Origin of the sequence: Duganella sp. Root198D2 (assembly GCF_001428585.1) — a bacterium.
In the GTDB taxonomy this organism is placed as follows: domain Bacteria; phylum Pseudomonadota; class Gammaproteobacteria; order Burkholderiales; family Burkholderiaceae_D; genus Rugamonas.
Genome location: NZ_LMIC01000051.1, coordinates 1 through 55,391 on the forward strand (window position 1 = coordinate 1; position 55,391 = coordinate 55,391).

The following is a 55,391-nucleotide window of genomic DNA, read 5'->3' on the forward strand; positions in this document are numbered from 1 at the left end:
GCGTTACGACGGCAAGCAATGGTGCGGCGATGAACTCTCAACTTGTCCTGGCTCAGTTAGAAGAATTCAATCGCACCGAAGATTTCGGCGTTACCTTGATGAATCCCGACGCAAAAAATTCAAGGAATTACTGCGTCTGAGTCTCGACAATTCAATGCCCGCAATGGGGCGGAAGCTGCCTTCCAGTTGACACGCAATGTCGGTTCAAGTCCGAGCTAGTACATCTGATATTCGCACTGCCGAAGCGACCATTCGCCCCTGGAAATCGCCCATTCGTCGGCTCGGCCAAGCGCGCAAGGCAGGTTGAAGTTAGCATCCAGATTTTTGAGGAGGCCTGGCAGTGAGGAAACTACCCGCAATTCTCTTCGCATCACTCTCCGTTCTGCAATCAACCTATGCGTTGGCCGAAACACCGCTCGAACAGCGCCTTGATGCTGCGCTGGCGCCGATGTTCAAGCCGAATTGGCCTGGCGCCACGGTAATCGTCACGCGCGACGGCAAGCCGGTTTTCCGCAAGGCCTACGGCTTGGCCAATGTGGCGGAGAACACGCCAATGCAGCCCGAAATGCAATTGCGCATTGGCTCCATCACCAAGCAGTTCACCGCCATCAGCATCCTGATGCTGGCGGAGCAGGGCAAGCTGTCGGTGACGGACGATGTGCGCAAGTTCCTGCCGGATTTTCCGGACAAGGGGAGCCGCATCACGATCGAACACTTGTTGCAGCACACCTCAGGCATCCCGAACTACACTGCGCTGAAAGCGTTTCGCGAGTTGCCGGATGAAGGCGTGACCCTCACCCAGGTGTTCGACGTCTTTGCCAGGGAGCCGCTGGACTTCGCGCCTGGCGAGCGTCACAGCTACAGCAATTCTGGCTATTTCCTGTTGGGACTCATCGTTGAGAAGTTGTCCGGCATGAAGTACCACGACTTCGTCGCGAAGAATATCTTCGATCCACTCGGCATGCAGGACACGGCGCACGAAGGTTTCGAGCGCAGCGCCAAGCGCCATATCAAGGGCCACCGCCTGAACGGGAAAGAAATCGTGGCGGTAAAGGACATCGACGTGACGCTGGCCTATTCGGCGGGCGCGCTGGTGACCACGGTGGACGACATGGCGCGCTGGGATGCTGCCGTCAGCTGCGGAAAATTGCTCAAGCCGGCCACCTGGGGGCAGGCCTTCACTGCCTGCCGCCTGCCAAAGGATGCACCCTGCAACTACGGCTACGGCTGGAATATCGGCACGCTGGCTGGCCACAAGATGATCCATCACGGCGGCTCGATCCCTGGGTTCACCGCGCAGGCCTTGCGCCTGCCGGACGACAAGGTGTTCGTCGCGGTACTCACCAACGGCAACGGCGGTGCCGTGAACACACCGGTCATTGCCTACAAGGCGGCGGGCATTGCGATCGGCCAGCCGTTCGCCGATTTCAAGCCGATTGCATTGGCGCCGGAAGCACTGGAAGCCTTCGTCGGCACTTATGTCAGCCCAGATAAGATGAAGCGTGTGGTGCGCCGCGACGGTGACAAGCTGGTCATGCAACGGGAGGGCCGCGAGGCAGCGCCGATCATGGCGCATGCGCCGGACAGCTTCTTCATGGAGGGATCGCTGGCGAGCCTGGAATTCCAGCGCGGCGCGGACGGCAAGGTCCGCAGCCTGCTGGTGCGCCAGCCTGGTGCAGACGAGACCGCACTGCGCCAGTAAAAAGAGGCCGCCAGCTTCACTACGAGCTGGCGGCCCGGACGTGCTCGCGGCTAGCGCGTCATGAGGGAGGCATAGGCCAGCGGTTTATCTGGCAGGTCCTCATCTTGATAAACAATACTGCCACTGACATAGCCCTGGTGCGATATGACGATGTTGAGGGTCATCGACCTGTCGACCGATTCAAACATGTTCTCACCGGTGGCTACAATTTCCCGTTCCGACTGCTTGCCAACCTGTGCATACAGGTGGTTGGCGATGCGGTTGATGTACATCTTCTTGCCGTTGGAAAGATAGTATTCACCCTTGTAGGCATGCAGGTCATCCGGCCAGATAAAGTATGGCTGGGGTTTGGCGGCCGGAACAATCACGCGGCCGACATCGGATTGTTGCTGCGCCAGGGCTTGCATGCAGCTTAGGGCAAGCCCCAGTATCGCAATGACTCTTTTCATGACGCCTCCTCGTTTCAGCGCGAGGCGAATTCCACCAGCACAGGTAGTGAGCCTGTGCGCAGACTGCTATCGACATACGCTACATTGCCGGTGATCTGGCCGTCCCAGGTGTATTTGATGTGGACGGAAAGCTTGCCGTCAGCCGCGCTGAATTTGCGCAAACCTGTGGCGATCAGTTCGTGCTTCGGTAGAGAGCCAATCTGGCCGTACATCCTGGCGCCTTGCCTGGTGAGATACAAGGTCTTGCCGTTGGCGAGCTGGTAGTCGCCGATATATTCAAGGATTTCGTCGGGCCACAAAGTAAGTGGCTTCACGTCCTTCTGGGCAGGCACCACAACTGTTTCGACCGAGGTCTGGCTTTGGGCTGGGACGCTAAAGGCGAAGAGACCCAGGCCGCACGCGAGCAATAGGCGTTTCACGATAGCCTCCCATTGGCTCAGCGCGATGCAAACCGGATGCTGATCACCTTCGGTTCGAGGCCAGCCATTGGCTGCGATTCGTCGATATAGTTCAAGCTGCCGCTGACGGAATCGTCATTTGCCCACACGAGTTCCATCCACATCTTGCCGTCGAGTGCCTGGAATTTGCCGCTGCCGGCGCGGGTGATCTCGTGTTCGTTCTGTTCGTCGACACGCGCATACAGCCGCGTGGCTTTGCGAATCAGGTAAAGCGTTTTGCCGTTGGAGAGATCATATGCGCCTTTGTATTTGCCAAATTCATCAGGCGACATATAGACGCGTTGAACCTCTTTCGAGGCGGGAATCAAAACTTTTTGATCGGAGCTCTGTGCGTACGCCGAAATGGCGAGCGCGAACAGGCAGCCGGTAGCCACAAACCGCTTCATGATTGCCTCCATTTTTTTGGTGTGGCCAGGTCTCTAAAATTGCCTGGCTCTTTCAATATAGCGCCCGATCGGGCTGGTTGCTACCCCGGCGTCATCTCGGCTCGTGGCCGCGGTGCGCAGGCTATGCCTCGCGCTGTGGGGCGAGGCTATTGAGAGGTTGGGTGCCAGTTCTAATTGTTGTCTGGCACTATCCAATATAGCCCTGGCGGAGGACGACGGAACATCAATATTTTGATGAAACCATCTGTGGCGATACCCTGTGCATATGCCCCATCAGCGCTGGTAGGTAACGCGATACACCTTGTGCGCGTGGTCGTCGGAAACCAGTATCGAACCATCCGGCATCACCGCGATATCGACTGGACGGCCGCTCACCTGTTCGTTCTGCAGGAAGCCGTCGATGAAGGCGGTATCGCTGACCAGTTTATTGCCATGCAGGGTGACCAGCCGTACCTGGTAGCCAATCTTGTCAGGGCGATTCCAGGAGCCGTGTTCCGCGATGAGCAGCTGGTTGCGGTACGGTTCAGGGAACTGCGTGCCGGTATAGAAGGCCAGGCCCAGCGGCGCCACGTGCGGGCCAAGCGCCGCGACGGGCGCGACGTAGGCGTCGCAGCTCTTGCCCTGGCCGAATTGCGGATCAGGCAGTACGCCGCCATGGCAGTACGGGAAGCCGAAGTGCATGCCTGCTTTCGGGGCCACATTCAGTTCGCAGGAAGGCATGTTGTCGCCCATTTCGTCGCGGCCGTTATCGGTGAACCACAGTTCCTTCGTGACCGGATGCCAGGTGAAGCCGACCGTGTTACGTACACCGCGCGCGTACAGTTCCCAGTTGCTGCCGTCCGGGTTCATGCGCCAGATCTTGGAGTGGGCCTCGTCTTCCTTGTCGCACACATTGCAGGGGGCACCGATCGGGATGTACAGCTTGCCGTCCGGGCCGGCCTTGATGTATTTGGCGCCGTGCCAGGTTTCCGACGGCAGGTCGTTTTTGATGACTTTGTAGGCCGGCTTGCTGGCGTAGTTTTTTTCGATGTCGTCGAACCTGATGATGCGCGAGATTTCGCCGACGTACAGCGCGCCATTCAGCAGGGCGACGCCGTTGGGATTGTTCAGGCCTTCGGCCACGGTGACCACCTTTTCAGCCACGCCGTCCTTGTTGGCATCGACCAGGGCGTAGACCTTGCCGGCTTTTTGCGAGCCGACGAAGACCAGGCCGCTGCTGGTCACTGCCAGTTCGCGTGCGCCTTCTACCTTGTCGGCGTAAACAGCGATCTGGAAACCTTTTGGCAGTTTTAGCGCAGGCAGGCGATTGGCCGGCGCGGCAGGCGTAGCGCCGGCGTCGGCGGCGGCGTTGCGGGCGGCTGCATTGGCCGGCAGCAGGTACTCGGCCAGCGCACTAACCTGCTTGCTGCTCAGTTGCTTGTCCCAGGCCGGCATGCCTTTGTCGAGCACGCCTTTGCCGATCACACGCACCAGGTTGGCTTTGGTCGGCTGGCCGTGCAGCCATGCGGCGTCGGCCAGGCTGGGGCCGGCGGCGCCTTCCAGGTCCTTGCCATGGCACTGGGCGCAGTTGGCCTGGTAGAGCCTATGGGCGGCAGTGAGGTCGGGCGCTGCGGATGCAGGAGGGGAGAGCAGGGCGGCGGCCAGGGCAGGGGTGGCCAGCGTCAGGACTTTGTTATTCATTGTTTTTCCCTCTGGAATGACGAAAAGGCAGGCGGATTATCCGCCTGTTCCCTGTATTTTGCATTTCGTCGCATATGGCGGGACGCTGCCGGGGACGGCCGATATGATGAAACCATCGAAAAAACAGTCATTCGGGGAGCGCAAAATGAAAATCGCTAGAAACATGGAAACTATCTTCCTGGCCACCCTCCTGATCCTTGGTGGTATTAATATGGCAACCATACTTGCCACCAGCGCGCTCCCTGAGATGCCCTTTGTCCTCGCGGCAGCCAATCTGTGACAATGCGCTGATGACTTACCAAGGAAACATGATGAAGAAACCATTCCAGATTGGCTTGCTGTTCACCGCGCTGTGTCTGTTCCTGGGCCTGGCCCGGGCCGACGATACGACGACGGAGACGCGGGCGATCGATGCGCGCGTGGTGCGCGTCAAGCTCGACGGCGTGATCGACCTCAAGCTGCGCCGCGGCGATACGCCGGCGCTCAACATCACCACCGACAAGCGCTACGTCAGCAAAGTGACGGCCGTGCAGACCGGCGACACGCTCTACCTCGATACGGAGAGCCGCGGCGTCAAGCTGAAATCCGCGGCAGTGAAGGTGGAGCTGGTGCTGCCGCAGTTGCGTGAACTGGTGTCGGATGGCGTGGGCAGTACGGAGGTCAGCGGTTTCAGCGGCGAGAACATCGACCTCACCCTGGATGGTGCGGGCAGCATGAAGGTGGTGTGCGATTACAAGAAACTGAAGGCCAACCTGGGCGGCGTGGGCAGCATGCATGTGTGGGTGACGGAAAACGAAAATGTCGATCTCGACCTGCAGGGCGCGGGCTATATCACCATTGGCGGGCGGAGCAAGAACCTGAAGGCGACGCTGGGTGGCCTGGGCGGCTTGAACGCGCAGCAGTTCAAGGCGGAGGACGTCAGCCTGGACTTGAGCGGCTTGGGCAACGCGACCATCAACGCATCCAATAACGCCAACCTGAATTTGAGCGGACTGGGGTCTGTGACCGTGTACGGCAAGCCGACCACCCGCAATGTCAGCGTCGACGGCCTGGGCAAGGTGAGCTGGAAGTAAGAGACATTCTGCAGTGCATAAAAAGAGATAAATCTAAAGCACCATGAAAAAACTACGAGGCGTGTTAATCGCGCTCAGCATCGCACTTGGGCTACAGGCCAGTGCGCATGCCGGGTTCGCGGAAGGGGCTACGGCGTATAACAACAAGAATTATGCGCTGGCCTACAAGGAGATCCTGCCGCTGGCCAAGGCGGGTAATACGGATGCCGAGCATTTGCTTGGCTTGATGTATTACATGGGCCGTGGCGTGCCGCAGGACTACAAGCAGGCGCTGACCTGGCATCGCAAAGCTGCCCTCAAGGGCAAGTCGGATGCGCAGTATGTGGTCGGGGCCATGTACTACACGGGCAATGCGGTGATCCAGGACCATAAGGAGGCGGTGACCTGGTTCCGCAAGGCGGCGGAGCAGGGGCATCCGGATGCGCAGCAGGTCCTGGGGCTGATGTACCGTTATCACATTGGCGGCATGCCGCAGGATAATGTGATTGCGTATATGTTGTGGAACCTGGCAGCGGCAGGCGGGTCGGCCAATGCGGTGGAGCAGCGCTCGGCGGTGGCGCGCGGGATGACGCAGGAGCAGATCGAGGAAGGGCAGGCGTTGTCGTCGGGGTGGCGGCGCAACACGCCGTTGCCGCGGTCGTCGCGCACTGGCGGCGGCTGAGCCCCGGTCTGCTCGCCTGCCGCGGGCTGGGTTCTGGGCTTTTGATTTTCGGCGAAGATCAACATCGCACAACCAACACCGCAAACCTTTGAGCAGGCAGTGTCTGACCCTTGGGTCAGACACTGGTTTAACGGTTTTGTTATAATCCGCCCCGTCATTGGGGAGTAGCCTCTCCTCCACCTCCGGAGGAGGCATATGTCAACACACTTGGCCCACAGGCCATGGCATATGCGGTCCCATACTTGGCAAGACCTTTGACCACAGCGCCGCCGATTTTAGGCCGGGGGCGTGCTGTGGTCATTCGTCCGTGCCCGGCCTGGATTAAAACAATGGATTCCCTCCTCGTCTCAACCGGTGTAGTTGCGCTGGCCGAAATCGGCGACAAGACCCAGCTGCTGGCCTTCCTGCTTGCCGCCCGCTTCAAAAAGCCGCTGCCGATCATCGCCGGCATCTTCATTGCCACCATTTTCAACCACGGCCTGGCCGGCGCGCTTGGCGCCTGGATCACCTCCCTGCTCACGCCCGAAGTGCTGCGCTGGGTGCTGGGCCTGTCCTTCCTCGGCATGGCCGCCTGGACCCTGGTGCCGGACAAGATCGAGGACGATGAAACCAATATCGCCGGCCGTTTCGGCGTCTTCGGCGCTACCCTGGTCACCTTCTTCCTGGCCGAGATGGGCGACAAGACGCAGGTCGCCACCGTGGCCATGGCCGCCCACTACCCGGACCCGCTGATGGTGGTGGCCGGCACCACGCTCGGCATGCTGATCGCCGACGTGCCGGCGGTTTTCGCGGGCGATAAACTGGCCGCGAAAATTCCCCTCAAGCTGGTGCACGGCATCGCCGCCGCCATGTTCGCGGCCCTTGGCCTGGCGACCCTGCTCGGCATGGGCGCCCGCTTCGGGCTGTAAGCGCTACAATCGCCTCTTTCCCCCGGAGGTGATGCCATGATGCGTGCGATCGAAATCCAGAAACCCGGCGCGGCCGATGTGCTGCGTTTGTGCGAGCGCCCGCTGCCGGTGGCGAAGGAGGGCGAGCTGCGCATCCGCGTGCACGCGGCCGGCATCAACCGGCCGGACGTGTTCCAGCGCATGGGCAGCTACGCGCCGCCGCCTGGCGCCACCGATATCCCAGGCCTGGAAGTGGCGGGGGAGATCGTCGATGGCGACCTGGCTGCCAGCGGATTCAAGATCGGCGACATGGTGTGCGCCCTGGTGCAGGGCGGCGGCTACGCGGAATACGTGACGGCTCCCGTGGAGCAGGTGCTGCCGGTGCCGCGCGGCCTGTCGCCGCTGGAGGCAGCCTCGCTGCCGGAGACTTTCTTCACCGTCTGGAGCAACGTCTTCGACCGCGCCGGGCTGGGCCGGGGCGAGACCCTGCTGGTGCAGGGCGGGACCTCGGGCATTGGCGTGACGGCGATCCAGCTCGCGCGGGCGCTTGGCCACCGCGTGTTCGCCACGGCGGGCAGCGATGAGAAGGCGCGGGCGTGCGAAGCGCTGGGGGCGGCGCGCGGCATCAATTACCGCACCGAGGATTTCGCGGCGGTAGTGCGCGAACTGACCGGCGATACCGGCGTCGACGTGATCCTCGACATGGTGGGCGGCGACTACCTGCCGCGCGAGATCAGTTGCCTGGCCGATGATGGCCGCATTGCCATCATCGCGCTGCTGGGCGGTGCCAAGGGCACGCTGGACATGGGGCAGGTGCTGAAGCGCCGCCTGACCATTACCGGCTCCACGCTGCGTCCGCGCTCGGTCGCCTTCAAGGGCGCCATCGCGCGCCAGCTGCGCGAAAAAGCCTGGCCGCTGATCGAGGCAGGCGATATCAAGCCTGTCATTTATGAGAGCTTCCCGCTGGAGCAGGCCGCCAAGGCGCATGCGCTGATGGAGAGCAGCAACCATGTGGGCAAGATCATGCTGCAGGTAATTTAAGGCCCGTCAATCGAAGGCGGAGGCAACTGCCGCCGCCAGCCAGCCAAGGAATATCGTGGCGGCGGCGAGGATGCTCATCAAGAGCCAATAAATGCCGCCGGCATAGCCGGCCTGCGGCAGCTTGATCATGCCGAACATGGCCCCGGTTGCCGCAAGCGGCAGCAGGAGCAGGGCGCCTACCAGGTAATGGCGAAATTCGCGCTTGCCTGGCCCGTGGCGCCGGTCCATGCAAAGCTGTGCCAGTAATGCCCATGCAAGGATCAGGGTGCAGACGGTCGCCAGCAGGGCGAGGCTGCCGGACCCGTTGTCAGCAGCCAACGCTATTGCGCCGGCAATAATGGAGAGCGGCAGTGCCAGGGTAAAGCCGAAAGAGATGTCAAAAATATTATTTTTCATAGGGCGCGGAGTCTAGCGTTTGACCCGACTTTAAGGCGCACGCTACAATTACGGGTTATTAAAAATTAAGCTACTATGCGCCGCAAACTCGTCATCGGTAACTGGAAAATGAACGGCAGCCTTGCCGCCAACACTACCCTGTTGGCAGGTATCAAGGCTGGCCTGGGTGATGCAAAGGCCGATACCGCGGTCTGCGTCCCAGCCCCGTATCTGGCACAATGTCAGGCTGAACTCACCGGCAGCGCGCTTGCCTGGGGTTCGCAGGATGTGTCCGCCCATGCGTCGGGCGCCTTCACGGGCGAGATCTCGGCAGCGATGCTGCTCGATTTCGGCAGCAAATTCGCCCTCGTCGGTCACTCCGAGCGCCGCTCCTATCACAAGGAAAGCAGCGCCCTGGTCGCCCAGAAGGCGCTGGCTGCCGTGAACGCCGGCCTGGTGCCGGTGGTTTGCGTCGGCGAGACGCTGGACCAGCGCGATGCCGGCAAGACCGCCGATGTGGTGGGCGAGCAGCTGGATGCCGTGCTGGAGGTGCTGGGCGCCGGGCAGCTGGCAAAGATTGTGCTGGCGTACGAGCCCGTCTGGGCGATCGGCACCGGCAAGACCGCCACCCCGGAAATGGCGCAGGAAGTGCATGCACTGCTGCGCGCCCGGGTGGCGCAGAAGGATGCGGCGTCTGCCGCCGGCATGCAGATCCTGTATGGCGGCAGCATGAAGCCGGACAACGCCAAGGAATTGTTGGCCCAGCCGGATATCGATGGCGGCCTGATTGGCGGTGCGGCACTGAAGGCGGCGGATTTCCTCGCCATCATCGCTGCTGCATAAGCAGGACAATTTTATTATTTAAGGAATAGCATGAACTCTTTGTTCAATCTGGTTATCGTAGTGCAGGTCATTTCCGCCGTGGCGATCATCGGCCTGGTATTGCTGCAGCATGGCAAGGGTGCCGATATGGGCGCGGCCTTCGGCTCGGGCGCTTCCGGCAGCCTGTTTGGCGCCTCCGGCTCCTCCAACTTCCTGTCGAAGTCGACCGCACTGGCGGCGGCGATTTTCTTCGGCGCCACCCTGGGCCTGTCGGTCCTGGCCAGCAAGGGCAATGTTTCGGCCGGCGCCGGCGTGATGGATAACGTCAAGGCTCCAGCAGCGGCACCTGCGCCAGTCGCCGGCGCGGCAGCGATCCCTTCCGCCGCTCCAGCGCCTGCTCCTGCTGCTCCAGCGGCTGCAACCCCGGCCCCGGTTGAGGCTCCAGCTGCATCCGCACCGGCTGCTTCGGCGCCTGCGGCAGCCGCTCCGGCTGCTTCGCCAGCGAAGTAAAACTGGCAACTTTGAACTTTTTGCCGTTTTTCTTCTTGATTGTGCGCAATGTGCATTAACAAAGCGACGATCACAGTGTAGAATAGCGGCCTATTGCCGACGTGGTGAAATTGGTAGACACGCTATCTTGAGGGGGTAGTGGCGCAAGCTGTACGAGTTCGAGTCTCGTCGTCGGCACCAAAAAAGATCAAAAGCCAGCAGGTCGTTTGAATCATAGATTCAGTGGCTTAGCTGGTTTTTTTACGAGGATGTGTCGTTTGATCCTGGTCTCAGCATTAAGTGATTGGGGTCGAGCGTATTTCAATAAAGCTGCTTACCCATCGTGAACCTCGAAAATTACTTCCCCGTCCTGTTGTTCCTTCTCGTCGGCATTGGTGTCGGCGTAGTCCCGCAAGTGCTGGGCCATATCCTTGGCCCGAACAAGCCTGATGCGGCCAAGCTTTCCCCATTCGAGTGCGGCTTCGAAGCTTTCGAAGACGCGCGCATGAAATTCGACGTGCGTTACTACCTCGTCGCAATTCTGTTCATTCTGTTCGACCTTGAAACTGCATTCTTCTTCCCATGGGGCGTCTCCATGCGTGAACTGGGCTGGCAGGGTTACGTGACGATGATGGTGTTCATCGCCGAATTCGTGGTCGGTTTTTGGTATATCTGGAAGAAAGGTGCCCTTGATTGGGAATAAGCCATGTCTATTGAAGGCGTATTTAACGAAGGCTTCATCACCACTACCTTTGATACGGTAATCAACTGGGCGCGTACGGGTTCGATGTACCCGATGACGTTCGGTCTGGCTTGCTGTGCAGTGGAGATGATGCATGCTGGTGCTGCCCGTTACGACCTGGAGCGTTTCGGTTTCATGTTCCGTCCGTCGCCACGTCAGTCCGACGTGATGATCGTGGCAGGCACCCTGTGCAACAAGATGGCCCCTGCGCTGCGCAAGGTCTACGACCAGATGCCGGATCCGCGCTGGGTGATCTCCATGGGTTCCTGCGCCAACGGCGGCGGCTACTACCACTACTCGTACTCCGTGGTGCGCGGTTGCGACCGTATCGTGCCGGTCGACGTGTACGTGCCGGGCTGCCCGCCGACTGCGGAAGCACTGCTGTACGGCATCCTGCAGCTGCATAACAAGATCAAGAAGACCAACACGATCGCGCGGTAAGACCTTATGAACACACATCTGCAAACACTGGTCTCCGCCCTCGAGCAAAAGCTGGGCGAGCGGGCCTCCATCGTCATCGCGCTGGGCGAAGTGACGATTACAGTCAAATCTGGGGACTACTACCAGGTAATGCAAGAGCTGCGCGACGACGCAGCTTTGCGTTTTGATACGCTGATCGACTTGTGCGGCGTTGACTACTCGACCTACGGTGAAGGCACCTGGGACGGCCTGCGCTTCGCAGCCGTGACCCACCTGCTGTCCGTGGAAAAAAACTGGCGCCTGCGCGTGCGCGTGTTCGCGTCGGACGAAGACTTGCCTATCGTGGCCTCCGTGACCACGATCTGGCGCGCCGCCAACTGGTTCGAGCGCGAAGCGTTCGACCTGTTCGGCATTATTTTCGAAGGCCACAACGACCTGCGCCGCATCCTGACCGACTATGGTTTCATCGGCCACCCATTCCGCAAGGACTTCCCAGTGTCGGGCTACGTTGAAATGCGCTATGACCAGGAACAGAAGCGCGTTGTCTATCAGCCTGTGACCATCGAGCCGCGCGAAAACGTGCCGCGCGTGATCCGCGAAGAAAACTACGGGAAGTAAGAAATGGCTGAAATTAAGAATTACACCCTGAACTTTGGTCCGCAGCACCCTGCAGCGCACGGCGTGCTGCGCCTGGTGCTGGAGCTGGACGGTGAAGTGATCCAGCGCGCCGATCCGCATATCGGCCTGCTGCACCGCGCTACCGAAAAGCTGGCCGAACAGAAGACCTACCTGCAATCCGTGCCTTACATGGATCGCCTGGACTACGTGTCCATGATGTCCAACGAGCACGCCTACGTGATGGCGATCGAGAAGCTGCTGGGCCTGGAAGTGCCGGTGCGCGCGCAGTACATCCGCGTGATGTTCGACGAAATCACCCGCCTGCTGAACCACCTGCTGTGGCTGGGCGCGCACGCGCTGGACGTGGGCGCAATGGGCCCGTTCCTGTACGCTTTCCGCGACCGCGAAGACCTGATGGACTGCTACGAAGCCGTTTCCGGCGCGCGTATGCACGCGGCCTACTACCGCCCGGGCGGCGTGTATCGCGACCTGCCGGACTCGATGCCGCAGTACAAGGCATCGCTGATCCGCAACGCGAAAGCGCTGGCCGAGCGTAACGAAAACCGCCAGGGTTCCCTGCTGGACTTCGTGGAAGACTTCACCAAGCGCTTCCCGACCTATGTCGACGAATACGAGACCCTGCTGACCGACAACCGTATCTGGAAACAGCGTACCGTCGGCGTGGGCGTGGTGTCGCCGGAAGATGCGAAGGCCATGGGCTTCACCGGCGCCATGCTGCGCGGCTCGGGCATCGCCTGGGACGTGCGCAAGAAGCAGCCGTACGAAGTCTATGACAAGATGGACTTCGACATCCCGATCGGCACCAACGGCGACTGCTACGACCGCTACCTGGTGCGTATCGAAGAGATGCGCCAGTCGAACAAGATCATCAAACAGTGCGTCGCATGGCTGAAAGCCAATCCAGGTCCTGTCATGACCAGCAACCGCAAGGTCGCTCCGCCTAACCGCGTGGACATGAAGACCAATATGGAATCGCTGATCCACCACTTCAAGCTGTTCACCGAAGGCTTCCACGTGCCGCCGGGCGAAGCGTACAGCGCGGTGGAACACCCGAAAGGCGAATTCGGCATCTACCTGATCTCCGATGGCGCCAACAAGCCATACCGTATGAAGATCCGTGCACCGGGCTTTGCCCACCTGCAGGGGCTGGACGAAATGTCGCGCGGCCACATGATCGCCGACGCCGTGACCATCATCGGTACCCAGGACATCGTTTTCGGTGAAATCGACCGCTAAGGGCAAGAAATGCTGTTATCCCAAGAATGCTATAAAAAAATCGACCGCGAGTTGGCCAAGTATCCGGCCGACCAGCGCCAGTCGGCCGTGATGGCCTCGCTGGCCCACGCCCAGGTTGAACTGGGCTGGCTGTCGCCAGAAACCATGAAGGAAATCGCGGACTACATCCGCATGCCGGCCATCGCCGTGCAGGAAGTTGCGACTTTCTACAATATGTACAACCTGAAGCCGGTCGGCAAGCACAAGATCACCGTGTGCACCAACCTGCCTTGCGCACTGTCGGGCGGCGTGAAAGCTGCCGAGCACCTGAAGGCCAAACTGGGCATCGACTTCCGCGGCACCACCGAAGACGGTGCGTTCACGCTGATGGAAGGGGAGTGCATGGGCGCCTGCGGCGACGCACCGGTACTGCTGGTCAATAACCACCGCATGTGTTCCCACATGAGCAACGACAAACTGGACTCATTGATAAATGAGCTGAACCACGGAGTGGCGGAATGACCTCCCTGCACGATCGACACATCAATCCGCTGATCCTGAAGGATCTGAACGGCGACAACTGGCGCCTGGCCGACTACGTCAAACGCGGTGGTTACTCCGCGCTGCGCCGCATCATCGAAGAGAAGATCGCGCCGGAAGCGATCATCGCCGATTTGAAGACCTCCGGCCTGCGCGGCCGCGGCGGTGCGGGTTTCCCGACCGGCCTGAAATGGTCCTTCATGCCGCGCCAGTTCCCTGGCCAGAAATACCTCGTCTGCAACACCGACGAAGGCGAACCGGGTACGTTCAAGGACCGCGACATCATTCGCTACAATCCGCATTCGCTGATCGAAGGCATGGCCATCGGCGCCTACGCGATGGGCATCACCGTGGGCTACAACTACATCCACGGCGAGATCTTCCAGGACTACCTGCGCTTTGAAGAAGCGCTGGAAGAGGCGCGTGCCGCCGGCTTCCTGGGCGACAAGATCATGGGTTCGGACTTCAGCTTCCAGCTGCACGCCCACCATGGCTACGGTGCCTACATCTGCGGCGAAGAAACCGCGCTGCTGGAATCGCTGGAAGGCAAGAAAGGCCAGCCGCGCTTCAAGCCGCCTTTCCCGGCGTCGTTCGGCCTGTACGGCAAGCCGACCACCATCAACAACACCGAGACTTTCGCGGCCGTTCCGTTCATCCTGAACATCGGCGCCGAAAACTACCTCGGCCTGGGCAAGCCTAACAACGGCGGCACCAAGATCTTCTCGATCTCGGGCGACGTTGAGCGTCCAGGCAACTACGAAGTCCCGCTCGGCACGCCGTTTGCCAAGCTGATGGAACTGGCCGGCGGTATGCGCGGCGGCAAGAAGATCAAGGCCGTGATCCCTGGCGGTTCGTCCGCTCCGGTGATCCGCGGCGAGATCATGATGCAGACCGACCTCGATTACGATTCGATCGCCAAAGCCGGCTCCATGCTGGGTTCGGGCGCCGTGATCGTGATGGACGAGACGCGCTGCATGGTGAAAGCCCTGGAACGCCTGTCCTACTTCTACTTTGAAGAGTCGTGCGGCCAGTGCACCCCGTGCCGTGAAGGCACCGGCTGGATGTACCGCATGATCCACCGTATCGAGAACGGCCAGGGCCGTCCTTCGGACCTGGACATGCTGAATTCCATCGCCGACAACATCCAGGGCCGCACTATCTGCGCGCTGGGCGATGCTGCCGCTATGCCGGTCCGCGCCTTCGTCAAGCAGTTCCGCGAAGAATTTGAATATCACGTCGAACACAAGCACTGTCTGGTGCCTGTATCGGCTTACTAAGCTGCGATTATCATGGTTGAAATCGAAATTGACGGCAAAAAGGTAGAAGTCCCTGCGGGTAGCATGGTGATGGACGCCGCCAACAAGCTGGGTACCTACATCCCGCACTTCTGCTATCACAAGAAATTGTCGATCGCTGCAAACTGCCGTATGTGCCTGGTCGAAGTTGAGAAGGCGCCCAAGCCTTTGCCAGCATGCGCCACGCCGGTATCGGCTGGCATGATTGTGAAGTCCGCCTCCGACAAGGCTGTGCAAGCACAGAAGTCGGTGATGGAATTCCTGCTGATTAACCACCCGCTGGATTGCCCGATCTGCGACCAGGGCGGTGAGTGCCAGCTGCAGGACTTGGCCGTAGGTTACGGCAAGATGGAGTCCCGCTACGAAGAAGAGAAGCGCGTGGTGCCGCCGAAGGCCGGCAGCGCGCTGGTGGCGATGGAAGAAATGTCGCGCTGCATCCACTGCACCCGCTGCGTGCGCTTTGGCCAGGAAGTGGCCGGCGTGATGGAGCTGGGCATGCTGGGCCGCGGCGAGCATTCCGAGATCACCACCTTCGTGGGCGAAGCGGTGAGCTCCGAAATGTCGGGCAATATGATCGACCTGTGCCCGGTCGGCGCGCTGACCTCGCGTCCGTTCCGCTACAGCGCCCGTACCTGGGAATTGTCGCGCCGCAAATCGGTCTCCCCGCACGACTCCACCGGCGCCAACCTGATCGTGCAAGTGAAGCAGGGCTCCGTGAAGCGCGTGCTGCCATTCGAAAACGACGACGTCAACGAATGCTGGATTTCCGACAAGGACCGCTACTCCTACGAAGCGCTGGAAAGCGCCGAGCGCCTGGCCAAGCCAATGCTGAAGCAGGGCGGCGAATGGAAAGAAGTTGAATGGCAGGTCGCGCTGGAGTACGTGGCGCACGGCCTGAAGAACATCAAGCATGAACACGGCGCCGACTCGCTGGCCGCATACGCGACCGCGCATTCGACCGTGGAAGAGCTGACCCTGCTGAAGAAGCTGATGCACGGCGTAGGTTCGGAGAACGTCGACTTCCGCCTGCGCCAGTCCGACTTCGCGCTGGACGGCGAAGTGAAGCCGTGGCTGGGCATGCCGATCGCTGAACTGAGCACCCTGCAACGCGTGTTCGTGATCGGTTCCTTCCTGCGCAAGGACCATCCGCTGTTCGCAACCCGCATCCGTGCGGCCGTGAAAGCCGGCGGCAAGCTCTCCGTGCTGCATGGCTCGAACGACGAAAACCTGATCACCACCGCCAACAAGATCATCGCTGCGCCGACCGACTGGCTGGCCGCGCTGTCCGGCGTGGTTGCCGCCGTGGCGAAAGCCAAGGGCGTGGCCGCTCCGGCCGGCTTCGAAGGTATTGTCGCTTCCGCGACAGCCGATGCCGTCGCCGAATCGCTGATCGGCGGCGAGCGCAAGGCGGTCTTCCTGGGTAACGTCGCAGTGGCGCATCCGCAAGCGTCGAAGCTGCACGCCGCCGCGCAGTGGATCGCGGAGCAGACCGGCGCCAAGCTGGGCTACCTGACCGAAGCTGCCAACACCGTTGGCGGCTACCTGGTTGGCGCCACCGCGAAGAACGCTGCTCCAGCCTTCGCCGTGCAGAAGAAAGCCTACGTGCTGCTGAACGCCGAGCCGGAACTGGACGCTGCCAACCCGCAGGCTGCCAAGACCGCGCTGAACGCCGCCGACATGGTGGTCGTGATGTCGGCCTTCAAGCATGGCATGGACTATGCCGACGTGCTGCTGCCGGTCGCTCCGTTTGCCGAGACTTCCGGTTCCTTCGTCAACGCCGAAGGCCGCCTGCAGTCCTTCAACGGCACCGTCAAGCCGATGGGCGATGCCCGTCCGGCCTGGAAAGTGCTGCGCGTCCTGGGCAACATCCTGGGCCTGGGCGGTTTCGACTACGAAACTTCGGAATCGATCCGCGACGAACTGTTCGAAAAGGGCGCCTCCGACCTGTCCGCCAAGCTGTCGAACGTGTCGCGCAAGGCTGCAGTTGCCGGCGTGCCGTTCACGGCAACCGGCTTGCAGCGCCTGGCCGACGTGCCGATCTACTTCGCTGACGCCATGGCGCGCCGCTCCGGCCCGCTGCAGGCGACTAGCGACGCTGCCGCGCCTAAAGCCTACCTGTCTACTGCCACCGCGCAGCAGATCGGCGTGAAGGCCGGCGACAAGGTTGAAGTCAAGCAGGGTTCCGGCTTTGCGATCCTGGAAGCCACCATCGACGCCGGCCTGCCAGCGAACGTGGTGCGCGTGTCCGCCGCCCATGCATCGACTTCGATGCTGGGCGCGATGTTCGGTGACATCACCGTTGCTAAAGCAGGGGAGGGCAAATAATGGCTCTGCCAGAAATGATTGATTCGATTAAGGTAATGGGCGAGGCCAACCTCGGCACCTTCTGGCCGTTCGTCTGGACCATGGCCAAGATCCTGTGCGTGACCCTGCCCCTGATGGGCCTGGTCGCCTACCTGACCCTGTGGGAGCGTAAGCTCCTCGGCTGGATCCAGATCCGTATCGGCCCGAACCGCGTGGGCCCGAACGGCCTGCTGCAGCCGATCGCCGACGCACTGAAACTGCTGTTCAAAGAGATCATCGTCCCGACCAAGTCGAACAAGTCCCTGTTCTTCATCGGTCCTGTGATGACCATCATGCCGGCTCTGGCTTGCTGGGCGGTGGTGCCGTTCGCCCCGGGCGCTGCCCTGGCCGACGTCAACGCCGGCCTGCTGCTGATCATGGCAATCGCCTCGATGGAGGTGTACGGCATCATCATCGCCGGCTGGTCCGCCAACTCGAAGTACTCCTTCATGGGCGCGATGCGCGCATCGGCGCAGATGGTGTCCTACGAAATCGCCATGGGCTTCGCCCTGGTGATCGTGCTGATGGTTTCCGGGTCGCTGAACCTGTCGGAAATCGTGGCCGGCCAGCAGAAGGGCACCATGGCATCCATGGGCCTGAACCTGCTGTCGTGGAACTGGCTGCCGCTGCTGCCGATCTTCGTCGTGTACCTGGTGTCCGGCCTGGCCGAATGCAACCGTCACCCGTTCGACGTGGTGGAAGGCGAATCCGAGATTGTCGGCGGCCACATGGTCGAATACGGCGGCATGGCTTACGCCATGTTCTTCCTGGCGGAATACGCCAACATGATCCTGATCTCGCTGCTGGCGTCGATCATGTTCCTGGGTGGCTGGTCCGCCCCGATCGCAGCGCTGGAATTCGGCGGCGTGTTCGGCGGCTTCTTCTGGCTGTTCATCAAGACCTTCTTCATCGTATCGCTGTTCATCTGGACGCGCGGCACCTTCCCGCGTTACCGCTATGACCAGATCATGCGTTTGGGCTGGAAAGTGTTCATCCCGCTGACCCTGGCATACCTGGTGTTCGTGGCGACGTGGATGCAGACCTCCTGGAATATTTGGAAGTAAGAGAGCGAATACAGAATGGACCGATTGAAAGATTTCTTCGGCAGCTTCTTGCTGACCGAACTGTTCAAGGGGATGGCGCTGACTGGCAAATACATGTTTGCCAAGAAGATCACCGTCCAGTTCCCTGAAGAGAAAACCCCGATCTCGCCGCGTTTCCGCGGCCTGCACGCCCTGCGCCGCTACCCGAACGGCGAAGAGCGCTGCATCGCCTGCAAACTGTGCGAAGCAGTTTGCCCGGCGATGGCGATCACCATCGAGTCGGAGCAGCGTGACGACGGCAGCCGCCGTACCACGCGCTACGACATCGACCTGACCAAGTGCATCTTCTGCGGCTTCTGCGAAGAATCCTGCCCGGTGGACTCGATTGTCGAGACGCACGTACTGGAATACCACGGCGAAAAACGCGGTGACCTGTACTACACCAAAGAGATGCTGCTGGCCGTAGGCGACCGCTACGAAGCGGAAATCGCGGCTAACCGCGCGGCTGATGCCAAGTACCGCTGATCGCCGAGGCTAATAAAATGAACTTCACTTCTATTTTGTTCTACGTGTTCGCTGCCATCCTGGTGCTGGCATCGCTGCGCGTGATTACCGCCCGCAACCCGGTGCAAGCAGCGCTGTTCCTGGTGCTGGCCTTCTTCCAGGCGGCCGGCATCTGGATGCTGCTGAAAGCGGAATTCCTGTCCATCGTGCTGGTGCTGGTGTACGTCGGCGCCGTCATGGTCCTGTTCCTGTTCGTCGTCATGATGATCGACATCGACATGGACAAGCTGCGCGCGGGCTTCTGGAATTACCTGCCGATCGCTTCCATCGTCGGCGGCGTGATCGTGCTGGAAATGGCTGCCGTGATCTGGCGCTCGTTCCCGTCCACCGGCACCGCTGTGCCTGAGGCGGCCAACAGCATCGGCCAGACCAAGGCGCTGGGCCTGAAGATCTACACCGAGTACGTCTACGCGTTTGAAATCGCGGCGGTGGTGCTGCTGGTGGCAATCGTTGCCGCCGTCGCCCTGACCCTGCGCAAGCGCAAAGACACCAAGGCTATCGACCCGGGCGTCGCCGTCCGCGTCAAGCGCAATGACCGCCTGAAGATCGTGAAGATGGACGCTGTCGTCCACGCTCCGGTCGCAGCTGCGGAAACGAAGGAGGCACCATGACTTTATCCCTGGCTCATTACCTGGTCCTGGGCGCGATCCTGTTCGCGATCTCGATCGTCGGTATTTTCCTGAACCGCAAGAACGTCATCGTCCTGCTGATGGCCATCGAACTGATGCTGCTGGCAGTGAACATGAACTTCATCGCGTTCTCGCACTACCTGGGCGACGCGGCCGGGCAGATCTTCGTCTTCTTCATCCTGACCGTGGCGGCTGCCGAATCGGCAATCGGCCTTGCGATCCTGGTGGTGATGTTCCGTAACCTGGACACCATCAACGTGGAAGACCTGGACAGCCTCAAAGGCTAAGTTAAAACCTCGAAAAATAGATAAGGTAAATCATGACGGGGCAACTTAACCCAACCCTCCTTCTGGCCGTTCCGCTGGCGCCATTGGCAGGTTCCGCAATCGCGGGCCTGCTGGGCACCAAGTTCTTCGGCAATGTCGTCGGCCGCAAGGTGTCGCATAGCGCGACCATCCTGGGCGTGCTGATCGCTTTCCTGATCTCGTTCCAGACCCTGCTGCAGGTGATGGATGGCGCCACCTTCAACGGCGACATCTACCGCTGGATGACCGTGGGCAGCGTCAAGCTGGCCGTCGGTTTCCAGATCGACGCGCTGACGGCAATGATGATGAACGTGGTGACCTTCGTGTCGCTGATGGTTCACATCTACACCATCGGCTACATGGCTGAAGACGAAGGCTACAACCGCTTCTTCTCCTACATCTCGCTGTTCACCTTCTCGATGCTGATGCTGGTGATGTCGAACAACTTCCTGCAGCTGTTCTTCGGCTGGGAAGCTGTGGGCCTGGTGTCCTACCTGCTGATCGGTTTCTGGTACACCCGCCCGACCGCGATCTTTGCCAACATGAAGGCCTTCCTGGTCAACCGTGTGGGCGACTTCGGCTTCATCCTGGGCATTGGCCTGATCCTGGCTTACACCGGTTCCATGGACTACCAGGAAGTGTTCGCCAGGAAGGACGTGCTGGTCAACGGCACCCTGCCAGGCTTCGGCTGGGCGCTGATCTCGGTGGCCTGTATCTGCCTGTTCATCGGCGCCATGGGCAAGTCGGCGCAGTTCCCGCTGCACGTCTGGCTGCCTGACTCGATGGAAGGCCCGACCCCGATCTCGGCACTGATTCACGCGGCAACCATGGTTACCGCCGGTATCTTCATGGTGACCCGCATGTCGCCGCTGTTCGAAATGTCGGACGCCGCACTGTCGTTCATCCTGGTAATCGGCTCGATTACCGCGCTGTTCATGGGCTTCATGGGCATCATCCAGAACGACATCAAGCGCGTGGTTGCTTACTCGACCCTGTCGCAGCTGGGCTACATGACCGTGGCGCTGGGCGCCTCCGCCTACTCGGTAGCGGTGTTCCACCTGATGACCCACGCGTTCTTCAAGGCACTGCTGTTCCTGGGCGCCGGCGCTGTCATCATGGCGATGCACCACGACCAGGACATCCGCAATATGGGCGGCCTGAAGAAGTACCTGAAGATCATCTGGATTACCTCGCTGCTGGGCTCCCTGGCGCTGATCGGTACCCCGTTCTTCTCCGGCTTCTACTCGAAGGACATGATCATCGAAGCGGTGCATGCCACCCACCTGCCGGGCGCTGGCTTTGCCAACTTCGCCGTGCTGGCCGGCGTGTTCGTGACCGCGTTCTATTCCTTCCGTATGTACTTCGTCGTGTTCCACGGCCCGGAGAACTTCGGCAAGGAACACCACCACGACCACGATTCGCACCACGCTGACGAAGCCGAAGAGGACGACCACGGCCACCATGGCCTGGCTCCAGGCGAGAAGCCGCATTCGCCAGGCCTGGTAGTGACCCTGCCGCTGATCCTGCTGGCCATCCCGTCCGTCGTTATCGGCGCGATCGCGATCAAGCCGATGCTGTTCGGTGATTTCTTCAAGGACGTGATCTTCGTCGGCGAGAACCACGGCGCGATGGAAGCGCTGCACCACCACTTCACCGGCTGGGCCGAGATGGCGCTGCATTCGGTCATGACCCTGCCACTGTGGCTGGCGATTGCAGGCGTGGCTTCGGCTTACTACTGCTACATGGTCAATCCAAAGGTCCCTGCCTGGTTCTACGCGAAGTTCAAGTTCCTGCACACCCTGCTGGATAACAAGTACTACATGGACAAGTTCAACGAGGCTGTCTTCGCCAAGGGCGCACGCCTGCTGGGCGAGGGCCTGTGGGCAGCGGGCGACCGCGCCATCATCGATGGCCTGCTGGTGAACGGTTCGGCGAAGATGGTGGGCTGGTTCTCCAGCATCACCAAGGTGTTCCAGACCGGCTACATCTATCACTACGCCTTCGTGATGATCATCGGTATCCTGGGCTTCCTGGTGTACTTCCTGCCGTTTTGGCACGCTTAACAGCTGACGCAAAAGAGATAACAAATGCAGTCAACGATTAATACTCTACCTCCTTACCTCAGCCTGTCGATCTGGGTACCGATCGTCTTCGGCCTGATCGTACTGGCCATCGGCCGCGATTCGCGTGCCGGCATGGTGCGCGTGCTGTCGCTGGTAGGCGCCCTGGTATCCCTGGTGCCGACCATCCCGCTGATGACGCAGTTCGACAAAGCGGCGCATGGCATGCAGTTCGTCGAGAAGGCGGCCTGGATCGACCGCTTCAACATCTTCTACTCGCTGGGCATTGACGGCCTGTCGATGTGGTTCATCCCGCTGACCGCCTTCATCACCATCATCGTGGTGATCTCGGCATGGGAAGTGATCACCGAACGCGTGGCGCAGTACATGGGCGCTTTCCTGATCCTGTCGGGCCTGATGATCGGCGTGTTCGCCGCCATGGACGGCCTGCTGTTCTACTTCTTCTTCGAAGCGACCCTGATCCCGATGTACATCATCATCGGCGTCTGGGGTGGTGCCAACCGCATCTACGCAGCGTTCAAGTTCTTCCTGTACACCTTCTTCGGCTCGCTGCTGACGCTGGTTGCCATCATCTACCTGTACAACAAGTCCGGTAGCTTCAGCATCCTGGACTGGCACAAACTGCCGCTGACCATGGGCGAGCAGGTCGCGATCTTCTTCGCCTTCTTCATGGCCTTCGCCGTGAAGGTGCCGATGTTCCCGGTCCACACCTGGCTGCCGGACGTCCACGTGGAAGCGCCGACCGGCGGTTCCGCCGTGCTGGCCGCGATCATGCTGAAGCTGGGTGCCTACGGTTTCCTGCGATTCTCGCTGCCCATCGTGCCTGACGCGTCGCACAAGCTGGCTCCGTTCGTCATCGTGCTGTCGCTGATCGCCGTGATCTACATCGGCCTGGTGGCCCTGGTGCAGAAAGACATGAAGAAACTGGTGGCGTATTCGTCCATCGCGCACATGGGCTTCGTGACCCTGGGCTTCTTCATGTTCAACGAGATGGCAGTGCAGGGCGGTATCGTGCAGATGGTGTCGCACGGCTTCATCTCCGGCGCAATGTTCCTGTGCATCGGTGTACTGTACGACCGCATGCACTCGCGCCAGATCGCCGACTACGGTGGCGTCGTGAACAAGATGCCCAAGTTTGCCGCGCTGTTCATCCTGTTCTCCATGGCTAACTGCGGCCTGCCTGCCACCTCCGGCTTTGTGGGCGAGTTCATGGTGATCCTGGGCGCCGTACAGTTCAACTTCGTGACCGGTATCCTGGCGGCGACCGCCCTGATCTTCGGCGCGGCGTACTCGCTGTGGATGGCCAAGCGCGTGATCTTCGGCGCTATCACCAACCCGCACGTGGAAGAACTGACCGACGTTAACAACCGCGAGTTCCTGATGCTGGGCATCCTGGCGATCGCTGTGCTGGTGATGGGCCTGTACCCGGCGCCGTTCACGGACGTGATGCAGGTTTCCGTGGCTGACCTGCTGGCGCATGCTGCTCAAAGCAAGCTGCCAGTCGTGGCCCCTTGATTGCAGATAGGACCAAGTTTTCATGAATACCACTAACCTGATCCCGCTCTACGCAGAAGTCTTTCTGCTGATCGCCGCTTCGGCGATCCTGCTGATCGACATGTTCCTGGCAGAGGGCAAACGTGCGATCACTTACATGCTGACGCTGGCCACCCTGGTCGGCGCGGCCTTCTTCAGCTTTGCCGACTACACGGCCGGCAGCACGGTGTACGCGTTCTCGAACATGTTCATCAGCGACCCGATGGGCAACCTGCTGAAGCTGTTCTCCTACCTGGCCACGGCGATGACGCTGGTGTATGCACGCCAGTACTCCACCGACCGCGGCATGATGGGCGGTAACCTGGGCGGCGAGTTCTACGTCCTGGCGCTGTTCTCCCTGCTGGGCCAGATGGTGATGATCTCGGCCAACAATTTCCTGACCATCTACCTGGGCCTGGAACTGATGTCGCTGTCGCTGTATGCGCTGGTGGCCCTGCGCCGCGACGACGCCCGCGCGACCGAAGCTGCGATGAAGTACTTCATCCTGGGCGCGCTGGCTTCCGGCTTCCTGCTGTATGGCATGTCGATGCTGTACGGCGCGACCGGCTCGCTGGACATCTCGCGCGTGGCTGCCGTGGTCGGCTCCGGTACCGTCAACCCGACCATCCTGACCTTCGGCCTGGTGTTCGTGGTGGCTGGCCTGGCCTTCAAACTGGGCGCCGTGCCATTCCATATGTGGGTTCCGGACGTCTACCAGGGCGCCCCAACCGGCGTGACCCTGCTGCTGGGCGGCGCACCGAAGCTGGCGACCTTCGCCATCTGCGTACGCCTGCTGGTGGAAGGCATGCTGCCGATGGCATTCGACTGGCAGCAGATGCTGATGATCCTGGCCGTACTGTCGCTGGCTATCGGCAACCTGACCGCGATCGCACAGACCAACCTGAAGCGCATGCTGGCTTACTCCACCATCGCGCAAATGGGCTTCGTTCTGCTGGGCCTGATGGCAGGCGTCGTTGGCGGCCACGATACCACCCATGCTGCCGCTGCCTACTCGGCTTCCATGTACTACGCGATCACCTACGTGATGACCACTGTCGGCTCGTTCGGCCTGATCATGGTACTGGCGCGCCAGGGCTTCGAAGCGGAGGAAATCGACGACTTCAAGGGCCTGTCCAAGCGCAGCCCGGCCTACGCGCTGCTGATGTCCGTGCTGATGTTCTCGCTGGCCGGCGTGCCGCCGATGATGGGCTTCGCCGCCAAGTTCGCGGTGCTGCAATCGGTGCTGGCGGGCGGCGCCGTGTGGCTGACCGTGTTCGCCGTGATGTTCTCGCTGGTGGGTGCGTTCTACTACATCCGTATCGTGAAAGTCATGTGGTTCGACGAGCCGGCCGACAGCACTCCGCTGTCCGTCAACAGCGACAAGGGCATCGTGCTGGCACTGAACGGCCTGGCCGTTGTGGTGCTGGGCATGATTCCAGGCCCGCTGCTGAACGCCTGCATGGCAGCCATGCAGAAGACCCTGGCTTCCTGATAGATGGACGTCAATGCGTCATCCTGGCTGGTCATCCTGCTTGCAGTGGTGGCCGCCAACCTGCCTTTTCTGAATGAGAAGGCATTTGCCCTGGTTCCGCTGAGGGCCGCACGCAAGCCATTTTTGCTGCGGCTGGCGGAACTGGCAGTGCTGTATGTCGCCGTCGGCGGCATCGGCATCGCGCTCGAATCCCGCATCGGCACCGCGTTCCCGCAGAACTGGGAGTTCTACTGGGTCGCGGCTTTCGCCTTCCTGGTGTTTGCTTTTCCTGGCTTCGTGGTACGCTACCTGCGTAAACACCACCAGTAAACCGGTAAACCAGGGTCTGACCCAAGGGGCAGACCGCCAACGGTCTCAAAGCCGGAAGGATGGTTTTAGGCCTTTGACTTTTTGCGAAGATCAAAAGCACGCAACCAGCCCCCAGCCGTAAAACCGTTGAGGGTCGGACCCTTGGGTCCGACCCTGGTTTACCGGTTTTAAAAAGCAAACATGGACAAGCACCTAAAAGAAACCAAAATAGACGGCAGCATCGCCTACGACGGCGGCTTCCTCAAAGTACACCGCGACACGGTCAGCCTGCCCGACGGCAAGCACACCAAGCGCGAATACATCCGCCACCCGGGCGCCGTCGTGATCATCCCGGTGCTGGACAACGGCAAGGTGCTGCTGGAACGCCAATACCGCTATCCGAACGACCGCGTCTTCATCGAACTCCCTGCCGGCAAGATCGACCCGGGCGAAGACCCGCTGGCCTGCGCCATGCGCGAGCTGGAAGAAGAAACCGGCTACACAGCCACCGACTGGCAATTCGTCAGCACCATCCACAACGCTATCGCCTATTCGGACGAGCACCTGGACATCTACCTGGCGCGCGGCCTGAGCGCAGGCGAAGTGAAGCTGGACGACGGTGAATTCATCGAAACCATCACCGCCAGCGTGGACGAAATGCTGGACTGGGTCCGCGACGGCAAGATCACCGACGTCAAAACCGTGATCGGCGCCTTCTGGCTCGACAAGCTGCGCTCCGGCGCATGGAAGCTGGATTAAGGCCATGATCGGTTCGCGCAGCCTGTTGCTGGTTGGTGCCCTTGCGGCAAACCAGGCGCAGGCGGCGCAGGTTGAGCGCACCCCATTCCAGATCCGCTGCGAGGACACAATCAGCAAGACGGTCTCGGTGCTGTCGGCGCGCCAGAACGGCTACACCGTCAACACCCAGCTATCGTACAAGCAGCTTTCGGCGATGCGGACCGAAAAGATGCCCGCCACAGGCTATGTGCTGGGCCTGACCCGGACCGAGTCGCGCGTGCAGATCGGCCTCGATGGGCCGATGCTCACCGATCCGGCCAGCGGCTATGAATGCGTGGCGCCGCAGATCAAGGTGCAGCTGACGTATGCGCCGGTGCGCATCTACGTTGGCAACGAGTTCCCGCCCGGGACCTGCGGTTATGCCGAGATCCTGACGCACGAACTGCGGCACATGAATGCGTACATGGACCACCTGGTCAAGGTGGAAGAGGTCGTGCGGTCGGCGCTGGCCCGGCGTTTCGAAGCCAAGCCGCTGTATGCCCCGGCCGGCACCGCACGCTCGGCGCTGGCGCACGAGATCGACAGCGGCTGGCTGCCGTACATCAAGGCCGAAATGGCCAAGGTCGAAGTGCAGCAGGCGCTGATTGATTCGCCGGCCGAATACGCCCGCTTGAGCAAGGCTTGCAACGGCGAGATACAAACAATTTTACGGAAGTCACGTAGCAAAAAATGAAGCGATACTTCGCACTGATTCCTGCCGCCGGCGTTGGCGCCCGAATGGCTGCCGCCAGCCCGAAGCAGTACCTGCCGATCAACGGCGTGCCGATGCTGCAGCACACGCTGGACACCTTCCGCCAGAGCGAACTGATAGCGCACACCTATGTGGTGGTGAGCGCCGGCGACGGCTATATCGATTCCGTCACGCCCGAACTGGGCGTGACGGTCCTGCGCTGTGGCGGCGCCACGCGCATGGAATCGATCCTGAACGGCTTGCGTGCCATGCGCGCCCTGGTTGGCGACGACGACATGGTGCTGGTGCACGATGCCGCGCGCCCTGGCCTGACGACGGCCCTTGTTGCCAGGCTGATTTCCGCAGTCGGCGACCATGAAGGCGGCGGCCTGCTTGCGCTGCCGGTGGTTGACACGGTAAAGTCCACGCGCTCCGGCGCGTTGCAGACCACGCCGCGCGACGGGCTGTGGCTGGCACAGACGCCGCAGATGTTTTCCTATGCGCTGCTGTTGCGCGCCCTGGCGCAGGCGCCGGACCCGAACGCCATCACCGATGATGCCAGCGCGGTCGAGATGCTGGGCTTCTCGCCGAAGCTGGTGGAAGGCCATCCGCGCAATATGAAGGTGACGCTGCCGGCCGACATCGCCATCGCAGAAATGTATTTAGGACAGGATTCAAAATGACGCAACTCCCATTCCGTATCGGCCAGGGCTACGACTCGCACCGCCTGGTTGAAGGCCGCAAGCTGATCCTGGGCGGGGTCGAGATCCCGCACGAGCGCGGCCTGCTCGGGCACTCGGATGCCGACGCGCTGCTGCATGCGATCACCGACGCCATTCTCGGCGCGGCGGCGCTGGGCGATATCGGCAAGCATTTCCCTGACACGGCTGAAGAGTTCCGCGGCGCTGATTCACGCGTGCTGCTGCGGGAGGCGGCCAAGCGCGTGCGTGCCACCGGCTACGATATCGGCAATGTCGACTGCACCATCATCGCCCAGCGCCCGAAGATGGCGCCGCACATCGCCGGGATGGCAGCCAATATCGCCGCCGACCTGGGCGTGCCGGTTGGCCACGTGAACGTAAAAGCCAAGACCAACGAGAAGCTTGGCTATCTCGGGCGAGAAGAGGGCATCAACGCCGAAGCGGTTGCGCTGCTGGTGCTGTGCCAGGGAGCATAAGGCCATGACGGATCACCAGCCGCCGGACGATCCAGCGCCCGGCGCGCAGTTTGCCGCGTCACGCCTGCCGCCACTCCAGGCTTCGCGCAGCCAGCCTGCCGATGACGCTGCGCAGGCCGCAAAAGCCGAAGCGCGCGAGCGCCGCGATGCTGAGATGCGGGGAGTATCGTCGATGCAGGAAATGCGTGAGTCGATCCGCACTGCAGCCCGCGCCTTGCCGGCCATCGATGCCGTGCCGCGAGTTCGTCCCATGAGCGCAACCGCGTTTCGCACGCGCGCGCGTGAAGGCCTGCCATTCCTGATTCCCGGCGCGGTGGCGCGCTGGCCGATCTGCGCGCTCGGTCCCGAGGTTCTGCGAGAGCGCTTCGGCGACGTACATGTGCGGGCGCGGGTCGGCGACTACATCGGCACCGCATTTGCCCCGGACCGCGCAATGCTTGACACGACGATGCGCGAATACCTCGATCTCGCCGCAGCGACCGAAGGCTTGCCGCCATACCTTGGCAACCTTGAGCTGCGCGAGTTGAACAGCCTGTGCCACTGGCCGACATATTTTGAGAAGATGGGACCGCCGCGCTTCTGGATCGGTCCTGCAGGAACCGTGACGCCGCTGCACAGCGACTTTGACGACAACATCTTTGCGCAAGTGTGGGGCACCAAGCGGATCTTTCTGTCGCCGCCGCACCACGATGAATTCCTCTACAGCCGCGAAGCGAACCCGGTCCTGTTCGGCAGCCCGTTCGACCCTGAATCCCCTGACTTCGAGCGCTACCCGCTGGCGCGCCAGGCTACGATGATCGAAGTGATCGTCCAGCCGGGCGACATGCTGTACGTTCCCGCTGGCTGGTACCATCAGGTTCGCGCGCTGACTTTCTCCCTTTCTTCCAACCGCTGGGCACGCGGTCTTCCATACGCATTGCACCGATAACTTTAAACTGCCATCCCAGTGGGCGCTCGTCAAATCCGAAGAATCAGTAGCTTAGTTCCAGAATGCGGACGCACTTCGGGTCTTTTACCGTGGTGCAGCGGAGTCGAACGGTCTCGCTATGGTCGAGGTGGAACCTGTTCGAATTGCAGATCTTCCAGCTGTGCGAATGGTCTTTAAGGCCCGCCTGGAGCCACACGGCTTAGCTTTCATCGGTTGCTAGTTGCGCCCGTCGTAAGTGCTGCAGAACCATTCACATACCACACGCCACGCATGGGTTTCTGGTCAAGACTCCTGGGCAAAAATAGGGCTACTTTAATCTCCAGCACCGTTGAGGTAGTTCAGAAGGATTCGCATTCCTTCTTTGATCTCTTCGCGGGCGGGATTGCGCCCGTGGTACCGCAGAGTACCTCGTTCGAAGTCGCTAGCCTGCATTTCCGGACAATCTTCATCAAGAACAATAAGTCAAGCAGGCTCGGCTGGAAGCCTGATTTTCCTGCCGGCGGCGCTGGGCGGTGTTGAGGTGGATCAGGTAAGATCGCGGGATGACTAGGGATACTTTTGATTACCGCGAGGTGGCGGTCGAGTCGGTCGAGGAATACGGCCGGGTGGTGGTGCGGGCGGTGAATGGGCAGGCGTTCAGTCCCGAGATGCGGGTCGAATGTTCGCGGCAATTGCGCGATACGGCTGTTTATCCGCTGGGCACCTGCTTCCTGGTGCTGGCGAAGATGACGGACCGCCTGGGCGGTGAGCCTTACCTGTATGTCTTCCACGGCGATCCGGTCAAGCTACTGGCGCCGGCGCAGCTGGAGACCTTCCTCAACGACCGCCGCCGCTTGCGGATTTAGGAGAACTTCGATGAAGCTTGCTATCGCCTCTTTGCTGGCAGTGCCTGCGCTGGCTTTGGCGCAGGTAGCCGATCCGCAGCCTGACGAGTTGCTGCAAATCGCTTTCCCGAAATGGAAGGATGAAGAGGGCGGGCGTGCGCAGTCCATTCCGACCAGCGCCGCGACGCGCGGCTGGAATGCAAAGCAGGGCAAGAAGCGCAATGTCATCGTGGTGCCGCGCCAGGCTGTGCGCGTCGCGCCGGACCGCATCGTGCTGCTGGCGACCCTGGTGCCGGCCGGAGACAGCGGTGATCCGCAAGTGGCGCATGGCACGCCCGTGGGCCTTGCTGCCTATACCTTCAAGCCGGGCAAGGATGGCTGGAGGATCGCCAGGCGCCAGGAGCCGTTTGACCTGCAGGGCTACGAGGGGCGTGCGCTGACGGCCTTGGTGCCATTGCCAGGAACTGCGCAGGCGCTGCAAGTCACTTGGGGCAGCTGCTGGCAAGGGCGCTGTGTGGACGTATTCGCGCTGTATGCAATCGGCGGCGATGGCGTGAAAGCAAAGCCGCTGGTGCTTCAGAAGATCAAGGGCAATAACCTGTATTCCCGACCCGATTGCGTGGAGCGCCTGAACGGCATCATGCAAGGCTTGCAGCCTGCCGATCCCGCCTACGCCGACGAGAAGGTGCCGCCGGGCTTGTGCTATGCCATCGAGGGGCGTTGGGATATCGGCAGCGCAGGCGCCCTGACGCTGCGCTTCGCCGGCGCGATGAGCAAGGCTGGAAAGGGCGGCAACGCGCCGGCCCAGCGCATCGACCAGGCGATGAAATTCGAATTCCGTGGCGGGCGTTACGTGCCAGTTTCCGGCAGCAACCCCGTTCCAGACGCTTAAACAAAAGGAGACCTACGTTGATCAAGATCCGGGAAATTGACCACATCGTGCTGCGCGTCGTCGATGCCGACCGCATGATCCGCTTCTACACTGAGATTCTTGGCTGCACCATCGAACGACGCCAGGACGAGATTGGCCTGATCCAGCTGCGCGCCGGCAGTTCGCTGGTTGACCTGGTGCCGATCGATAAGAAACTGGGCAAGATGGGCGGCGCCGCGCCGGGCAAGGAAGGCCGCAATGTCGACCATTTCTGCTTCCGTGTCGAGCCGTTTGACGAAGCGGCGATCCGCGCCCATCTGACGGCGCATGACGTCGCCAATGGCCCATCCGAATCGCGCTACGGGGCGGAAGGCGAGGGGCCGTCGATCTACGTCAACGACCCGGAAGGCAACACCGTCGAACTGCGCGGCGCGCCTTACGCGAGCTGATTACTCGTCGTCGTCCTCGTCGTCTTTCTTGAGCTTCGAGGACTTGCGCGCTTCGTCGGCGGCCGCTTTCAGCTTGGCTGCATCGCCCATGAATTCATCCACGCTGTGGTCTTTGCTCTGGCGTACTTCCGGCGGCAGGATCACCGACATGTACAGCTCGTCGCGCAGGCGGCCGGCGTTTTCGTAGTTGCGCATCAGGATCAGGCCTGAAGCCAGCGCCAGGAACACCGCGCAAGAAGAAATGAAGGCGCGCGGCTTGTTTGGTTTGACCGTGCGCAGGTGGTGGTAGATCATCGCCACCAGGATCAGCATCACTACGTGGTTGCCATAGCGCGTGAATACTTCCGCCGACCAGGCATAGGCCAGCACGCTGCTCAAGGCTTTCCACGCGCCGATTGCCACCAGGCCGCTGCCGAGGATGAAGAGGTGGCGACCCAGGCGCGGGTGGCCGCCGAACAGGCGGTTGGCCAATGCCCAGACACCGCTCCACACCATGCCGGCGCCGATGCCGGTAACAATGACGAGCAGGTAGCGGATGGCCTGGAAGGCCCCGGTATCCGACAGCGCTTCGGTGACGGCGACGAACAGCGCAATCAATGCCATGCCGGCCAAGGCCGGCACGCCGCCCTCCCAGGCGTGCATGGTGGTGTCGGTAACTTCGGCTTCAACCGGGAAGGCCGCATCGCGTACGCGCAGGCGGGTGTGGCCGAGGCGGACCACGGTGGTGCCGTTGATCGGCAGCGAGGCATGGCGCTTGCCGTGTACCACAATCCCGTTCTGGCTCCCCACGTCGCGCATCACGAGCGCACCGTCTTCGGCCAGTTCAACTACCGCGTGGGTAGGCGCGGTATGCGCATCGTCGAGGATGAAATCGTTGTTGTAGCCGCGGCCGATGGTGATCGGCAGCTTGTCGACGCGGTGGCGATGCAGCACGTCGCCGTTACGGGCCAGCGTCTCGATGAAGAATGGGCCGTTCATTTCTTGCCCCCGCGCGCCAGCGATTCGAGGAAGGCACGCGAGGCGCGCAGGCCGTTTTCATACGATACGCCGCGCGCATCGAGGCGGCTTTGCAGGTTCATCTTGCCTTCGTCGGTGCTGGAGGTCAGCAGGGCGAAGTCGTACAGGCCGTCGAACTTGCGATAGGCGCGCACGCACATCACGGCGCGCATCGGCAGGGTGCTGTTCTTGACGAATTGTTCGGTGCACATCGGGCCGGTCAGGCGCTTGTCCTTGTGGCTGCCGAAATTCTCGTTCTTGAACGAATTGCTGGACAGGACGGCGAAGCGCACTTCATCCAGGCCGGTGCTCTTCATGTACTGGTGCTGGATCTGCACCTGGCCGGTCTGCAGCGAGCCGGAGACGAACAGCGACGACTCCATCTGGCAGTTGGTGACTTCCACCGAGAACGAGTCGCGGTCGTTGGAACGCCCCCAGCAGCGCATCTGTTCCGATTCGCGTACCGGGACCGAGTACGGCCCCATGGCCTTGGCGGACAGCGGCTTGTCCAGCAACTGGTCGATCATGGCCTTCTGGTGCACCAGCAGCTGCTGCGCGACGATGGCGGTGAAGTCCTTCGGCGGCTTGGCTTCCGGATCGACTCGCTTCAGCAGTTCCTGCGCGTAGCGGGCCGGAACCAGGAAGGACACCAGTTCGCCGTCCAGGCGCTTGGAAACGTTGATGCCGGCCACTGCGCCATCCACGGTCACGCTAGGGCCGCCGCTCATGCCGGCGTTGATCGGGCCGGTGAACATCAGCTGTTCGTAGAAGCTGCGTGCGATCACGCCGTTGAACGAACCTTCGGAGATGGCAAAGCCCAGGTCGAGCGGATTGCCGAGCGAGTAAAGATATTGGCCCTGCGTCAGCGTGACCGGCTTGTCGCCCAGCTTGAAGTAGCCGGTGCCGTAGCGGTTGACGCGCACCACGGCCAGGTCGTGCAGCACGTCCACCGCCAGCAATTCGATATTGCCGCGCTGGCCGGCGGTGTCGACCCATTCACCGGTGTAGGTGTCGGGGTCGAGCGCAAACTGCGAAACGACGTGGTAGTTGGTCAGCACCAGGTTGGAGGTTCCGACCAGGAAGCCGGAACCCACCGAAGATTGGGTGCGGCCGGTTTTCAGCAGCGAGCGAACTTGCAGCAGGTCGGCCTTGGCGGCGGAATAGAGTTTTTGCGCAGTGCTCGATGGCGTTGGCAGGGCGACTGCATCGGGGGCGGTAGCCGGCGCCTGCTGGGCGTTGGCTGCCATGCAGCCCCAGGTCAAAGTCAGTAGTAAAGCCAGTTTAGTGAATTTCATCTAATCCTTCGACCGGGGGGGGGGAGTAAGGCGGGATTACAGTTCGCCGTCTTCGGCGGCAGGCGGCGTGACCGGGGTCATCATGTGCCCCAGCTTGAGCGCCTTGGTGTTCAGGTAGTGCTGGTTGAAGGCGTTGCGGTTGACCAGCAGCGGCACCCGTTCGGCCACTTCGACGCCGAGCGTGCCCATGGCTGCGATCTTGCGCGGATTGTTGGTCATCAGTTTCAGGCTCTTCACGCCGAACTGTTTGAGCATCGGCTCCACCAGGGCGTAGTTGCGCTGGTCCGGCTTGAAGCCCAGTTGTTCGTTCGCTTGCACGGTGTCGGCGCCTTGCTCTTGCAGGCGGTAGGCGCGCATCTTGTTGATCAGGCCAATGCCGCGGCCTTCCTGGCGCAGGTAGAGCAGCACGCCGCGGCCTTCTTCGGCGATGCGTTTCAGCGCGCCTTCAAGCTGGGCGCCGCAGTCGCAGCGCTGGGAGAACAGGACGTCGCCGGTCAGGCATTCGGAGTGGACGCGCGCCAGCACTGGCTCGCCATTGCCGATATCGCCCAGCACCATGGCCAGGTGCTCCTTGCCGGTGGCGTGTTCGACGAAGGCATGCAGCGTGAACTGGGCCCACGGCGTCGGCAGGGCGCACGAAGTGACGTAGTCCAGGTCTTCTTTTACCGGTTGTTCTGCTACGGGCTGCATGATGCTCTTTCAATCTTTGTATTGTGGAACCCTGCAATCATAACAAAAAGCCGGTAAATCGGGGCCAGCCCCTTGGGATAGCCCCGACTAACCGGATTTAAGGCAGGTCAAACAGCAAGACTTCAACATTATCCGCGCCGGACAGCGTCACCGACTCCTCGCCTGTAATCTTGACAGCATCACCACCTTTCAACTCGCAGCCGTTGACGGTAATGGTGCCGCGGATCACGTGGACATAAGCCTGCCGCCCAGCGCCCAGCGTATGCACCGCAGCGCCGCCGCTATTCAGGATGGATGCATAGATAAAGGCATCCTGGTGCACCAGCACCGACCCGTCGCGCCCATCCGGCGAAGCAATCAGGCGCAGCGCACCGGTTTTGCTCTCCGGCGTGAAGTGCTTTTCCTCGTAACCAGGCTCGATGCCGCCTTGCGAAGGCTGGATCCAGATCTGCAGAAAATGCACGCCTTCCTTGTTCGAATGGTTGTATTCCGAGTGCCGCACGCCGGTACCCGCGGTCATGCGCTGCACGTCGCCGTAATGCAGGACCGAGCCATTGCCCATGCTGTCCTTGTGTTCCAGGGCGCCGCTCAGCACATAGGAGATGATTTCCATGTCGCGGTGGCCGTGGGTGCCAAAGCCCTGGCCAGGCGACACTTTGTCTTCGTTGATCACCAGCAGCGGACCGAAACCCACGTGTTTCGGGTCGTGGTAGTGGCCGAAGGAAAAGCTATGGCGGGAATCCAGCCAGCCAAAGTTGGCAACACCGCGGTCTTCAGATTTACGTACTTGCAACATATTTATCTCCTTGTGCGATAATTTCGATCAGATGTTTCGCAGTATATTCCTCGCTAATGGTGTTAAAAAGCGAATAATTTACCGTCTCATGATCGAAAAAATCGAATGCTCAGATTAAGCCTTGAAGCCCTGCAAATCGTGGACGCTATCGACCGTGGCGGTTCCTTTGCCGCTGCCGCGCGGGAGTTGTACCGCGTGCCGTCCACCATTTCCTATACGGTCGGCAAGCTGGAGGAGGAGCTTGGCGTGCAGGTGTTCGAGCGTTTCGGCCCGCGGGTCGCACTGACGCCGGCCGGCCACGAACTGCTGAAGGAGGGCCGCTACCTGCTGAAGGCGGCGGGCGACCTGGAGCAGCGCGTGCGGCGCGTGGCCTCCGGCTGGGAAACGGAATTGTCGGTAGGCCTGGACTCGATGTTCGGCGCGACCGTGCTGGCGCCGTACGTGCGCGCATTCTATGAAGCGACGCAGCAAACCCGCCTGCGCCTGGTGCAGGAAACGCTGGGCGGCAGCTGGGAAGCCTTGCTGGACCGGCGCGTCGATATCGCGGTTGGTGCGCCGGGGGATGGTCCTGCCGGCGGAGGGTATGTATCGCAGCCGATCGGCCAGTTGAAATGGGTATTCGCAGTCGCGCCGCAGCATCCGATGGCGCAGGCGCAGGGGCGCCTTTCGCGCAACGACTTGCAGCTCCATCGCGCCATTGCCACGGCCGATTCGGCGCGCCTGCTGGCGCCGCGCACCGTCGGCCTGGTGCTGGGACAGGACACGCTGACCGTGCCGACCATGCAGGCCAAGTTCGATTACCAGCTGGCGGGCCTGGGCTTCGGTTTCCTGCCCGAACGCTGCGCGCGCGAAGCGATTGCCGCCGGCCTGCTGGTGGAAAAGGAAGTGGAGGAGCCGAAACCGGACGAAACCTTTTACCTGGCCTGGCGCAGCGGCGAGTCCGGTGCGGCCTTGCGCTGGTGGCAGCAGCGCATGGCCGAACCGGGCTTGTTCGAGCGCCTGTGCGCCCACCTGCCGCGTACGCGCGAAACGGTGCTGGCTCCATAATATCTGCCATTCGTGGATCTTTGCTGGGGCCAGGTCACGGCGCAAACTATTCCTGACACCATCGAAAAGGGATAGCCATGCTGGACTTCTACTACGTCGCGACACCGCAAGGGCAGCAACTGCTGATGTTCCTGGAGGAAACCGGGCTGCCGTTCCGCCGCATTCCCAAGGCAAACTCGCTGGCGATGGTTGACCATTGGCCGATGGATGCGGGCGAGCCGTTGGCGCTGCAGGAATCGGGCGCCATGCTGCTCTACCTGGCGGAGAAGGCGGGCTTTGGCCTGCCGGCTGGCATGCGCGCGCGGACAGAAGCGCGGCAGTGGCTATTCTGGCAGAAGTCTTTCGAATGCCATGGCAGAGAAACCGCTGAGCTGTTCAGCACCCTCGACAAGCAGCTCGCGGAGCAGGCCTACCTGTGCGGCGAGCAATATTCGGTAGCCGACATCGCCTGCTTCCCGTGGGTGAGCGCACGCGGTGCGCAACTGGCCGCCTATCCCAGCCTGGCGCGTTGGTTCCACGCCATCAGCCAGCGGCCCGCCACCCAGCGCGCCTACGGCCGCGAAATGTCCACTTTTGCCGGGGCGCCGGACCGTCCCGACCCCGAGGTGGACATTCCTGCACTGGCGGGGGTGTTGCCATGAGGCGCGCGGATGCGGGGAGCATGCTGTCGGTGGCGGCGCTCTGGGGGGCGTCTTACCTGTTCATCCGCGTCGGGGCGCCTGAGTTTGGGGCGGCGGCGATGGGTGGGGTGCGCGCGGTGGCTGCGGCGGCGCTATTGCTGCCGTTGCTGTTGTGGCGCGGCCAGCTTGGGGCGCTGCGCAAGCATTGGTGCGGTATCGGCTTTGTTGGCGTGACGAATGCGGCGCTGCCTTTCCTGCTGTTCAATTTCGCGGCGCTGACGATTCCGGCCGGCCTGTCCTCGATCCTGAGCGCGACCACGCCCTTGTTTGCGGCACTGATCGGCGCGGTCTGGCTCGGTGAACGGCTGACCTTGAGCCGCATGGCCGGGCTGTCGCTGGGCTTTGGCGGCGTGGTGCTGCTGGTGGCAGGCAAGCTGCATTTCCTGCCGCAGCATGACATGCTGCGGACGGCCCTGGCGTCATTGGCTTGCCTGGCGGCGACATTGCTGTACGGAATCTCTGGTAATTTTAGCAAGCGCTACCTGGCTGAAGCGCCGCCGCTGGCGGTGGCGACCGGCAGCCAGATGGTGGCCGCGCTGCTGCTGGTTGGCCCGGCCATGGCGCTGTGGCCGCACGAACCGCCGTCGGCCCGGGCCTGGGGCGCGGTGCTGGCCCTGGCTGCGCTGTGTACCACCTTTGCCTATGTGCTGTTCTTTGGATTGATTGCGCGGCTCGGTGCCGGCAAGGCGATGAGTGCGCTGTTCCTGATCCCGGCCTTCGGCGTGCTGTGGGGCTGCCTGTTCCTGGGCGAGACTTTCTCGCTGCAGACGGGATTGAGCTGCCTGGTGATCCTCGCGGGCTGTGCGCTGACCACCGGGCTTGTTGAGCCGTCGCGCTGGACGGCTCCCTTCACGACGCGGCGCGCTTAGCGCTTGTCGTCGTTTTTGTGGCTCTGGCGGCCGGCTTCGGCGTGCTGCTCAGGCGTGCCGCCACGGGTGCCGCCACCGCTACCGCCACTGCCGCCACTGCCGCCACCGCTTTGGCGGCTGCCGCCACCGGAATCGGAGCCGGATTGGCGATTGCCGTCATTCTTGTGGCTCATGCTGCCGGCTTTGCGGGCTTCTTCCGAAGTAAATTCGTGCGCATTGCCGGAAGCGTGGGCCGCCTTGCCGCCTTCGCTGGCGATCTCGCGCTGGCGTTCCGGATCCATCGAAGCGAAGCCACGGTTGCTGGTATCGCCGCTTTGGCGATTGCCGCCCTGGTTGCCCGACTGTTTGGAGCCGCCGCGATTATCTTGATTACTGGATGCCATGATCATCTCCCATTTCGGTTCAAGGAGTCGTCATGGTAGGCGCGGCATGGGTTCCAATTAATCAGAACACGCTACCAGACTTTGTAGGACAATGGCTCATTGAAAAGTAATGTTTTGAGGCAGCCTATGTACCAATTGGAGCGCTTTGTCGTTGCGCAGGACAGTCTCTACCAGCAGGTGCTCGACGAACTGTCGGCGGGACGCAAGCGCAGCCACTGGATGTGGTTCATCTTCCCGCAACTGGCCGGCCTCGGTTTCAGTGCGATGGCGCAGCATTATGCGATCAGTGGATTGGATGAGGCGCGGGCTTACCTGGCGCATCCGCTGCTCGGCGCCAGGCTGCGCGAGTGCGGCGCGCTGGTGCTGGCTGTCCAGGGAGCCACAGTCCATGGTATCTTCGGGTCGCCGGACAATATGAAGTTCCACTCATCGATGACGCTGTTCGCGCAAGCTGCGCCGGATGAAGCGCTGTTCCGCGATTGCCTCGACAAATATTTTGGCGGCGTGCCCGACCAGGCCACGCTGGACTTACTGCATAAGGAAAAACAATGACCCGTACCATCCTCGACGACGCCCACCTGCACCCGGCTATCCGCGAACGCGTGGCGAAGAACCATGCCGATATCGTGGCCGAAGTGCAGGCGGCCATTGCGGCCAACCGCGTGGTCGTCGTCGGCATGCGCCAGAATCCGTTCCCGAAAAAGACCTGCCGCCTGCTGGATGCGCAAGGCACGAAATACGCCTACCTCGAATACGGCAGCTATTTCAGCCAATGGCGCCGCCGCACCGCGCTGAAGATGTGGAGCGGCTGGCCAACTTTCCCGATGATCTTCATCGACGGCGTCCTGCTTGGCGGTTACAACGACCTGGAGCGCCTGGTCGAAAAAGGGGAGTTCACCTCGCTGGTCGCGCCGCGCCTGCAGGGGTGATGGACGCGCTGCCATTGCGCCTGAATCCGGGCGACGACTTGCGCGGCGCCGTGGAGCAGGCCCTGCGCGATACGGGGACGGCGGCGGGCTACCTGGTGCAAGGCATCGGCAGCCTGTCGGTGGCGCAGATCCGCTATGCCGGACTGGCGCAGCCCACCGAGTTTCTGGGTGACCTCGAGATCCTTAGCCTGGCCGGCTCGGTGGCGCCGGACGGCGCGCACCTGCACATGATGTTGTCCGATGCGCGCGGCCGGGTGTTTGGCGGGCATGTGGGCCGCGGCTGCATCGTGCGCACCACGGCCGAATTGCTGCTGGTGCTGCTGCCAGCGCACCAGTTCTCGCGCGAACACGATCCGCTTACCGGCTTTGCGGAGCTGGCAATTCGAGGCGCGCCAGGCTAGGCTTGCGTTCCTTCTGCAATCGGGCCGCGGCCTGTTCGGCGCCGGCCAAGGCGCGCACCAGGTTGCCGCCGGCCAGCTTGGCCAGGTCCTTGTCGCTCCAGCCGCGGCGTATCAGTTCCGCGAACAGGGCAGGGTAGGTCGATACGTCCTCCAGGCCTTCCGGATTGACCGAGCCGTAGTAGTCGCCGGCGATGCCGACATGGTCCTTGCCGGCTACGCGCGCCACATGTTCGATGTGGTCGGCCACCATGGCAAGCGTGGCGTTTGGCGCCGGGCCAGCCTTGGCGGTGTAATCTTCCTTGATCGCCTTGAACTCCGGACTGTCCTGTGCGGCGCCGGCGGCGGCCGCAGCCTCGCCCAATCCCTTGCGCCAGGCGGCCACTTGCGGCGAGATGAACGCCGGTACGAACGTCACCATCACCACGCCGCCGTTGGCGGGCAGGCGCTTCAAGACCTCGTCCGGCACATTGCGCGGATGGTCGTTCAGGGCGCGGGCGCTGGAGTGCGAGAAAATCACCGGCGCTTCACTGGTGTCGAGTGCCTGCTGCATCACTTCCGCACTGACATGGCTCAGGTCCACCAGCATGCCGAGGCGGTTCATTTCGCGCACGACCTCCTTGCCGAACGGCGTCAGGCCGCCGTGTTTGCGCTCACCCATGGCGGCGTCGGCCCAGTCCAGCGTGCTGTTATGGGTCAGGGTCATGTAGCGGGCGCCGAGGTCGTAGTAGGCGCGCAGGGCGCCCAGGCTGTTCTCGATCACGTGGCCGCCCTCCATGCCGATGAAACTGGCGACCTTGCCTTCGCGCTTGGCCCTGGCGATGTCGCTGCTGCGGGTGGCCAGCACCAGGCTTTCCGGGTATCTGGCGATCAGGCGGCGGGCCAGGTCGATCTGTTCGAGCTGGGTGACGGCCCAGCCGCCCTTCAATTCGCCCGGCACGTAGACACTCCAGAACTGGGCCGCCAGCTTGCCTTGCTTCAGGCGCGCCAGGTCGGTTTCGTGCGGGGTGCGCTGGCGCAGGTCGTAGTGCTCAACGTCCATCGGGTGGGAGGCGTCTTCGCGGATGGTCCAGGGCAGGTCGTTATGGCCGTCGACCAGCGGGACTTTGTCGAGCAGGGCGCGGGCGTGTTGCAGGGCAGCGTCCTGGGCGGAGACCGCTGCGTTGCAGAGGAAGCTGCTGATTATTGCTATGTAGAGGCGTTTCAATTTGTCTCCGTGGTGGATTGATGTTATTGATTAAAAGACATCAAGTCATGCATTAACGCAAAAACGACGGTATACTCCAGGAACCTAATCCAGAATGAATTCTCCATGCGCCGCCAGTCCCAAGCGCGCAAAGCCCCGGCCAAGGGCTTTACGCTCGTCGAATTAATTGTCGTATTGGTCATACTCGGGATTCTAGCTGCGGTGGCACTTCCGCGTTTCCTCAACTTCGGGAAGTCGGCCCGTACCGCGTCGATCGAGGCGCTGGCCGGCTCCGCCAAGACGTCCATCGGCCTGGTGCGCTCGCTGACGGCGCTGCGCGGCGAGGGCACGGCCAGCAGTATCGCCAACATTACTTTCGTCGACATCGATAGCGGGACCTCGATGCGGGTCTGGAGCGGCTACCCGGACCGCTGGTGCGATGGCATCGGCGTGGCGCTGCAAGGCTCGAAAATCCCAAGCGGCGGCTGCTATCTTTCCCCCAGCGCGGTGCCGGCCGGCGAATACACCTTCTATGGCTATGGCAACAGCCAGATTCCGGGCGGGGATGCCGGCTGGCGGATCGAGAGCGCGCCAACGCCTATGCAGTGCTCAGTGCAATACACCTATAACGGTAGCGCGGCGCCGGTTATCAAGGCCAATACCAGCGGCTGCTGAAGCCAGTTCAGTTCCTGCGTGCGCGCAGCGGGTCGAGCAGGGTGCGCAGGTTGTTGTGGTCGATCTCGTACATCAATGCCAGCAGCGCGCCAAGTTCCCCTTTCGGGAAACCTTCGCGCGCCATCCAACCCAGGTAATGACCTGGCAAGTCGGCCAGCTTGCGGCCCTTGTACTTCCCATAGGGCATATCGCGCGCCACCAGCATTGCCAGGTATTCCGGGTTCATTTTTTTACAGTGCCTTCACAGGTATGCAGATCTCGCAGGTAAAGCTGCCATCGGTCTGTGTCGCGAGGTTTTCGTAGCGCTCGAAGCATGGGCGCTCGTCGCATTGCAGGCCGCTTGATGGCAGCCATTCCTTCATCATGCGGCTCCACACCGGGCCGATGTCGCGCGGCGAACCGGTGTAGCGGGTCACAGCGTAGCGCCCGCCGGGCAGGTTGGCAACGCTGAATTGTCCGCCGGGCTCGAAGCCTGCCGGGATTTCGACGCAGGCATCGTAGCGGCATTTGTCAGCCGGGGTGACGCTTGGGTCGTCGTGGCCGATGCCGTAGCAGGTGGCTTCGGCCAGGCCGTGGCCAAGCATCCATGGCATGACGGCCTGGGCCCAGAACTGGCCCACAGCCGGGCCGTATGGGCCGATGTGGCGGCGGTAGGCGATACGCGCTGGCGGCAGGTCGATAACGTTGACGTCCATTTTTCTTGCTCCATTGAGGTTGTTGGAGCCCTCATCTTGGCCGCTTGCGCCGTTGCCGGCCTGACCGTGCTTGCTGTTCGCCTGATCAGGATTGCTATGTTGCGCGTCCATCTCGGCCAGGAAGGCCGCGATGCGCGCCGGGGTATTTGCGCGCCATTCGGTCGGCGTGCTGCCGAAGCGCGTCTTGAAAGCTCGGGCAAACGCTTCGCCCGAGCCAAAGCCTGTCGACAGCGCGACTTCCAGCACCGTGCCGCCGGCTGCCAGCTTGTGCGCGGCCACTTCCAGCCGGCGCCGGCGCACGTAGTCGCCCAGCGTTTCGCCCATCCAGGCCGCGAACAGGCGGTGGAAGTGGTAGCGCGAGAAGTTGGCGATGTCGGCCAGGCCGGGCAGGTCGAGCTGCGCATCGAGGTTGCGGTCTATGTGGTCGAGCACCCGGTTCATGCGGCGCTCGTATTCGCTGCGCGGATCGTTCATGCCAGGGGATAGATGCGATCGAGGCTGCCCGGGCCGAAGTACTTTTCGTACTCCTTGGCGGCGTAGGAATCCATCATGCCGGAGATGTAGTCCACTACCAGCCGTTCGCGCGAGTCCTTCTGGCTGCGGATGGCTGGCGGCAGCAAAATGCCGCCCTTGTTGTAGTTCTTGTCGGTCAGGACTTCGAACAGGCCGCGAATGATCTTCTCGCCGCGTTTTTCGTAGAGCTGCACGTCCTTCTTGCGCAGGATGGCGCGCCACAGCAGGCTTTTCAGGCCGCGCGCCAGCAGGCCCTTGGTGCGGTAGCCCAGTTCAGGGCCATGCTGGCCCTCGACCACGGCGATGTCGCGGCATAGTTCATGCACGATCTGCGACGTCAGCTCCTTGCGCAGCACGATGGAATACTCCTCCGAGCTTTCCTGCATATCGCATTTCAGCGCTTCCTCGTGGGCGTGGTTGGCGATGCTGGCGAACTGCTCGTGGGCGCCCGAGAAGTCCCTGCTGATCTTGAATTCGTGGACGATCTCGCCCCAGGTGATGATGCCGAAGCTCAGTGCATCCTCGACATCGTGCGCGGCGTAGGCGATTTCGTCGGCCAGGTCCATGATCTGGGCATCGATGCTCTTGCTCAGCGATACGCCGCGCGCATTCAATTGCGCGATCAGGAACTCGTAGTCATCGTCGTACAGGAATTTCTTCGGATTGTCGGCACGGCGCTGGAAGTATTTGGTGATGCCGAGCAGGGAGCGCACAGTCAGGTTCAAGCCGGCGTAAGCGTGGTGCTTCTTCTCCAGCGTGCGCAGGGTGCGGAAGGCCTGCGCATTGCCCTCGAAGCCGCCGAAGCCGGATACCAGCTCATCCAGGATCTTTTCGCCGTAATGGCCGAAGGGGGGATTGCCGATATCGTGGGCCAGCGAACAGGTCTCGGAGACAACGCAGCGCTCCAGCCCCAGATCGGCGGCGATGGAGCGGGCGATCTGGGCCACCTCCAGGCTGTGGGTCAGGCGATTGCGGTTGAAGCGGTTGGCGTCCACGCCGAGCAGCTGCATCTTGCCCTGCAGGCGGCGGAATGACGATGAATACAGCACGCGCGCATAATCGCGCATGCATTCCTCGCGGCCCTCGCCGCGGCCGTCGGCCTGGGCGTGGACCCGGTATTCGAGCGGCAGTACCAGCGCCTCCTGGGCGCGGGCGAATTCGATGGTCTGTTGGTCGTACATTGTTTTCCTCAGGTTTGCAGGCGATTCTAAGGCGCTTCGGCATTCCAGTGTATATTGCAGCCCAAATTGTTTCATGGCTGGATAATAAAATGTCACCTGTTTCACTGTTCCTCGTGGTGCTGGCCTATTTCGGCCTGCTGCTCGGCGTGGCCTGGGCCACTTCGCGCAACGCCAACAACGACAGCTTCTTCATCGGGAACAAGAGTTCGAACTGGATGCTGGTGGCCTTCGGCATGGTCGGCACCACGCTGAGCGGCGTGACGTTTATCAGCGTACCGGGGGCCGTGGGGCGCGACGGCTTCGGCTATATGCAGATCATGATCGGCTATGTGCTGGGCTACATCGCCGTGGCGTATGTGCTGCTGCCGCTGTACTACCGCCTGAAGCTGACCTCCATCTACCACTACCTCGACGTGCGCTTGGGCCGGCGCTCCTACCAGAGCGGGGCCGCCTTCTTTATTTTGTCGCGCACCCTGGGCGCCACGGCGCGCCTGTACCTGGTGGTGAACATCCTGCAGGCCGTGATCCTGGACAGCCTTGGCGTGCCGTTCTGGCTGACCAGCCTGGTTATCCTGGCGATGATCCTGCTGTATACATATGAGGGCGGGGTGAAGACCATCGTCTGGACCGACACGCTGCAAACCACGGGCATGCTGTTTGGCCTGGCGGCCTGCACGGTGTTCCTGCTCGGCGAGATGAACCTGGGCCTGCTGGAAAGCCTGGAGCGCATGCGTTCGGCCGGCCTGGCGCGCGTTTTCACGATGGATATCAATAGCCCGGGCCATTTCTGGAAGCAGATCGTGGCCGGCTTCTTCATCGTCATCACCATGACCGGCATGGACCAGGAAATGATGCAGAAGAATATCTCGGTCAAGACCCTGGGCGACTCGCAGAAGAACATGCTGGCGCTGAACGCCATCCTGGCCGGGGTGCTGACGCTGTTCCTGTTCCTCGGCGGCCTGCTGTACTTGTACGCGCCGCAGGCGGGCGTGGCGGCGACCGGCGACAAGATATTCGCGGCCGTGGTGATGGGCCATCTGCCGGCGCTGTTGCAACTGGTGTTCATCATTGCCCTGATCAGCGCCTTGTTCCCGAGCGCGGATGGTGCGATCACGGCGCTGACCTCGTCCGTCTGCATCGACATCCTGGGCCTGAAACGGCGCGGCGACCTGGGCGAGGACGCCCAGCTGCGCATCCGCCACCGCGTGCACCTGGCGTTCTGCGCCTTGTTCCTGCTGTTGGTGATGGTGTTCAAGTGGATCGACAGCGCCAGCATGATCGGCATGATCCTGAAGCTGGCCGGTTATACCTACGGTCCGCTGCTTGGACTGTTCGCTTTCGGCCTGCTCGGCAAACGCGCGGTGAACGACAGGCTGGTGCCGTGGGTCGTGCTGGCCGGGCCGCTGCTGTGCGCCCTGGTCGATTTCAACCAGCAAAGCCTGTTCGGCAGCTACCGCATCGGGCTGGAATTGTTGGTCATCAATGGCCTGCTGGTCATGGCTGGGCTCTACCTGATTTCTTCACCATCTAAAGCGAATGTCGCTTATAGTGTGAAGTAGTTACATTTTATGCATTAGGAGTAAAGATGTCTCGCTCTGTTTTCTCGTATGTCCGCGGCGGATTTTCCTGGTTATGGGGCGCCGTGGATAAAAGCCGCCGCGCCACCATGAACTTTTTGTTCCTGCTGGTCGTGGTGCTGCTGATTGCCGCCATCTTCGGCGGCGGCGTCAAGCCTTTGGGCGACAAGACCATGCTGGTCCTGAACCTGGAAGGCGCCCTGGTGGAACAATCGTCCGGCAGCAGCCGCGACGCGCTGATGGCCGGCCTGTCCGGCGGCGAAGTGCACAAGTCGGTGCAGTTGCGCGATGTGTTGAACGTCCTCGATGCCGCCGCCAAAGACCCGCAAATCGGCGGCGCCGTGCTGGTGCTGGACGAAATGCAGGGCGGCGGCCAGGCCATGCTGCGCGAAATCGGCGCGGCTGTGGACCGCTTCAAGGCCAGCGGCAAGAAAGTCGTGGCCTGGGGTTCCAGCTACAACCAGCGCCAGTACCAGGTCGCCATCCATGCCGACGAAGTCTACCTGCACCCGATGGGCGCGGTGTTCCTCGATGGTTTCGGCAAGTACCGCAATTATTACCGCGATGCGCTGGACAAGGTGGGCGTGACCGTCAACCTGATGAGGGTCGGCACCTACAAGAGTTTTGCCGAGCCGTTCATCGCCAACGGCCCGTCGCCGGCGGCGGCCGAGGCGGATGCCTTCCTGTACAACGACCTGTGGGCGCGCTACACCGACCAGGTTGAAAAGTCGCGCAAGATGCCGCAAGGCTCGCTGATGAAGTCGATCGACAGCCTGCCGGCGCTGGTGGCGGAGGCCAAGGGCAACCTGGCGCAAGTGGCACTGAATGCCAAGCTGGTTGATGGCCTGAAGACCAAGGACGAACTGCGCGTGATGATGACCAAGCGCGGCGTGGACGATCCGGCGGCCAAGTCCTTCCGCCAGGTCAGCTATCACGATTACCTGGCGCGCGTATTCCCTAAACTGACCGGCGACGCAATCGGCGTGGTGATGGCAGTCGGTGAAATCAGCGACGGCGATGCGCCGGCCGGCCAGATCGGCGGCGCGTCGACGGCACGCCTGGTGCGACTGGCGCGCGAGGACAGCGCGATCAAGGCCGTTGTGCTGCGCGTCGATTCGCCTGGCGGCAGCGCCTTCGGTTCGGAGCTGATCCGCCGCGAACTGGAACTGACCCGGGCGGCCGGCAAGCCGGTGATCGTCTCGATGGGCAATGTGGCTGCTTCGGGCGGCTACTGGATTTCGATGGCGTCGGACGAGGTGATTGCCGATCCGGCCACCATCACCGGTTCGATCGGCGTGTTCGCGCTGTTCCCGACCGTGGACAAGGTGATCGACAAGCTGGGCATCCACACGGCTGGCCAGACCACCACCTGGCTGGGCGACGCGGGCAATCCGCTGCGCCCGATGGACCCGCGTTTCGGCCAGTTGATCCAGGGCGTGATTGGCCACACCTACGAGGAATTCACCGCCAAGGCAGCCAAGGCGCGCAACACCACGGCCGACAAGATTGATGCCGTGGGCCAGGGCCGGGTATGGACCGGCGCCCAGGCGAAGGAGCGCGGCCTGGTCGATACGCTGGGCGGCTACCGGGATGCGTTGAAAGCGGCTGCGCTGCGCGCCAAGCTGACCGGCGAGCCGCGCATCGTGTACATCGAGCGTGAGGTGTCGCGCTTTGACAAGGTGCTGGAGTTCTTCGGCGCCTCGACCGCCAAGGCCGCCGCAGCCAAGGCGTTTGGCGACCAGGCGCGCACGTCGCTGCTGCCTGCCGGCGTGCCGGCTGGCGTGGCAACCGAAGTGGTGCAGGACCTGAACTGGCTGAACGAGATGACTGCCCAGCGCAAGCCGTTCATGGCACTGACCCATTGCCTCTGCAGTTCGCCCGATTAGTTTGTAGCAGCTTTGTAAGCAGTTATTACAGGAACCGAGCCGCCAGCCAGTCTGGCGGCTTTTCTTTTGGGGCGTCCGGGCGCCCGAATTGTTTCCCATGTTTCTTGCCTAACGCATTTGGGCAAGGACCCTGTGCTAGAGTCAATTCGAACACCACCCAAAAGAAGAAAGGGTCGCCCTATGGAGACTCCAATAACATCCAATGCCCCGTCGAAACCTCGCGCCAGCAAGCGGGCGCGCTGGATTGGGGGCGTCGCCGCATTGGCCGGGATGCTGGTCCTGGGCGGCCTGGCCTGGTACCTGACCCACCGCGGCCCCGGCGAGGGCGGGCCGGGTGGTTCGGGTACTCCTGCCGCCGCTGCCGGCGCTGGTGCTGCCGGGCAGGGCGGCGGCCGGGGTGGGCGCGGCGGCCGCGGCCCCGCCGCCACGGTTGGCGTAGCGACTGCCGAAAAGGCCGATCTGCCGCTGACCCTGGACGCACTTGGCACGGTGACTGCCGCTGCAACGACGACCGTGCGGCCGCAGGTCTCAGGCATCCTGCAAAAAGTCCTGTTCAAGGAAGGCCAGATGGTAAAGGCGGGCCAGGTGCTGGCACAGATCGATCCGCGCCAGTTCGAGCTGCAGCTGATGCAGGCCACCGGGCAGCGCGAGCGCGATGAGGCGCAACTGGAAAATGCGCGCCTGACGCTCGAACGCTATCGCACCTTGCTGTCGCAGGACTCGATTGCGCGGCAGGATGTCGATACGCAGGCTGCGCTGGTCAAGCAGCTGCAGGGCACGGTCACGACCGACCGCGCGAACGAAGGCACGGCGCGCCTCAATCTTGGCTATACCAAAGTCGTGGCGCCGATCAGCGGGCGAGTGGGCTTGCGGGTGGTCGATATCGGCAACCTGGTTGGCTCCAGCGATGCGGCGGGGATTGCGGTGATTACGCAGCTGGCGCCGATCGATGTGGAGTTTGCCGTTCCACAGGACCGGGTTTCGGAACTGGCGCCGCGTACCGGCGATGGTGCCGGCGCAAGCATGGTGGCGCTGGCGTATGACCGCACGCGCAGCACGGTGCTGGAGAAGGGCGTGTTTTATGCGCTGGATAACCAGGTCGATACGCAAACCGGGACGGTGATGGCAAAGGCGCGCTTTGCCAACGCTGGTTCTTCGCTGTTCCCCAGCCAGTTCGTCAACGTGCGGCTTGAGCTGCGCACGATCAAGGGTGCGGTGGTGGTGCCGGTGACAGCCCTGCGGCATGGGTCGTCCGGTGACTACGTATACGTATTGCAGGATGGGCAGACGGCGTCGCTGCGGCAGGTCAAGCGTGGTATTGCTACCGTGGACAAGGTGCAGGTCGAAAGCGGGCTGGCGGCCGGCGAACAGGTGATCACCGAGGGCGCGGACCGGATCAAGGATGGGGCGCGCGTTACATTGCCCTCGCAACGGCCCGGGGCGGATGGCGAACATTCCGGCCGTGCGCGCCGTGAGGGGCGGGCAGGAGGCAATCGTGGCGATGCGGCCGCTGGCGGTGCTGCTTCCGCCGCGGTGCCGACCGAAGGGGGGGTGGCGGGCGAAGGCGGCGGCAGGGGCCGGCGCCGTGAGGGCCGGGCGGCGGACGGCGCGGCGCGATGAGCCCCTCGGCGCCCTTCATCCGGCGGCCGGTGGCGACGGCGCTGTTCATGCTGGCCATCGTGCTGGCCGGCCTGCTGGGCTATCGCTTCCTGCCGCTGTCGGCGCTGCCGCAGGTCGACTTCCCGACCATCCAGGTGCGTACGCTGTACCCCGGCGCCAGCCCGGAAGTGATGGGCCGCACGGTTACGGCGCCGCTGGAGCGTCAGTTCGGGCAAATGTCGGGCCTGCAGCGCATGAGTTCCACCAGCGCTGCCGGCGTCTCGATCATCACCCTGCAATTCAGCCTTGGCCAGACGCTGGACGTGGCCGAACAGGAAGTGCAAGCCGCCATCAACGCCGGCGGCTCGCTGCTGCCGACCGACCTGCCGGCGCCGCCGGTGTACGCCAAGGTCAACCCGGCCGATGCGCCCGTGCTGACACTGGCCATCACCTCGAAAACCATGCCGCTGACGGAGGTGCAGAACATCGTCAACACGCGGCTGGCGCTGAAAATCAGCCAGGTCAACGGCGTCGGCCTGGTGACGCTGGGCGGCGGCCAGCGCCCCGCGGTGCGCATCCAGGCCGACACCCAAGCCCTGGCCAGCTACGGGCTTGGGCTCGATACGCTGCGCAGCGCCATCACTGCGGCCAATGCGAACAGCGCCAAGGGCAGCTTCGACGGTCCCACGCGCGCCTTCACCATCAACGCCAACGACCAGCTGCTTGCGGCCGACGACTACCGCCAACTGATCGTCTCCTACCGCAATGGCGCGCAGGTCCGGCTGCAGGACGTGGCACGCGTGGTCGACAGCGCGGAAAACGTCAAGCTCGGCGCCTGGGCCGGCATGACGCCTGCCATCATTCTCGACGTGCAGCGCCAGCCCGGCGCGAACGTGATCGCCACCGTCGATGCAATCAGGGAACGCCTGCCGGAACTGCAAGCGAGCCTGCCCGGCGCCATCGAGGTGACGGTGCTGAGCGACCGTACCCACGGCATCCGGGCTTCCGTGCTGCACGTGGAGCTGGAGCTGCTGCTGGCCGTGGTGCTGGTGGTGCTGGTGATCTTCGCCTTCCTGCGCAGCCCGCGCGCCACCGTGATCGCCAGCCTGGCGGTGCCGATTTCGCTGGTCGGCACCTTCGGCGTGATGTACCTGCTTGGCTACAGCCTGAATAACCTCAGCCTGATGGCGCTCACCATCGCCACCGGCTTCGTGGTGGACGACGCCATCGTCATGATCGAGAACATTGCGCGATATGTCGAAGACGGCGAGAGCCCGATGAACGCCGCACTCAAAGGTGCGCAGCAGATCGGCTTTACCATCATTTCGCTGACCGTATCGCTGATCGCAGTGCTGATCCCGCTGCTGTTCATGGGCGACGTGGTAGGCCGCCTGTTCCGTGAATTCGCCGTCACGCTGGCCATCACCATCCTGATTTCGGCCGTGGTGTCGCTGACGCTGGTGCCGATGATGTCCGGCCGCTGGCTGGCCGGGCACAAGGAGCATGAGGCGACGCTGTTCGACCGCCTGGTCGAGCGCTATGACGTCAGCCTGCAGTGGGTGCTGGAGCGGCAGGGCCTGACGCTGCTGGTGGCGCTGGGCACGCTGCTGCTGACGGTGTTGCTTTACCTGTGGATTCCCAAGGGTCTGTTCCCGACCCAGGACACCGGCCAACTGCAAGCCCGCATCGAAGCGGCGCAGACCGTTTCCTACGAACGCATGGCGCAATTGCAGCAGCAGGCCGCGCGCGCCTTGCTCGACGACCCCGCCGTGGCTTCGCTCAGCTCCGTGGTCGGCGTCGATGCCGGCAACAACAGCATGCTGCACACCGGCAGCATGCTGGTCAACCTGAAGCCCGAGCGCGACAAGCTGCCGGTGGTGATGGAACGCTTGCGCAACCGCGTGGCGCAAGTGGCAGGCGTCAAGCTTTACCTGCAGCCAACGCAGGACCTGACCATCGACGCCGAAAGCGGCCCGACCCAGTATCGCGTTTCGCTGGAAGGCGCCGACAACGCCACGGTATCAGAATGGGCGGCCAGGCTGTCCGAACACATGGCAGGCAAGGACCGGCTGCGCAACGTGGTGTCCGACGTCGGCGCCACCGGCGCGGGCGCCTACGTCAGCATCGACCGCGACACCGCCTCGCGGCTGTCGATCACCGCCGCCGCCGTGGACGACGCGCTGTACAGCGCCTTCGGCCAGCGCATTGTGTCAACCATCTTTACCGAGACCAACCAGTACCGCGTGATCCTGGAGGCAGACCAGGACCGCATGGACACGCCGGAAGCGCTGGGCAACCTGCAGCTGCGCACCGGCAGCGGCAAACCGACGCCGCTGTCGGCCATCGCCAGCATTCAGGAGCGCCCGGCGCCGCTGCAGGTCACCCATGTGGCCCAATATCCGGCCACCACCATCGGCTTTGATGCCGCGCCGGGCGTGGCGTTGGGACAGGCGGTCGACGCGATCCGAAATGCGGCAAAGGAAGTGGGCTTGCCGCAGTCGGTCAGCCTGACCTTCCTGGGAGCGGCTGGCGCTTACCAGGCTTCGCTGAGCAACCAGCTCTGGCTGATCCTGGCGGCCGTGGTATGCGTGTACATCGTGCTGGGCGTGCTGTACGAAAGCTATATCCACCCGCTGACCATCCTGTCCACGCTGCCGTCGGCTGGCGTCGGCGCGCTGCTGGCACTGATGCTGACGGGGCAGGAGCTGGGCGTGATCGGCATTATCGGCATCATCCTGCTGATCGGCATCGTCAAGAAGAACGCCATCATGATGATCGACTTCGCCATCGAGGCGGAGCGCGAGCAGGGCATGGCGCCGCGCGAAGCGATCCACCAGGCGGCGCTGCTGCGGCTGCGCCCTATCCTGATGACCACCATGGCGGCGCTGTTTGCGGCGGTTCCGCTGATGTTCGGCTGGGGCGAGGGCGCGGAGCTGCGCCGGCCGCTCGGCCTGTCGATCTTCGGCGGCCTGATTGTCAGCCAGCTGCTGACGCTGTACACCACGCCGGTAATCTACCTGGCCTTTGACCGCCTCGCGCAGCGCCGCCGCCGCGGGCGCGAGGAAGCGGCATGAACCTGTCCGAGCCCTTTGTCCGCCGTCCCATCGCCACGGTGCTGCTGACGATCGGGCTGGCGCTGGCTGGCATTGCGGCTTTCTTTGTGCTGCCGGTGTCGCCGCTGCCGCAGGTGGACTATCCCTCGATTTCGGTCAGTGCCAGCCTGCCCGGGGCCAGCCCGGATACCATGGCCAGCAGCGTGGCCACACCGCTGGAACGGCGCCTGGCCGTGATCGCGGGCGTGAACGAAGTTACCTCGTCGTCCGGCAGCGGCTCGACGCGCGTCAACCTGCAATTTGAGCTGAACCGCAAGATCGATGCCGCAGCGCGCGAAGTGCAGGCGGCCATCAACGCCTCGCGCGCCGACTTGCCGGCCACGCTGCGCGGCAACCCGACCTACCGCAAGGCCAATCCTTCCGATGCGCCGGTGATCATCCTGGCGCTGACATCGGCAACGCGCAGCCCGGGGCAGGTGTACGAGTCGGTATCGAATATCGTGCAGCAGAAGCTGGCGCAGGTGAAAGGCGTTGGCGACGTGGAGATCGGCGGCGGTTCGCTGCCGGCAGTGCGCGTCGAACTGCTGCCGTTTGCGCTGAACCGGTACGGCGTCTCGTCCGAAGACGTGCGGGCCGCGATCCAGGCTACCAATGCCAACCGGCCCAAGGGCGCGGTCGAAGTGGAAGGGCGGCGCCTGCAGGTCTATTCGGCGGCGTCCACGGCCAGCGGCGGCCGCAGCGCGGCCGACTACCGCGACCTGGTCGTGGCCTGGCGCGACGGCGCGGCGATCCGGCTCGACGACGTGGCGCAGGTGACGGACGGCGCGGAGAACCGCAACACGCTGGGCCTGTTCAACGGCGAGCCGGCGGTGATCGTGCTGGTTACGCGCCAGCCCGGGGCAAACGTGATCGAGACGGTGGATGCGGTGCGCGCCTTGCTGCCGCAGTTGCAGGCCCAGTTGCCGCAGGACGTGAAACTGCAGGTGGCGTCCGACAGCACCAATTCCATCCGCTCATCGCTGCTGGAGATCGAGTTCACGCTGCTGATATCGATCGTGCTGGTGGTGCTGGTGGTAAGCGCCTTCCTGCGCAGCGCGCGGGCGACCCTGATTCCGGCCATTGCAACCGTGGTGTCGCTGCTGGGAACCTTCGGCGTGATGTACCTGCTGGGCTTCAGCCTGAATAACCTTAGCCTGATGGCGCTGACGGTGGCCACCGGCTTTGTGGTGGACGACGCCATCGTGGTGCTGGAGAACACGGCGCGCCACATGGAGCAGGGCACGGAGCGCTTCGCAGCGGCGCTGTTGGGCGCGCAGGAAGTAGGTTTTACCGTGCTGTCGATCAGCGTGTCGCTGGTGGCGGTGTTCATTCCGCTGCTGTTCATGGGCGGGCAGGTGGGGCGGCTGTTCCGCGAATTTGCCGTCACCTTGTCGGCGGCGGTGATGATCTCGCTGGTGATTTCGCTGACCACGACGCCGATGCTGTGCGCCTGGCTGCTGCGGCCGGACGCCGGGCACAAGCCGCCGGGTCGCGTTTCGCGCTGGTTCGAGCGCGGCTTCGGCGTCATCCTGCGCATGTACGAGAAGTCGCTCGACTGGGCGCTGGCCAGCGCATGGCTGGTGATGCTGGTGCTGGTGTTCGTGGTGGGGCTGAACGTCTACCTGTATGCGGCTGCGCCCAAGGGCTTCTTCCCGCAGCAGGATACGGGGCAGATCAACGGCGGCATCCGCGCCGACCAGAGCATTTCCTTCCAGGCCATGCAGGGCAAGCTGCGGCAACTGGTGAACATCATCCGCGACGATCCGGCGGTGGCGACGGTGGTTGGCTTTACCGGCGGCTCGCGGGCGGGCGGCGGTTTCATGTTCGTCAGCCTGAAGCCGGTGGCGCAGCGCGACGTGACCGGACAGCAGGTGATTGCGCGCCTGCGGCCCAAGCTGGCGCGGGTGACCGGCGTGTCGCTGTTCCTGAATACGGTGCAGGACTTGCGCATGGGCGGGCGGCAGAGCAATTCCACGTACCAGTACACGCTGAAAAGCGACAACCGGGCGGATTTGAAGCGCTGGGCAGCGCGCCTGGCCGACGAAATGAAGCGGCAGAAAGTGCTGGTCGACGTCGATACCGACCAGGCGGACAACGGCGTCGAAACCTTCGTCGAGGCCGACAAGGATATGGTGTCGCGCATGGGCCTGTCCATGAAGGATGTCGACAACGCGCTGTACAACGCCTTCGGGCAGCGCCAGGTGGCGACGATTTACGATGAACTGAACCAGTACAAGGTGGTGATGGAGGTGGCGCCGGAGTATGCGCGCAGTCCCGAAGCGCTGGCCGACGTCTACGTCGCGCGCCGGGCCGCTGCGGCCACCGGCACAGGGGCGGGGACGGGTACGAGCGGCTCGGTGGTCGGGGCCGGGATGCGCGACCCTTCGGGCGGCTCGGCGCTCAGCACGCAGGCCGAGGCAATGGTGCCGCTGGCGGCGCTGGCGACGTTTGCCGAGCGTTCCACGCCGGCCTCGGTCAACCACCAGGATGGCGAACTGGCGACCACCGTGTCCTTCAACTTGGCCGACGGCGCCAGCCTGGGCGAGGCCCAGCAGGCTGTGAAGGACGCGGAAAACGCCATCGGCATGCCGAACAATGTGCGCGGCAGCTTCCAGGGCACGGCGCGCACGGCGCAGGAAACCAACCAGCAGCAGCCGCTGCTGATCGTGGCCGCCCTGGTGGTGATCTATATCGTCCTTGGCATGCTGTACGAAAGCCTGGTGCATCCGATCACGGTGCTGTCGACGCTGCCCTCGGCCGGCGTCGGCGCGGTATTGGCGCTGCTGATGTTCCGCATGGAGTTTTCTCTGATCGCCCTGATCGGCGTGTTCCTGCTGATCGGCATCGTGAAAAAGAACGCGATCCTGATCATCGACTTCGCGCTGGAGGCGGAACGCACGCGCGGCCTGGATTCGCGCAGCGCGGTGCGGGAAGCCTGCCTGCTGCGCTTCCGCCCGATCCTGATGACGACCATGGCGGCGGCACTGGGTGCGCTGCCGCTGGCGATCGGCTTTGGCGAAGGTTCGGAGCTGCGCCAGCCGCTCGGCATCGCCATCATCGGCGGCCTGGTTGCCAGCCAGTTGCTCACTTTACTGACCACGCCCGTGGTCTACCTGCTGCTCGACAAGATGCGCCTGCGTGGCGCAAAGGCGACACCATGAAAAAAATTCTCGGCGTGTTCACCCTGGCACTGGCCGGCTGCGCCACCGGCCCGGCGTACCAGGTGCCGGCGGCGCCGCTGTCGGCGCAGTTCAAGGAAGCGCAAGGCTGGCAGCCGGCTGCGCCGGCGGACCTGCTGGAAAAGGGCCCGTGGTGGGAGTTGTTCGGCGACGCTACGCTGAACGAGCTGGCCAGACAGGTGGAAGTGAACAACCAGAACGTGGCTGCGGCCGAAGCGCGCTATGCCCAGGCGCGTGCCGCCGTAGCCGAGCAGCGCGCTTCGCTGTTCCCGGTGGTGACGCTGGACGCCAGCGCCAACCGCAGCGGCGGGGGCGGCGATACGCGTACCGGCAACCAGTACCGTGCGAATATCGGCGCCAGTTGGGAACCCGACGTGTGGGGCAGGCTGCGCGCGGGCGTCAGCGGCGCCCAGGCCGGCGCCCAGGCCAGCGCGGCGGACCTGGCGGCGGCGCGGCTGGCGGCGCAGGGCGAGCTGGCGCTCAATTACATCGGCCTGCGCCTGGCCGATGCCCAGTTGGCGCTGCTGGGCGAGACCGTGGAAGGCTACCAGCGTGTGCTGCAGATTACCCGGAACCGCGTGAATGCCGGCGTCGCGCCAAGCTCGGACCTGCTGCAGGCCCAGACCCAGCTCGCCAACGCCAGCGCCGACCGCCTCGGCGCACAGCGCCAGCGCGCCCAGCTCGAACATGCGATCGCCATCCTGCTTGGCAAGGCGCCGGCCGATTTCAGCTTGCAGCCGGCGCCGTGGGCGCTGCAAGTGCCGCAGATCCCGGTGGGCCTGCCATCAACCTTGCTGGAACGCCGCCCCGACATCGCCGCCGCCGAGCGCCGGGTAGCCGCCGCCAATGCGCAGAT

Annotated in this window: 58 protein-coding genes, 1 tRNA gene and 1 riboswitch (1 of these 60 running past the window's edge); of the genes, 45 read left to right on the forward strand and 14 right to left on the reverse strand. The window is 62.7% G+C overall.

What is annotated here, in order from left to right; genetic code table 11:
* The first annotated feature begins 340 nt into the window (after positions 1–340).
* Positions 341–1,702, forward strand: a complete 1,362-nt coding sequence (locus ASE26_RS28260; RefSeq protein WP_156398153.1) for a serine hydrolase — start codon at positions 341–343, stop codon at positions 1,700–1,702.
* A gap of 50 nt (positions 1,703–1,752) precedes the next feature.
* Here the strand turns inward: ASE26_RS28260 and ASE26_RS28265 are convergent, their stop codons facing one another.
* The 4 genes from ASE26_RS28265 to ASE26_RS28280 all read right to left on the reverse strand — a co-directional run bounded on the left by ASE26_RS28265 (position 1,753) and on the right by ASE26_RS28280 (position 4,675).
* Positions 1,753–2,151 carry a hypothetical protein gene (locus tag ASE26_RS28265; RefSeq protein ID WP_156398154.1) on the reverse strand — a complete coding sequence of 133 codons (399 nt, stop codon included), beginning with the start codon at positions 2,149–2,151 and terminating at the stop codon, positions 1,753–1,755.
* A 14-nt stretch (positions 2,152–2,165) separates the two neighbouring features.
* On the reverse strand, positions 2,166–2,570 hold the full coding sequence (locus tag ASE26_RS28270; RefSeq protein WP_156398155.1) for a hypothetical protein: 405 nt from the start codon (positions 2,568–2,570) through the stop codon (positions 2,166–2,168).
* A gap of 17 nt (positions 2,571–2,587) precedes the next feature.
* Positions 2,588–3,007 (reverse strand): hypothetical protein, encoded by a 420-nt coding sequence (locus tag ASE26_RS28275; RefSeq protein ID WP_055935633.1) that lies wholly within the window; start codon positions 3,005–3,007, stop codon positions 2,588–2,590.
* 261 nt (positions 3,008–3,268) lie between these two features.
* Complete coding sequence (locus tag ASE26_RS28280) at positions 3,269–4,675, reverse strand: c-type cytochrome (protein ID WP_055935636.1); 1,407 nt, start codon at positions 4,673–4,675, stop codon at positions 3,269–3,271.
* 103 nt (positions 4,676–4,778) lie between these two features.
* Between ASE26_RS28280 and ASE26_RS28285 the strand changes: the two genes are divergently transcribed.
* The 5 genes from ASE26_RS28285 (at position 4,779) to ASE26_RS28305 (ending at position 8,337) form a co-directional block, all read left to right on the forward strand.
* Positions 4,779–4,955, forward strand: coding sequence for a hypothetical protein (locus ASE26_RS28285; protein WP_156398156.1), 177 nt, complete (start codon positions 4,779–4,781; stop codon positions 4,953–4,955).
* A gap of 28 nt (positions 4,956–4,983) precedes the next feature.
* Complete coding sequence (locus ASE26_RS28290; protein ID WP_229207262.1) at positions 4,984–5,748, forward strand: GIN domain-containing protein; 765 nt, start codon at positions 4,984–4,986, stop codon at positions 5,746–5,748.
* Positions 5,749–5,791: 43 nt separating this feature from the next.
* Positions 5,792–6,409 carry a tetratricopeptide repeat protein gene (locus ASE26_RS28295; RefSeq protein ID WP_055935646.1) on the forward strand — a complete coding sequence of 206 codons (618 nt, stop codon included), beginning with the start codon at positions 5,792–5,794 and terminating at the stop codon, positions 6,407–6,409.
* A gap of 147 nt (positions 6,410–6,556) precedes the next feature.
* Positions 6,557–6,732: riboswitch (yybP-ykoY riboswitch) on the forward strand.
* A gap of 6 nt (positions 6,733–6,738) precedes the next feature.
* Positions 6,739–7,317 (forward strand): TMEM165/GDT1 family protein, encoded by a 579-nt coding sequence (locus tag ASE26_RS28300; protein ID WP_055935649.1) that lies wholly within the window; start codon positions 6,739–6,741, stop codon positions 7,315–7,317.
* A 39-nt stretch (positions 7,318–7,356) separates the two neighbouring features.
* Positions 7,357–8,337, forward strand: coding sequence for an NAD(P)H-quinone oxidoreductase (locus ASE26_RS28305; protein WP_055936399.1), 981 nt, complete (start codon positions 7,357–7,359; stop codon positions 8,335–8,337).
* Positions 8,338–8,343: 6 nt separating this feature from the next.
* Here the strand turns inward: ASE26_RS28305 and ASE26_RS28310 are convergent, their stop codons facing one another.
* A complete protein-coding gene (locus ASE26_RS28310; RefSeq protein WP_055935652.1) occupies positions 8,344–8,733 on the reverse strand; it encodes a hypothetical protein in 390 nt (129 codons plus the stop codon).
* A gap of 75 nt (positions 8,734–8,808) precedes the next feature.
* Between ASE26_RS28310 and tpiA the strand changes: the two genes are divergently transcribed.
* The 26 genes from tpiA (at position 8,809) to ASE26_RS28445 (ending at position 30,869) form a co-directional block, all read left to right on the forward strand.
* Positions 8,809–9,555: a triose-phosphate isomerase gene (tpiA, locus tag ASE26_RS28315; RefSeq protein ID WP_055935655.1), complete on the forward strand. Its 747-nt coding sequence runs from the start codon at positions 8,809–8,811 to the stop codon at positions 9,553–9,555.
* Positions 9,556–9,585: 30 nt separating this feature from the next.
* Positions 9,586–10,044 (forward strand): preprotein translocase subunit SecG, encoded by a 459-nt coding sequence (gene secG, locus ASE26_RS28320; RefSeq protein WP_055935658.1) that lies wholly within the window; start codon positions 9,586–9,588, stop codon positions 10,042–10,044.
* 95 nt (positions 10,045–10,139) lie between these two features.
* Positions 10,140–10,224 (forward strand) — tRNA-Leu (locus tag ASE26_RS28325).
* Between the two features lie 142 nt (positions 10,225–10,366).
* Positions 10,367–10,726, forward strand: coding sequence for an NADH-quinone oxidoreductase subunit A (locus tag ASE26_RS28330; protein WP_028104279.1), 360 nt, complete (start codon positions 10,367–10,369; stop codon positions 10,724–10,726).
* A gap of 3 nt (positions 10,727–10,729) precedes the next feature.
* Complete coding sequence (locus ASE26_RS28335; RefSeq protein WP_028104278.1) at positions 10,730–11,206, forward strand: NADH-quinone oxidoreductase subunit B family protein; 477 nt, start codon at positions 10,730–10,732, stop codon at positions 11,204–11,206.
* A 6-nt stretch (positions 11,207–11,212) separates the two neighbouring features.
* Positions 11,213–11,803, forward strand: a complete 591-nt coding sequence (locus tag ASE26_RS28340) for an NADH-quinone oxidoreductase subunit C (RefSeq protein ID WP_055935661.1) — start codon at positions 11,213–11,215, stop codon at positions 11,801–11,803.
* 3 nt (positions 11,804–11,806) lie between these two features.
* Positions 11,807–13,060 carry an NADH-quinone oxidoreductase subunit D gene (locus ASE26_RS28345; RefSeq protein WP_055935664.1) on the forward strand — a complete coding sequence of 418 codons (1,254 nt, stop codon included), beginning with the start codon at positions 11,807–11,809 and terminating at the stop codon, positions 13,058–13,060.
* Between the two features lie 9 nt (positions 13,061–13,069).
* On the forward strand, positions 13,070–13,561 hold the full coding sequence (gene nuoE / locus ASE26_RS28350; RefSeq protein WP_055935667.1) for an NADH-quinone oxidoreductase subunit NuoE: 492 nt from the start codon (positions 13,070–13,072) through the stop codon (positions 13,559–13,561).
* Entirely contained in the window at positions 13,558–14,856 is a 1,299-nt protein-coding gene (gene nuoF / locus ASE26_RS28355; RefSeq protein WP_055935670.1) for an NADH-quinone oxidoreductase subunit NuoF, read from the forward strand. Before nuoE ends, nuoF begins: the two co-directional genes overlap by 4 nt.
* A 12-nt stretch (positions 14,857–14,868) precedes the next feature.
* Positions 14,869–17,199 (forward strand): NADH-quinone oxidoreductase subunit NuoG, encoded by a 2,331-nt coding sequence (gene nuoG, locus ASE26_RS28360; protein ID WP_057247351.1) that lies wholly within the window; start codon positions 14,869–14,871, stop codon positions 17,197–17,199.
* Positions 17,199–18,281 carry an NADH-quinone oxidoreductase subunit NuoH gene (gene nuoH / locus ASE26_RS28365; RefSeq protein WP_055935677.1) on the forward strand — a complete coding sequence of 361 codons (1,083 nt, stop codon included), beginning with the start codon at positions 17,199–17,201 and terminating at the stop codon, positions 18,279–18,281. Before nuoG ends, nuoH begins: the two co-directional genes overlap by 1 nt.
* 15 nt (positions 18,282–18,296) lie before the next feature.
* Positions 18,297–18,785, forward strand: coding sequence for an NADH-quinone oxidoreductase subunit NuoI (nuoI, locus tag ASE26_RS28370; protein ID WP_028104271.1), 489 nt, complete (start codon positions 18,297–18,299; stop codon positions 18,783–18,785).
* A gap of 17 nt (positions 18,786–18,802) precedes the next feature.
* Positions 18,803–19,435, forward strand: a complete 633-nt coding sequence (locus ASE26_RS28375) for an NADH-quinone oxidoreductase subunit J (RefSeq protein ID WP_055935680.1) — start codon at positions 18,803–18,805, stop codon at positions 19,433–19,435.
* On the forward strand, positions 19,432–19,740 hold the full coding sequence (gene nuoK / locus ASE26_RS28380; RefSeq protein WP_028104269.1) for an NADH-quinone oxidoreductase subunit NuoK: 309 nt from the start codon (positions 19,432–19,434) through the stop codon (positions 19,738–19,740). Before ASE26_RS28375 ends, nuoK begins: the two co-directional genes overlap by 4 nt.
* A gap of 32 nt (positions 19,741–19,772) precedes the next feature.
* Positions 19,773–21,821 carry an NADH-quinone oxidoreductase subunit L gene (gene nuoL / locus ASE26_RS28385; protein WP_055935683.1) on the forward strand — a complete coding sequence of 683 codons (2,049 nt, stop codon included), beginning with the start codon at positions 19,773–19,775 and terminating at the stop codon, positions 21,819–21,821.
* A 24-nt stretch (positions 21,822–21,845) separates the two neighbouring features.
* Positions 21,846–23,354: an NADH-quinone oxidoreductase subunit M gene (locus tag ASE26_RS28390; RefSeq protein WP_055935686.1), complete on the forward strand. Its 1,509-nt coding sequence runs from the start codon at positions 21,846–21,848 to the stop codon at positions 23,352–23,354.
* Positions 23,355–23,376: 22 nt separating this feature from the next.
* Complete coding sequence (nuoN, locus tag ASE26_RS28395; protein WP_055935688.1) at positions 23,377–24,864, forward strand: NADH-quinone oxidoreductase subunit NuoN; 1,488 nt, start codon at positions 23,377–23,379, stop codon at positions 24,862–24,864.
* Between the two features lie 3 nt (positions 24,865–24,867).
* Positions 24,868–25,173 carry a DUF2818 family protein gene (locus ASE26_RS28400; RefSeq protein ID WP_055935691.1) on the forward strand — a complete coding sequence of 102 codons (306 nt, stop codon included), beginning with the start codon at positions 24,868–24,870 and terminating at the stop codon, positions 25,171–25,173.
* A gap of 180 nt (positions 25,174–25,353) precedes the next feature.
* Positions 25,354–25,911, forward strand: a complete 558-nt coding sequence (locus ASE26_RS28405; RefSeq protein ID WP_055935694.1) for an NUDIX domain-containing protein — start codon at positions 25,354–25,356, stop codon at positions 25,909–25,911.
* A 4-nt stretch (positions 25,912–25,915) separates the two neighbouring features.
* A complete protein-coding gene (locus ASE26_RS28410; protein ID WP_055935697.1) occupies positions 25,916–26,623 on the forward strand; it encodes a hypothetical protein in 708 nt (235 codons plus the stop codon).
* The gene (gene ispD / locus ASE26_RS28415; RefSeq protein WP_055935700.1) at positions 26,620–27,303 is read left to right on the forward strand and encodes a 2-C-methyl-D-erythritol 4-phosphate cytidylyltransferase; all 684 of its coding nucleotides are present in this window, start codon (positions 26,620–26,622) and stop codon (positions 27,301–27,303) included. The genes ASE26_RS28410 and ispD overlap by 4 nt, the downstream gene beginning before the upstream one ends.
* Positions 27,300–27,797, forward strand: coding sequence for a 2-C-methyl-D-erythritol 2,4-cyclodiphosphate synthase (ispF, locus tag ASE26_RS28420; RefSeq protein WP_057247352.1), 498 nt, complete (start codon positions 27,300–27,302; stop codon positions 27,795–27,797). Before ispD ends, ispF begins: the two co-directional genes overlap by 4 nt.
* A gap of 4 nt (positions 27,798–27,801) precedes the next feature.
* Positions 27,802–28,725: a cupin-like domain-containing protein gene (locus ASE26_RS28425; protein ID WP_057247353.1), complete on the forward strand. Its 924-nt coding sequence runs from the start codon at positions 27,802–27,804 to the stop codon at positions 28,723–28,725.
* A gap of 542 nt (positions 28,726–29,267) precedes the next feature.
* Positions 29,268–29,570 carry a hypothetical protein gene (locus ASE26_RS28435; RefSeq protein ID WP_057247355.1) on the forward strand — a complete coding sequence of 101 codons (303 nt, stop codon included), beginning with the start codon at positions 29,268–29,270 and terminating at the stop codon, positions 29,568–29,570.
* Between the two features lie 10 nt (positions 29,571–29,580).
* Positions 29,581–30,441 carry a hypothetical protein gene (locus ASE26_RS28440; RefSeq protein WP_057247356.1) on the forward strand — a complete coding sequence of 287 codons (861 nt, stop codon included), beginning with the start codon at positions 29,581–29,583 and terminating at the stop codon, positions 30,439–30,441.
* Positions 30,442–30,458: 17 nt separating this feature from the next.
* On the forward strand, positions 30,459–30,869 hold the full coding sequence (locus ASE26_RS28445; RefSeq protein ID WP_057247357.1) for a VOC family protein: 411 nt from the start codon (positions 30,459–30,461) through the stop codon (positions 30,867–30,869).
* On the opposite strand, the gene ASE26_RS28450 is transcribed toward ASE26_RS28445, so the two are convergent.
* From ASE26_RS28450 to ASE26_RS28465, 4 genes are all read right to left on the reverse strand, one after another.
* A complete protein-coding gene (locus ASE26_RS28450) occupies positions 30,870–31,847 on the reverse strand; it encodes an FHA domain-containing protein (protein WP_057247358.1) in 978 nt (325 codons plus the stop codon).
* Positions 31,844–33,160 carry a serine protease gene (locus ASE26_RS28455; RefSeq protein ID WP_055935719.1) on the reverse strand — a complete coding sequence of 439 codons (1,317 nt, stop codon included), beginning with the start codon at positions 33,158–33,160 and terminating at the stop codon, positions 31,844–31,846. Before ASE26_RS28455 ends, ASE26_RS28450 begins: the two co-directional genes overlap by 4 nt.
* Before the next feature lie 36 nt (positions 33,161–33,196).
* Entirely contained in the window at positions 33,197–33,850 is a 654-nt protein-coding gene (gene ribA, locus ASE26_RS28460) for a GTP cyclohydrolase II (RefSeq protein ID WP_055935722.1), read from the reverse strand.
* A gap of 97 nt (positions 33,851–33,947) precedes the next feature.
* On the reverse strand, positions 33,948–34,646 hold the full coding sequence (locus ASE26_RS28465; protein ID WP_055935725.1) for a pirin family protein: 699 nt from the start codon (positions 34,644–34,646) through the stop codon (positions 33,948–33,950).
* A 105-nt stretch (positions 34,647–34,751) separates the two neighbouring features.
* Between ASE26_RS28465 and ASE26_RS28470 the strand changes: the two genes are divergently transcribed.
* The 3 genes from ASE26_RS28470 (at position 34,752) to ASE26_RS28480 (ending at position 37,242) form a co-directional block, all read left to right on the forward strand.
* A complete protein-coding gene (locus ASE26_RS28470) occupies positions 34,752–35,693 on the forward strand; it encodes a LysR substrate-binding domain-containing protein (protein WP_055935728.1) in 942 nt (313 codons plus the stop codon).
* A gap of 77 nt (positions 35,694–35,770) precedes the next feature.
* A complete protein-coding gene (locus ASE26_RS28475; protein WP_055935731.1) occupies positions 35,771–36,334 on the forward strand; it encodes a glutathione binding-like protein in 564 nt (187 codons plus the stop codon).
* Complete coding sequence (locus ASE26_RS28480) at positions 36,331–37,242, forward strand: DMT family transporter (RefSeq protein ID WP_055935738.1); 912 nt, start codon at positions 36,331–36,333, stop codon at positions 37,240–37,242. The genes ASE26_RS28475 and ASE26_RS28480 overlap by 4 nt, the downstream gene beginning before the upstream one ends.
* Here the strand turns inward: ASE26_RS28480 and ASE26_RS28485 are convergent.
* Positions 37,239–37,625, reverse strand: coding sequence for a KGG domain-containing protein (locus ASE26_RS28485; protein ID WP_055936406.1), 387 nt, complete (start codon positions 37,623–37,625; stop codon positions 37,239–37,241). The two genes, ASE26_RS28480 and ASE26_RS28485, sit on opposite strands and share 4 nt — an antisense overlap.
* 126 nt (positions 37,626–37,751) lie before the next feature.
* On the opposite strand from ASE26_RS28485, the gene ASE26_RS28490 reads away from it, so the two are divergent.
* From ASE26_RS28490 to ASE26_RS28500, 3 genes are read left to right on the forward strand one after another with little or no spacing between them, the layout of a single operon-like run.
* Positions 37,752–38,177: a DUF1810 domain-containing protein gene (locus ASE26_RS28490; RefSeq protein WP_055935741.1), complete on the forward strand. Its 426-nt coding sequence runs from the start codon at positions 37,752–37,754 to the stop codon at positions 38,175–38,177.
* Positions 38,174–38,554, forward strand: a complete 381-nt coding sequence (locus ASE26_RS28495) for a glutaredoxin domain-containing protein (protein WP_055935745.1) — start codon at positions 38,174–38,176, stop codon at positions 38,552–38,554. Before ASE26_RS28490 ends, ASE26_RS28495 begins: the two co-directional genes overlap by 4 nt.
* Positions 38,554–38,955 (forward strand): PPC domain-containing DNA-binding protein, encoded by a 402-nt coding sequence (locus ASE26_RS28500; protein WP_055935747.1) that lies wholly within the window; start codon positions 38,554–38,556, stop codon positions 38,953–38,955. The genes ASE26_RS28495 and ASE26_RS28500 overlap by 1 nt, the downstream gene beginning before the upstream one ends.
* Here ASE26_RS28500 and ASE26_RS28505 read toward each other — a convergent pair.
* Complete coding sequence (locus ASE26_RS28505) at positions 38,912–40,159, reverse strand: dipeptidase (RefSeq protein ID WP_200953845.1); 1,248 nt, start codon at positions 40,157–40,159, stop codon at positions 38,912–38,914. The genes ASE26_RS28500 and ASE26_RS28505 overlap by 44 nt on opposite strands.
* A 105-nt stretch (positions 40,160–40,264) precedes the next feature.
* Here ASE26_RS28505 and ASE26_RS28510 point away from each other — a divergent pair, with 105 nt between their 5' ends.
* On the forward strand, positions 40,265–40,813 hold the full coding sequence (locus ASE26_RS28510) for a type II secretion system protein (RefSeq protein WP_055935749.1): 549 nt from the start codon (positions 40,265–40,267) through the stop codon (positions 40,811–40,813).
* A 7-nt stretch (positions 40,814–40,820) separates the two neighbouring features.
* Here the strand turns inward: ASE26_RS28510 and ASE26_RS28515 are convergent, their stop codons facing one another.
* The 3 genes from ASE26_RS28515 to dgt are packed head-to-tail and all read right to left on the reverse strand — an operon-like array spanning position 40,821 to position 43,202.
* Positions 40,821–41,039: a DUF3820 family protein gene (locus ASE26_RS28515; RefSeq protein ID WP_055935752.1), complete on the reverse strand. Its 219-nt coding sequence runs from the start codon at positions 41,037–41,039 to the stop codon at positions 40,821–40,823.
* A 4-nt stretch (positions 41,040–41,043) separates the two neighbouring features.
* A complete protein-coding gene (locus ASE26_RS28520) occupies positions 41,044–41,982 on the reverse strand; it encodes a GyrI-like domain-containing protein (protein WP_057247359.1) in 939 nt (312 codons plus the stop codon).
* Positions 41,979–43,202 (reverse strand): dGTP triphosphohydrolase, encoded by a 1,224-nt coding sequence (gene dgt, locus ASE26_RS28525; RefSeq protein ID WP_055935758.1) that lies wholly within the window; start codon positions 43,200–43,202, stop codon positions 41,979–41,981. The genes ASE26_RS28520 and dgt overlap by 4 nt, the downstream gene beginning before the upstream one ends.
* An 89-nt stretch (positions 43,203–43,291) precedes the next feature.
* Here dgt and ASE26_RS28530 point away from each other — a divergent pair, with 89 nt between their 5' ends.
* From ASE26_RS28530 to ASE26_RS28555, 6 genes are all read left to right on the forward strand, one after another.
* Positions 43,292–44,761, forward strand: a complete 1,470-nt coding sequence (locus ASE26_RS28530) for a sodium:solute symporter (RefSeq protein WP_055935761.1) — start codon at positions 43,292–43,294, stop codon at positions 44,759–44,761.
* A gap of 26 nt (positions 44,762–44,787) precedes the next feature.
* Positions 44,788–46,665, forward strand: coding sequence for a signal peptide peptidase SppA (sppA, locus tag ASE26_RS28535; RefSeq protein ID WP_055935764.1), 1,878 nt, complete (start codon positions 44,788–44,790; stop codon positions 46,663–46,665).
* Between the two features lie 180 nt (positions 46,666–46,845).
* The gene (locus tag ASE26_RS28540; protein ID WP_057247360.1) at positions 46,846–48,285 is read left to right on the forward strand and encodes an efflux RND transporter periplasmic adaptor subunit; all 1,440 of its coding nucleotides are present in this window, start codon (positions 46,846–46,848) and stop codon (positions 48,283–48,285) included.
* Complete coding sequence (locus tag ASE26_RS28545; protein ID WP_057247361.1) at positions 48,282–51,338, forward strand: efflux RND transporter permease subunit; 3,057 nt, start codon at positions 48,282–48,284, stop codon at positions 51,336–51,338. The genes ASE26_RS28540 and ASE26_RS28545 overlap by 4 nt, the downstream gene beginning before the upstream one ends.
* Positions 51,335–54,517, forward strand: coding sequence for an efflux RND transporter permease subunit (locus ASE26_RS28550; protein WP_057247362.1), 3,183 nt, complete (start codon positions 51,335–51,337; stop codon positions 54,515–54,517). Before ASE26_RS28545 ends, ASE26_RS28550 begins: the two co-directional genes overlap by 4 nt.
* Positions 54,514–55,391, forward strand: partial view of an efflux transporter outer membrane subunit gene (locus tag ASE26_RS28555; protein WP_057247363.1) — the 5' portion only. 496 nt of this gene lie beyond the right edge of the window; 878 of the gene's 1,374 nt are visible here — the first part of the coding sequence; it begins with the start codon at positions 54,514–54,516; the stop codon falls past the right edge of the window. The genes ASE26_RS28550 and ASE26_RS28555 overlap by 4 nt, the downstream gene beginning before the upstream one ends.

Bases quoted from the DNA above. Each gene is read 5' to 3' on its own strand.
- ASE26_RS28265 (WP_156398154.1), bottom strand. From the start codon at position 2,151: ATGAAAAGAGTCATTGCGATACTGGGGCTTGCCCTAAGCTGCATGCAA.
- ASE26_RS28275 (WP_055935633.1), bottom strand. From the start codon at position 3,007: ATGGAGGCAATCATGAAGCGGTTTGTGGCTACCGGCTGCCTGTTCGCG.
- ASE26_RS28280 (WP_055935636.1), bottom strand. From the start codon at position 4,675: ATGAATAACAAAGTCCTGACGCTGGCCACCCCTGCCCTGGCCGCCGCC.
- ASE26_RS28285 (WP_156398156.1), top strand. From the start codon at position 4,779: ATGATGAAACCATCGAAAAAACAGTCATTCGGGGAGCGCAAAATGAAA.
- ASE26_RS28290 (WP_229207262.1), top strand. From the start codon at position 4,984: ATGATGAAGAAACCATTCCAGATTGGCTTGCTGTTCACCGCGCTGTGT.
- ASE26_RS28295 (WP_055935646.1), top strand. From the start codon at position 5,792: ATGAAAAAACTACGAGGCGTGTTAATCGCGCTCAGCATCGCACTTGGG.
- ASE26_RS28300 (WP_055935649.1), top strand. From the start codon at position 6,739: ATGGATTCCCTCCTCGTCTCAACCGGTGTAGTTGCGCTGGCCGAAATC.
- ASE26_RS28305 (WP_055936399.1), top strand. From the start codon at position 7,357: ATGCGTGCGATCGAAATCCAGAAACCCGGCGCGGCCGATGTGCTGCGT.
- ASE26_RS28310 (WP_055935652.1), bottom strand. From the start codon at position 8,733: ATGAAAAATAATATTTTTGACATCTCTTTCGGCTTTACCCTGGCACTG.
- tpiA (WP_055935655.1), top strand. From the start codon at position 8,809: ATGCGCCGCAAACTCGTCATCGGTAACTGGAAAATGAACGGCAGCCTT.
- secG (WP_055935658.1), top strand. From the start codon at position 9,586: ATGAACTCTTTGTTCAATCTGGTTATCGTAGTGCAGGTCATTTCCGCC.
- ASE26_RS28335 (WP_028104278.1), top strand. From the start codon at position 10,730: ATGTCTATTGAAGGCGTATTTAACGAAGGCTTCATCACCACTACCTTT.
- ASE26_RS28340 (WP_055935661.1), top strand. From the start codon at position 11,213: ATGAACACACATCTGCAAACACTGGTCTCCGCCCTCGAGCAAAAGCTG.
- ASE26_RS28345 (WP_055935664.1), top strand. From the start codon at position 11,807: ATGGCTGAAATTAAGAATTACACCCTGAACTTTGGTCCGCAGCACCCT.
- nuoE (WP_055935667.1), top strand. From the start codon at position 13,070: ATGCTGTTATCCCAAGAATGCTATAAAAAAATCGACCGCGAGTTGGCC.
- nuoF (WP_055935670.1), top strand. From the start codon at position 13,558: ATGACCTCCCTGCACGATCGACACATCAATCCGCTGATCCTGAAGGAT.
- nuoG (WP_057247351.1), top strand. From the start codon at position 14,869: ATGGTTGAAATCGAAATTGACGGCAAAAAGGTAGAAGTCCCTGCGGGT.
- nuoH (WP_055935677.1), top strand. From the start codon at position 17,199: ATGGCTCTGCCAGAAATGATTGATTCGATTAAGGTAATGGGCGAGGCC.
- nuoI (WP_028104271.1), top strand. From the start codon at position 18,297: ATGGACCGATTGAAAGATTTCTTCGGCAGCTTCTTGCTGACCGAACTG.
- ASE26_RS28375 (WP_055935680.1), top strand. From the start codon at position 18,803: ATGAACTTCACTTCTATTTTGTTCTACGTGTTCGCTGCCATCCTGGTG.
- nuoK (WP_028104269.1), top strand. From the start codon at position 19,432: ATGACTTTATCCCTGGCTCATTACCTGGTCCTGGGCGCGATCCTGTTC.
- nuoL (WP_055935683.1), top strand. From the start codon at position 19,773: ATGACGGGGCAACTTAACCCAACCCTCCTTCTGGCCGTTCCGCTGGCG.
- ASE26_RS28390 (WP_055935686.1), top strand. From the start codon at position 21,846: ATGCAGTCAACGATTAATACTCTACCTCCTTACCTCAGCCTGTCGATC.
- nuoN (WP_055935688.1), top strand. From the start codon at position 23,377: ATGAATACCACTAACCTGATCCCGCTCTACGCAGAAGTCTTTCTGCTG.
- ASE26_RS28400 (WP_055935691.1), top strand. From the start codon at position 24,868: ATGGACGTCAATGCGTCATCCTGGCTGGTCATCCTGCTTGCAGTGGTG.
- ASE26_RS28405 (WP_055935694.1), top strand. From the start codon at position 25,354: ATGGACAAGCACCTAAAAGAAACCAAAATAGACGGCAGCATCGCCTAC.
- ASE26_RS28410 (WP_055935697.1), top strand. From the start codon at position 25,916: ATGATCGGTTCGCGCAGCCTGTTGCTGGTTGGTGCCCTTGCGGCAAAC.
- ispD (WP_055935700.1), top strand. From the start codon at position 26,620: ATGAAGCGATACTTCGCACTGATTCCTGCCGCCGGCGTTGGCGCCCGA.
- ispF (WP_057247352.1), top strand. From the start codon at position 27,300: ATGACGCAACTCCCATTCCGTATCGGCCAGGGCTACGACTCGCACCGC.
- ASE26_RS28425 (WP_057247353.1), top strand. From the start codon at position 27,802: ATGACGGATCACCAGCCGCCGGACGATCCAGCGCCCGGCGCGCAGTTT.
- ASE26_RS28435 (WP_057247355.1), top strand. From the start codon at position 29,268: ATGACTAGGGATACTTTTGATTACCGCGAGGTGGCGGTCGAGTCGGTC.
- ASE26_RS28440 (WP_057247356.1), top strand. From the start codon at position 29,581: ATGAAGCTTGCTATCGCCTCTTTGCTGGCAGTGCCTGCGCTGGCTTTG.
- ASE26_RS28450 (WP_057247358.1), bottom strand. From the start codon at position 31,847: ATGAACGGCCCATTCTTCATCGAGACGCTGGCCCGTAACGGCGACGTG.
- ASE26_RS28455 (WP_055935719.1), bottom strand. From the start codon at position 33,160: ATGAAATTCACTAAACTGGCTTTACTACTGACTTTGACCTGGGGCTGC.
- ribA (WP_055935722.1), bottom strand. From the start codon at position 33,850: ATGCAGCCCGTAGCAGAACAACCGGTAAAAGAAGACCTGGACTACGTC.
- ASE26_RS28465 (WP_055935725.1), bottom strand. From the start codon at position 34,646: ATGTTGCAAGTACGTAAATCTGAAGACCGCGGTGTTGCCAACTTTGGC.
- ASE26_RS28470 (WP_055935728.1), top strand. From the start codon at position 34,752: ATGCTCAGATTAAGCCTTGAAGCCCTGCAAATCGTGGACGCTATCGAC.
- ASE26_RS28475 (WP_055935731.1), top strand. From the start codon at position 35,771: ATGCTGGACTTCTACTACGTCGCGACACCGCAAGGGCAGCAACTGCTG.
- ASE26_RS28480 (WP_055935738.1), top strand. From the start codon at position 36,331: ATGAGGCGCGCGGATGCGGGGAGCATGCTGTCGGTGGCGGCGCTCTGG.
- ASE26_RS28485 (WP_055936406.1), bottom strand. From the start codon at position 37,625: ATGGCATCCAGTAATCAAGATAATCGCGGCGGCTCCAAACAGTCGGGC.
- ASE26_RS28490 (WP_055935741.1), top strand. From the start codon at position 37,752: ATGTACCAATTGGAGCGCTTTGTCGTTGCGCAGGACAGTCTCTACCAG.
- ASE26_RS28495 (WP_055935745.1), top strand. From the start codon at position 38,174: ATGACCCGTACCATCCTCGACGACGCCCACCTGCACCCGGCTATCCGC.
- ASE26_RS28500 (WP_055935747.1), top strand. From the start codon at position 38,554: ATGGACGCGCTGCCATTGCGCCTGAATCCGGGCGACGACTTGCGCGGC.
- ASE26_RS28510 (WP_055935749.1), top strand. From the start codon at position 40,265: ATGCGCCGCCAGTCCCAAGCGCGCAAAGCCCCGGCCAAGGGCTTTACG.
- ASE26_RS28515 (WP_055935752.1), bottom strand. From the start codon at position 41,039: ATGAACCCGGAATACCTGGCAATGCTGGTGGCGCGCGATATGCCCTAT.
- ASE26_RS28520 (WP_057247359.1), bottom strand. From the start codon at position 41,982: ATGAACGATCCGCGCAGCGAATACGAGCGCCGCATGAACCGGGTGCTC.
- dgt (WP_055935758.1), bottom strand. From the start codon at position 43,202: ATGTACGACCAACAGACCATCGAATTCGCCCGCGCCCAGGAGGCGCTG.
- ASE26_RS28530 (WP_055935761.1), top strand. From the start codon at position 43,292: ATGTCACCTGTTTCACTGTTCCTCGTGGTGCTGGCCTATTTCGGCCTG.
- sppA (WP_055935764.1), top strand. From the start codon at position 44,788: ATGTCTCGCTCTGTTTTCTCGTATGTCCGCGGCGGATTTTCCTGGTTA.
- ASE26_RS28540 (WP_057247360.1), top strand. From the start codon at position 46,846: ATGGAGACTCCAATAACATCCAATGCCCCGTCGAAACCTCGCGCCAGC.
- ASE26_RS28545 (WP_057247361.1), top strand. From the start codon at position 48,282: ATGAGCCCCTCGGCGCCCTTCATCCGGCGGCCGGTGGCGACGGCGCTG.
- ASE26_RS28550 (WP_057247362.1), top strand. From the start codon at position 51,335: ATGAACCTGTCCGAGCCCTTTGTCCGCCGTCCCATCGCCACGGTGCTG.